Source organism: Micromonospora sp. NPDC004704, from assembly GCF_053601675.1.
Map to the genome: position 1 here is coordinate 1 of NZ_JBSGCD010000018.1, position 57,671 is coordinate 57,671.

General features: G+C 71.4%; 42 protein-coding genes and 1 pseudogene (1 of these 43 running past the window's edge). 20 read left to right on the top strand and 23 right to left on the bottom strand.

Features of this window, described 5'->3' with window-relative positions:
• Positions 1–459: pseudogene (locus ACWEFB_RS23170) on the top strand (IS4 family transposase); the annotation flags it as partial.
• An 88-nt stretch (positions 460–547) separates the two neighbouring features.
• On the opposite strand, the gene ACWEFB_RS23175 reads toward ACWEFB_RS23170, so the two are convergent.
• The 6 genes from ACWEFB_RS23175 to ACWEFB_RS23200 are packed head-to-tail and all read right to left on the bottom strand — an operon-like array spanning position 548 to position 18,271.
• Positions 548–1,555 (bottom strand): peptidoglycan-binding domain-containing protein, encoded by a 1,008-nt coding sequence (locus ACWEFB_RS23175; protein WP_452288504.1) that lies wholly within the window; start codon positions 1,553–1,555, stop codon positions 548–550.
• A gap of 22 nt (positions 1,556–1,577) precedes the next feature.
• On the bottom strand, positions 1,578–3,296 hold the full coding sequence (locus ACWEFB_RS23180) for a hypothetical protein (protein WP_452288506.1): 1,719 nt from the start codon (positions 3,294–3,296) through the stop codon (positions 1,578–1,580).
• A gap of 12 nt (positions 3,297–3,308) precedes the next feature.
• Complete coding sequence (locus ACWEFB_RS23185) at positions 3,309–7,739, bottom strand: hypothetical protein (protein WP_452288508.1); 4,431 nt, start codon at positions 7,737–7,739, stop codon at positions 3,309–3,311.
• Positions 7,739–13,054, bottom strand: a complete 5,316-nt coding sequence (locus tag ACWEFB_RS23190; RefSeq protein WP_452288510.1) for a DUF3892 domain-containing protein — start codon at positions 13,052–13,054, stop codon at positions 7,739–7,741. Before ACWEFB_RS23190 ends, ACWEFB_RS23185 begins: the two co-directional genes overlap by 1 nt.
• Positions 13,051–16,200 (bottom strand): DUF6603 domain-containing protein, encoded by a 3,150-nt coding sequence (locus tag ACWEFB_RS23195; protein ID WP_452288512.1) that lies wholly within the window; start codon positions 16,198–16,200, stop codon positions 13,051–13,053. The genes ACWEFB_RS23190 and ACWEFB_RS23195 overlap by 4 nt, the downstream gene beginning before the upstream one ends.
• A gap of 58 nt (positions 16,201–16,258) precedes the next feature.
• Positions 16,259–18,271 (bottom strand): hypothetical protein, encoded by a 2,013-nt coding sequence (locus tag ACWEFB_RS23200; protein WP_452288514.1) that lies wholly within the window; start codon positions 18,269–18,271, stop codon positions 16,259–16,261.
• Positions 18,272–18,578: 307 nt separating this feature from the next.
• Here ACWEFB_RS23200 and ACWEFB_RS23205 point away from each other — a divergent pair, with 307 nt between their 5' ends.
• From ACWEFB_RS23205 to ACWEFB_RS23215, 3 genes are read left to right on the top strand one after another with little or no spacing between them, the layout of a single operon-like run.
• Complete coding sequence (locus ACWEFB_RS23205; RefSeq protein ID WP_452288516.1) at positions 18,579–19,685, top strand: hypothetical protein; 1,107 nt, start codon at positions 18,579–18,581, stop codon at positions 19,683–19,685.
• Between the two features lie 3 nt (positions 19,686–19,688).
• Positions 19,689–20,024 carry a hypothetical protein gene (locus ACWEFB_RS23210; RefSeq protein WP_452288518.1) on the top strand — a complete coding sequence of 112 codons (336 nt, stop codon included), beginning with the start codon at positions 19,689–19,691 and terminating at the stop codon, positions 20,022–20,024.
• Positions 20,021–20,305 (top strand): hypothetical protein, encoded by a 285-nt coding sequence (locus ACWEFB_RS23215; protein WP_452288520.1) that lies wholly within the window; start codon positions 20,021–20,023, stop codon positions 20,303–20,305. Before ACWEFB_RS23210 ends, ACWEFB_RS23215 begins: the two co-directional genes overlap by 4 nt.
• A 66-nt stretch (positions 20,306–20,371) precedes the next feature.
• Here ACWEFB_RS23215 and ACWEFB_RS23220 read toward each other — a convergent pair whose 3' ends face one another.
• From ACWEFB_RS23220 to ACWEFB_RS23235, 4 genes are all read right to left on the bottom strand, one after another.
• On the bottom strand, positions 20,372–21,448 hold the full coding sequence (locus tag ACWEFB_RS23220; RefSeq protein WP_452288522.1) for a hypothetical protein: 1,077 nt from the start codon (positions 21,446–21,448) through the stop codon (positions 20,372–20,374).
• Positions 21,445–22,380 (bottom strand): transporter substrate-binding domain-containing protein, encoded by a 936-nt coding sequence (locus ACWEFB_RS23225; protein ID WP_452288524.1) that lies wholly within the window; start codon positions 22,378–22,380, stop codon positions 21,445–21,447. Before ACWEFB_RS23225 ends, ACWEFB_RS23220 begins: the two co-directional genes overlap by 4 nt.
• Positions 22,381–22,452: 72 nt before the next feature.
• The gene (locus tag ACWEFB_RS23230; RefSeq protein ID WP_452288526.1) at positions 22,453–22,608 is read right to left on the bottom strand and encodes a hypothetical protein; all 156 of its coding nucleotides are present in this window, start codon (positions 22,606–22,608) and stop codon (positions 22,453–22,455) included.
• 54 nt (positions 22,609–22,662) lie between these two features.
• Positions 22,663–23,553: a helix-turn-helix transcriptional regulator gene (locus tag ACWEFB_RS23235; RefSeq protein ID WP_452288528.1), complete on the bottom strand. Its 891-nt coding sequence runs from the start codon at positions 23,551–23,553 to the stop codon at positions 22,663–22,665.
• Between the two features lie 144 nt (positions 23,554–23,697).
• Between ACWEFB_RS23235 and ACWEFB_RS23240 the strand changes: the two genes are divergently transcribed.
• A complete protein-coding gene (locus ACWEFB_RS23240; protein WP_452288530.1) occupies positions 23,698–24,756 on the top strand; it encodes an alpha/beta fold hydrolase in 1,059 nt (352 codons plus the stop codon).
• 124 nt (positions 24,757–24,880) lie between these two features.
• Here ACWEFB_RS23240 and ACWEFB_RS23245 read toward each other — a convergent pair whose 3' ends face one another.
• Positions 24,881–26,065 (bottom strand): hypothetical protein, encoded by a 1,185-nt coding sequence (locus ACWEFB_RS23245; RefSeq protein WP_452288532.1) that lies wholly within the window; start codon positions 26,063–26,065, stop codon positions 24,881–24,883.
• A 346-nt stretch (positions 26,066–26,411) separates the two neighbouring features.
• Here ACWEFB_RS23245 and ACWEFB_RS23250 point away from each other — a divergent pair, with 346 nt between their 5' ends.
• From ACWEFB_RS23250 to ACWEFB_RS23265, 4 genes are all read left to right on the top strand, one after another.
• Positions 26,412–28,862, top strand: a complete 2,451-nt coding sequence (locus ACWEFB_RS23250) for an ATP-binding protein (RefSeq protein WP_452288534.1) — start codon at positions 26,412–26,414, stop codon at positions 28,860–28,862.
• Positions 28,863–29,222: 360 nt separating this feature from the next.
• Positions 29,223–30,395 (top strand): hypothetical protein, encoded by a 1,173-nt coding sequence (locus ACWEFB_RS23255; protein ID WP_452288536.1) that lies wholly within the window; start codon positions 29,223–29,225, stop codon positions 30,393–30,395.
• Positions 30,396–30,527: 132 nt separating this feature from the next.
• Positions 30,528–31,607 (top strand): NAD-dependent epimerase/dehydratase family protein, encoded by a 1,080-nt coding sequence (locus tag ACWEFB_RS23260; protein ID WP_452288538.1) that lies wholly within the window; start codon positions 30,528–30,530, stop codon positions 31,605–31,607.
• Between the two features lie 59 nt (positions 31,608–31,666).
• Positions 31,667–33,274: a protein kinase domain-containing protein gene (locus ACWEFB_RS23265; RefSeq protein WP_452288540.1), complete on the top strand. Its 1,608-nt coding sequence runs from the start codon at positions 31,667–31,669 to the stop codon at positions 33,272–33,274.
• A gap of 24 nt (positions 33,275–33,298) precedes the next feature.
• On the opposite strand, the gene ACWEFB_RS23270 is transcribed toward ACWEFB_RS23265, so the two are convergent.
• The 3 genes from ACWEFB_RS23270 to ACWEFB_RS23280 form a co-directional block, all read right to left on the bottom strand.
• A complete protein-coding gene (locus ACWEFB_RS23270) occupies positions 33,299–34,015 on the bottom strand; it encodes a spermidine synthase (RefSeq protein ID WP_452288542.1) in 717 nt (238 codons plus the stop codon).
• A gap of 271 nt (positions 34,016–34,286) precedes the next feature.
• The gene (locus ACWEFB_RS23275; RefSeq protein WP_452288544.1) at positions 34,287–34,892 is read right to left on the bottom strand and encodes a hypothetical protein; all 606 of its coding nucleotides are present in this window, start codon (positions 34,890–34,892) and stop codon (positions 34,287–34,289) included.
• Positions 34,893–35,019: 127 nt separating this feature from the next.
• Complete coding sequence (locus tag ACWEFB_RS23280; RefSeq protein ID WP_452288546.1) at positions 35,020–35,436, bottom strand: hypothetical protein; 417 nt, start codon at positions 35,434–35,436, stop codon at positions 35,020–35,022.
• A 281-nt stretch (positions 35,437–35,717) separates the two neighbouring features.
• On the opposite strand from ACWEFB_RS23280, the gene ACWEFB_RS23285 reads away from it, so the two are divergent.
• The 3 genes from ACWEFB_RS23285 (at position 35,718) to ACWEFB_RS23295 (ending at position 40,888) form a co-directional block, all read left to right on the top strand.
• Positions 35,718–38,555: an AfsR/SARP family transcriptional regulator gene (locus ACWEFB_RS23285; RefSeq protein WP_452288548.1), complete on the top strand. Its 2,838-nt coding sequence runs from the start codon at positions 35,718–35,720 to the stop codon at positions 38,553–38,555.
• Positions 38,556–38,612: 57 nt separating this feature from the next.
• A complete protein-coding gene (locus ACWEFB_RS23290; RefSeq protein ID WP_452288550.1) occupies positions 38,613–39,251 on the top strand; it encodes a CG0192-related protein in 639 nt (212 codons plus the stop codon).
• A gap of 254 nt (positions 39,252–39,505) precedes the next feature.
• Entirely contained in the window at positions 39,506–40,888 is a 1,383-nt protein-coding gene (locus tag ACWEFB_RS23295) for a M14 family zinc carboxypeptidase (protein WP_452288552.1), read from the top strand.
• Between the two features lie 59 nt (positions 40,889–40,947).
• Here ACWEFB_RS23295 and ACWEFB_RS23300 read toward each other — a convergent pair whose 3' ends face one another.
• Positions 40,948–41,466 (bottom strand): cupin domain-containing protein, encoded by a 519-nt coding sequence (locus tag ACWEFB_RS23300; RefSeq protein WP_452288554.1) that lies wholly within the window; start codon positions 41,464–41,466, stop codon positions 40,948–40,950.
• Between the two features lie 34 nt (positions 41,467–41,500).
• Between ACWEFB_RS23300 and ACWEFB_RS23305 the strand changes: the two genes are divergently transcribed.
• Positions 41,501–41,632 (top strand): hypothetical protein, encoded by a 132-nt coding sequence (locus tag ACWEFB_RS23305; protein ID WP_452288556.1) that lies wholly within the window; start codon positions 41,501–41,503, stop codon positions 41,630–41,632.
• A 71-nt stretch (positions 41,633–41,703) separates the two neighbouring features.
• A complete protein-coding gene (locus ACWEFB_RS23310; RefSeq protein ID WP_326557620.1) occupies positions 41,704–42,027 on the top strand; it encodes an adhesin in 324 nt (107 codons plus the stop codon).
• Positions 42,028–42,030: 3 nt separating this feature from the next.
• Here ACWEFB_RS23310 and ACWEFB_RS23315 read toward each other — a convergent pair whose 3' ends face one another.
• From ACWEFB_RS23315 to ACWEFB_RS23325, 3 genes are all read right to left on the bottom strand, one after another.
• Complete coding sequence (locus ACWEFB_RS23315; protein ID WP_452288558.1) at positions 42,031–42,513, bottom strand: SRPBCC domain-containing protein; 483 nt, start codon at positions 42,511–42,513, stop codon at positions 42,031–42,033.
• Between the two features lie 71 nt (positions 42,514–42,584).
• Positions 42,585–42,902 (bottom strand): hypothetical protein, encoded by a 318-nt coding sequence (locus ACWEFB_RS23320; RefSeq protein ID WP_452288560.1) that lies wholly within the window; start codon positions 42,900–42,902, stop codon positions 42,585–42,587.
• A 46-nt stretch (positions 42,903–42,948) separates the two neighbouring features.
• A complete protein-coding gene (locus ACWEFB_RS23325) occupies positions 42,949–43,605 on the bottom strand; it encodes a DJ-1/PfpI family protein (RefSeq protein ID WP_452288562.1) in 657 nt (218 codons plus the stop codon).
• Between the two features lie 183 nt (positions 43,606–43,788).
• Between ACWEFB_RS23325 and ACWEFB_RS23330 the strand changes: the two genes are divergently transcribed.
• Complete coding sequence (locus ACWEFB_RS23330; protein ID WP_452288564.1) at positions 43,789–44,736, top strand: GlxA family transcriptional regulator; 948 nt, start codon at positions 43,789–43,791, stop codon at positions 44,734–44,736.
• A gap of 152 nt (positions 44,737–44,888) precedes the next feature.
• Entirely contained in the window at positions 44,889–47,960 is a 3,072-nt protein-coding gene (locus ACWEFB_RS23335) for a BTAD domain-containing putative transcriptional regulator (RefSeq protein ID WP_452288566.1), read from the top strand.
• Positions 47,961–47,973: 13 nt separating this feature from the next.
• Here ACWEFB_RS23335 and ACWEFB_RS23340 read toward each other — a convergent pair whose 3' ends face one another.
• Entirely contained in the window at positions 47,974–48,897 is a 924-nt protein-coding gene (locus tag ACWEFB_RS23340; protein WP_452288568.1) for a hypothetical protein, read from the bottom strand.
• Positions 48,898–49,160: 263 nt separating this feature from the next.
• Between ACWEFB_RS23340 and ACWEFB_RS23345 the strand changes: the two genes are divergently transcribed.
• Entirely contained in the window at positions 49,161–50,111 is a 951-nt protein-coding gene (locus ACWEFB_RS23345) for a D-2-hydroxyacid dehydrogenase family protein (protein ID WP_452288570.1), read from the top strand.
• A gap of 82 nt (positions 50,112–50,193) precedes the next feature.
• Here ACWEFB_RS23345 and ACWEFB_RS23350 read toward each other — a convergent pair whose 3' ends face one another.
• Both ACWEFB_RS23350 and ACWEFB_RS23355 read right to left on the bottom strand, forming a co-directional pair.
• Positions 50,194–50,328 (bottom strand): hypothetical protein, encoded by a 135-nt coding sequence (locus ACWEFB_RS23350; RefSeq protein ID WP_452288572.1) that lies wholly within the window; start codon positions 50,326–50,328, stop codon positions 50,194–50,196.
• Positions 50,329–50,661: 333 nt separating this feature from the next.
• Positions 50,662–51,903: an MFS transporter gene (locus tag ACWEFB_RS23355; protein WP_452288574.1), complete on the bottom strand. Its 1,242-nt coding sequence runs from the start codon at positions 51,901–51,903 to the stop codon at positions 50,662–50,664.
• Positions 51,904–52,063: 160 nt separating this feature from the next.
• Here ACWEFB_RS23355 and ACWEFB_RS23360 point away from each other — a divergent pair, with 160 nt between their 5' ends.
• Complete coding sequence (locus ACWEFB_RS23360) at positions 52,064–52,495, top strand: VOC family protein (protein ID WP_452288576.1); 432 nt, start codon at positions 52,064–52,066, stop codon at positions 52,493–52,495.
• Positions 52,496–52,522: 27 nt separating this feature from the next.
• Here the strand turns inward: ACWEFB_RS23360 and ACWEFB_RS23365 are convergent, their stop codons facing one another.
• A complete protein-coding gene (locus tag ACWEFB_RS23365) occupies positions 52,523–53,356 on the bottom strand; it encodes a helix-turn-helix transcriptional regulator (protein ID WP_326557609.1) in 834 nt (277 codons plus the stop codon).
• Positions 53,357–53,522: 166 nt separating this feature from the next.
• Between ACWEFB_RS23365 and ACWEFB_RS23370 the strand changes: the two genes are divergently transcribed.
• On the top strand, positions 53,523–54,947 hold the full coding sequence (locus tag ACWEFB_RS23370) for an aldehyde dehydrogenase family protein (RefSeq protein WP_452288578.1): 1,425 nt from the start codon (positions 53,523–53,525) through the stop codon (positions 54,945–54,947).
• A gap of 174 nt (positions 54,948–55,121) precedes the next feature.
• A complete protein-coding gene (locus ACWEFB_RS23375; protein ID WP_452288580.1) occupies positions 55,122–57,581 on the top strand; it encodes an alpha/beta hydrolase family protein in 2,460 nt (819 codons plus the stop codon).
• 65 nt (positions 57,582–57,646) lie between these two features.
• On the opposite strand, the gene ACWEFB_RS23380 is transcribed toward ACWEFB_RS23375, so the two are convergent.
• Positions 57,647–57,671, bottom strand: the end of a protein-coding gene (locus ACWEFB_RS23380; RefSeq protein WP_452288582.1) for an Atu2307/SP_0267 family LLM class monooxygenase. Its footprint extends 1,058 nt past the window's final position; the window shows 25 of its 1,083 coding nt (coding positions 1,059–1,083); its start codon lies beyond the right edge, outside the window; the stop codon is at positions 57,647–57,649.

The window sequence follows — 57,671 nt, forward strand, 5'->3', positions numbered from 1 at the left end:
CACCAGCGTTGGGAGATCGAGACCGCCTACCTGGAACTGAAATCAACCATCCTCGACGGCAGAGTCCTACGATCACGCACCCCGACCGGTATCGAACAGGAAATATACGCCCTGCTCATCACCTACCAACTGCTCCGCACCGCGATGGTCGACGCCACCGACAGCAGCCCCGGCACCGACCCCGACCGGGCCAGCTTCACCATCGCCCTGAACACCGCCCGCGACCTCACCGTTCAGGCCACCGGCGTCATCGCCGACGCCGTGATCGACCTGGTCGGTGTCATAGGCCACCAGGTCCTGTCCGCCCTCATGCCCGACCGGCGCATACGAACCAAGGCCCGCATCGTCAAACGCGCCATCAGCAAATACAACGCCCGCGGCCCGAACATCAACCGCACCACCTACCAAGCCACCATCGAGATCAACATCCTCACCTTGACCCCAACCACCCAGCCTTAACTGAACGGCGTTGACCCTAGATCACCAACGGTTGGGGACGGGCGGCCGGCGCCGCAGCCCTTCGTACGGCCACGGCACCGACCCGCCCTCAGTACGTCACCCGGACCTGCATCTGTCGCCAGGTCTGCGGGCCGACCACCCCGTCCACGGCGATCCGGCGCATGCCCTGGTACCACCGCACGCCCGCCTCGGTTTTCGCGTCGAAGACACCAGTGGGCCGGCCAGAGCGCTGCTCGCCGATGAACCGCTGCACGAACGCCACGTCGTCGCCGGTCATCGAGCGGCGCAGCGTACGCGAACCGGGTGCCCGGCCGGTGGGCTGCGGGGCGGGTGCCGGCTTGGTCGCCTCCCGCAGTGCGGCGACCGTCTGCGCACCGACCGCCCCGTCCACGGTCAGCCGATGTGACTTCTGGAAGCTCCGTACCCAGGTGTCGGTCTTGGAGCCGAAGTCGCCGTCCACCGTCAGCTTCGCGCCCAGCCGGTTGGCGAGCGTCTGCAACTCGCGTACGTCGCTGCCCTCGCTGCCCTTGCGCAGCACCCGGTCGCCGAGCCTCGGCACCACGGCGTCGGCGATCCCCCAGCCTCGGGTGCTGGTCTCCAACGAGCGGGTGTGGCTGACACTCACGTGCAGGTGCTTGTCGTGCGGGTTGCTGCCGGTGTAGCGGGCCGCGGCGAACTTCCGGGTCCGGCTCCAGATCGTCCGGTCGAAGATGACGTACTGGGTGGACGGGTGGGCGATGCACATCCGGACGACCAGCATCGGGTCGATGCCGTCCTTGTCGATGTCCAGCGCGTTCACCGACCGGTTGTCCGAGTCGGGATTGTGGTCCGACGTCGTGGCCTGGTGCGCCGGGTCGCCGATCCAACCGTCCGAGGCCCGGTCCCGGTGCGGCCACCGGCGGTCGACCTCGTCGCGGAGCACCTTCAACGTCGGCGCCAGGTGGTATCCCGCCGCCAGGCCGGGCGGCTCATCGGTCGGCTGTTCCTGTTCTGCGTGGTCGTAGAGGTCGTACTCGACCGGCTCCCCGATCCGGCTCTCCGGGTCGTCGTCCTCGTACATCCGGTCCGGGTCGACCGCGGTGGCGAGGCTACTCATGGGTTCCTCCTCCGGTGAATGCTCAGTTGTCCGTGGGGTCGGTGATCACGTCGAAGAGCAGGCCGCTTGCGCCCTCGCCCCGGCCGGGTCGCTTGCGCCGCCCGGTCCAGCTGTGCGTCGAACCGTCCGACCAGCGGGCCCGCTGCCGGAGCCTGGTGACGTGCAGCCCGTCGCGCGGCACCTCCTCCTCGTGGATGAGCAGGTCACGGTCGGGTTCGAGCAGTTGACCGAGCGGCCGGGGCACCACCGTCTCGCCGTCCCGGCGCCGGGGAACCCCGCCCCGGCGGTACCGGTACGCGCCCCGGGTCGGCTCAACCGGGAGCAGCGGGAACCAGTGCTCCGGCACCGAGGTGGCCAACCGGTAGTGGGCGCCGGAGGGGTCGTCCTCGGCGGGCGGGGACGGCTCGGCCGGTTCGGCGGTCTCGTGGCGGCGCAACGGCCGCCCGGTGGCACCCTCGACCGTGGTCTCCACCGCCCAGGCCACGTTGGCGATCTCGTCCCGGAACATCCGGACCTCCTCCACCGGGGCGCTGTCCAGGCTGTCCGCGATGGCCGGGGCGACCAGCAGGAAGTCGGACCGGCCGTGGTTCGCCGCGGCGCCGGGGCCGGTCACCGTGTGCCGGAACAGGCTCCAGTCCCGGCCGTCGTCGGGCAGGGCCCCGGCGGTCCGTACGAGGGTGCGGAAGCCGAAGGTGTCGGTGACGACCAGGGAGCGGATCTGCACGACGCTGGCGACCGGAACGGTCAGCGGGAGCAGGTACCAGTCGTTGCTGTAGACGGTGGCGTACTCGACCAGCAGCAGCCGGTGCAGGTCGGTCGGTTCGGCCTCGACCCGGCCGAAGTCGACCCGGGCGTCCTCGAACTCCCACCACCGTGGCGCCGGCATTCCCGGATAGCTGGCCGGGGCGGGCAGGACGGTCCGGACCACGATCTCCGTCTCCTCGCCCGCCGGCAGTTCGGCGGTGGCCGAGGTGTCGTGGCTGAAGGAGTGCCAGTCGAGCCGGCCGCCGTCGTACTCGGTGGCGGACAGGACGGTGGGGCCGTCGGTGGTGGGCGCGGCGAGATCGAACCGGTACTCCATCCGTTCGGCCTGCCAGGCGGGCGGTGATGTGGCCGGACCGGTTCCGGCCAGATCGAGCCGGTCGAGCCAGTCCAGCCAGGTCCGGGCGCATTCGGTCAGGTCGGGCAGGATCGACGTCGGCAGCGCCGGCCGGGGCGGTGGTGTGCCGTGGTCGACCAGGGCCCGGAGCACGGGCAGCAGTGCGGCGCCGCTCGCCGCCCGCCGACCCATCACGGCCAGCCACCGCCGGCCGCGCTCATCGAGCGCCGCCGACCGCTCCTCGTCGACAACCACCGGGTACGCCTGCGCGAAGAGCTGACCGTGGGCGGCCAGGGCGGGCCGTTCGGCGAGCAGTCGCAGGAAGTGTTGACCGGTCCGGGCTGCGGTACGCGGGTCGTTGAGCTGCCCGCCGGAGCCGGACTCGACCACCGACTCCAGTGGCCGGCCCCGGTCGTACGGCTGCTCGGAGCCGCCGTACGGCCGGTAGGTGGTGACCGGGGTGACCTGCGCCTGGATCCGTACCGAGGCTGGGGAGCCGGCGTCCTCGCCGGTGAACTCCCCGAGTTGCCACTGCCGGGCGAGCAGCCAGAGCGGGTCGTGCACCCTGGCCTGTAGGCCGGGGGCCAGGTTGTCGTTGCGGGATCCCGGTTCGATCCGGGTCCACGAGGTGACAGAGGGCATCTGTGCTGCTCCTTAGCCCGCCGGAACGGTACGGGTGAAGTCGGTCGAGGCGGTCTCGCCGTCGACGTTGAGCGGGAAGTAGAGGGCCGGCAGGAACTGGCCGACCTCGCCGAGGGTGGCGACGTCGACGGCCCGCAGCGGGGCGAGTTCGAGCGTTTCGACCAGGGTTTGTTCGAGGGCGTCGCGGGTCCAGACCGGTGCGTCGTCGGCGGGGACGGCGAGCAGGATCGCCTGTGGGGCGACCTGTCCCGGTGTTTCGGCGTGGAACGACACTCCGGTGGTCTCGGCGTCGTTGGGCAGGACCTCCACCCATTCGTCCACCATCAGTCCGCGCAGCGGCGCGGTCGGGTCGAGGTCGACGGGTGCGTCGACCACCAGGGAGAGCCCGACCCCGTCCGGCCGTTCCCCGGTGAACTTCAGCGCCAGCCACCGGTCCCCCGGTCTGTACGGCAGTTGGGCGACCCGCAACGGCTGCTGCCGGTCCGGGTGGACCGCCTGGGTGTAGCCGCGTACGGCGTCCAGGCGGTCGGCACCGGGGCGGACCGGGGCGGCGTCGGTGAGCCAGTCGGTGGCGGCGTACGGGTCGCCGCCCTGAAGTTCGGTGCTCGCCGCGAGCGAGGTCGCGAGTGCCGTCGAGCCGGTGAGGGTGAACCTGGGCAGGACCCGGAAGTCCGGTCCGAAGACGGCCCGGAGCCGGGCCACGTCGTGGTCGCGCAGTTCGGCGGCGGTGGCCGTACCCCGGTTGATGGTCAGCGCGGTCAGTTCGGCGGTTCGGGCACCGACCTCGGCGGCGACCGTACGGGCCCGGGCGAGCAGTGCCGCCGGAGTGGCGTCGGGGCCGACGTACGCACCGAGCACCCCGATCCCGGCGGCGAGGTCGAGCGCGGCTGCCAGCCCGGCCGGGTGCTGCGTGGTCAGGTCGAGGTGGAGTTGGGTGAGCAGTGCCGAGGCGGTGTCGGCGCGGGTGGCGAGGTCGGTGTCGGCTACCCCGTTCTCGGGTTCGTCGCCGCCGGGTGCCAGGTCGGCTGGGGTGAGCGGGCGGGCGGAGCCGACGAGTTCCCGGACCGCACGGGCGATCTCGGTGAACTCCTCCAGCCCCAGCACGTTGTCCGTCCACTGGGGAGCACGGCCGGGGCGTACCCGGTGGGGTCGGGTCCCGTCGGCGCCCGGTGGCGGGCCGTCGGTGGCGGCGGCGTCCAGGATCCGGGCCGCGAGTTCGCCGTCGGCGGTTGGCTCCGCGACGTCGGCGAGGGCGAGCAGGTCCAGCGCGCAGCGGCCGAGCCTGTCGAGGGTGATCTCGCTGGTGAGCGTCGTCTGTCCGGCCGCCCATTCGACCTCGCAGCGCACCGACGCGGGTGCCGGAAGGAGCCCGGCGACCAGAGCTTCCAGGTGGGGTTCTGCCGCCGAGCGGGGGCTGCGCCCAACGACCGGCCACGACGCCGACCGGTCCGGCCAGTTGTTCGCCACCAGCGCGATCCGGTGGGTCAGCGCCATCCCGGTACGCGGGGTCCGGGCAAACTCCAGTTCGGACGCGGGTACGTCGCCGCGCGACGCGGCGTCCAGGGTGGCGCCGCTGCGCATCGGGTTGCCCTGTGCGGCGTGGTGGACCCCCTCGGCGAGCAGGGCGTCGGCGACCGCGTCGATCGCCTCGCCGAGCGAGCCGAGCACGGTCACGATGGCGTTGTGGTCGGGGCTGCCCGGATCCGGCAGCGCCGGGTCACCGGCCCAGTCGATCGAGCCGTCGCGCCACCGTTGGTGCAGGTCGAGCCCGTCCACCACGGTTGTCGCCGCCACCGTCTCCCGTGGTCGGGTGTCGGTTTCGATCCGGGTGACGTGCACGGGTGCGATCTCCCGCAGCCGGGGCAGGTACTGCTCCAGCACCCTCGGGTGGTCCTGGAGCTGGCGCTCGAACCGGTAGCCGAGCAGCTCGGTCAGCGGCTGGCCCTGGCGTACGCCGTCGAGCAACCAGCCGGCGAGCCGGACCCGGTCCGCGGTCAGGTCCACGGCGAGGGGGTTGTCACCGGTCCCGGTGTGTGCCCGGTAACCGGCCCGGAGCACGGCGGCGGTCACCGCCTGGGGCAGCGACGGGGCGTGTACGTATCCGGCGTCCGGCGCGCCCTCCCACAGTTGACCGTCCTCGTCCGGCGGCGGGTCGAGCACCGGCTCCGGGGTGATCGCGCGTGGGCGGAGGTTCTCGACCCAGCCGTAGCCGCCGAGGTGGACCCCGCGCGGCCGGGCCGCTCGCATGGTGGCCAACCGTTTGGTGGCGAACGAGGTCAGCCACGCGTCGAGCCGGTACGAGCTCAGGTCGATCGCCTCGGCGAGCAGCCGTTCCAGGTCGGCGGCCGGGTACGCGGCCAGCGCCCGGGCGCTGTCCCGGAAGGCGCTCAGCTCGCTGTCCGGCGCGCCCCGCAGGTAGTCGCCGACAGCACTGGATCCGCCGCCCGGCAACGGGATCACCCGTTCGAGCTGCCGCCAGAGCGGCCAACTGACCCGGTCCGGGCGGATGTCGACAAGTTCGGCATCCCGGTACGCGTCAGCCGACAGCGGTGCCCTGGCGGCCTGCAACCGGCGGGCGCCGGTGGCGTACTCGGCCAGTGCGGACTGCCGGAGCATCCGGTAGAGCAGCGGGGTGGCGGTGCCGTCGGTCTCCGCCCGGTCACGCAGTTCGTTCCAGGTGCGTTCCGGGTCGCCGAGCCAGTCCAGGTAACCGGCCACGGTCGAGGGTGCCGGCGGGTTCACCAGCTGCCCGCCGATGCGGTGCGCGCCCTCGGCGAAGACCGCACTGGCGACGCGGGGCTGCCAGGGCAGGTCCAGGTCGGTCAGGAGCTGGTTCGGTGCCAGTGCCTGCCGCTCCCGCCAGCCCTCGTCGAGGTCGAGTCGGAGGAACCGCCACAGGTAGGTGACGTACTCCATGCCGAGGAGGCTGCGTACCCGCCATTCGCGGCCCAGCGGTGCCTGGGCGAGGATCCGCAGCAGCACCTCGCGCGGGTCGCCGGGGCCGCCGATGCGGGGTACGCCCGGCAGCCCGGTGCTCTCCTCGGTCTCGGTCGCGGACGGTTTCCACACCTGGTCCCGGAGCGTTCTCAGGAACTCGACCAGCGTGTTGTCACGGGGGTCGTCGCCGGTCCACCGGTTCAACGCGGTCACCGGCAGGATCCCGTACGGCTGTTCGGCGATCCGCAGCGTCGGCACCGGCCCGGCGGCGCGTACGTGGTCGACGAAGTGCTGCCGGCCGTACCGGATGTGGTCCTCGCCCACCACACCGGTGAGCAGGTCGCTGAGGAAGTATCCCCAGGTGGCCGCCCAGGTGACGGTGTTCATATGCCGGGCGCCGGCGGACTGGGAGACCTCGGCGAGCGCAGGGTCGGCGGGTGGCCCGTCGGGCCGGTGCTCGGCTCGGACCAGTGCCCGTGGCGAGGTGGTCGCGGCGGCACCTCGGGCGAGGTGGAGCGGGTCCCCGGCCTCGGCGACGGGTGCGACACCGAGGGCGAGCGCGGTGACCGGTGAGTCGGCGTCGACCTGCGGCGGTGCCTGCTGGCCGTGTCCGACCCGGATCAGGTCGGCGTACTCGGGGTCTCCGGACCGGTAGCCGGAGCGGGCACCGGCGGTGCTGTTCGTCGGCGTACCCGGGGCGACGAAGCTGAGGCCGTGGGTGTGGAAGTGGGCGTCGAGCAGTTCCCCGAGGATCCGACCACCCCGGGCGGGGATCCCGTCGGCCTCGGCCGCCGGGTCGTCGTCGACTCCGAAGACCAGGAGCCGGTCAATGCCGCCCTCGGCCATCGCCGGGGGCAGCGGGATGCGCAACGCCATGCCGGCGTCGACCGCCGCCGGGAAGTCGACCAGCCAGCGGCTGTTGTCGTCCACGGGCGGCTCGTCGTTTCCGACGTCGGTGAGGTCGAGGTTGGCCGGTGGGCCGACGACCAGGGGCCGGGTGACCGGCTCGGACTGCGCGTACACCGGGGGCACGCCGTCGCGCCAGAGGGTGACCTGCCACTGGCTGGGCAGGGCGCGGGCGACCGGTGCCCGGTCCCACGGGTCGCCGCCACCGGGCGCCGGTGGGAACTCCGGGTCGTGGGGCAGCGGCCGATCCGGGGGTACGGGCCGGTCCGGTCGTCCGGTCTGTGCCGGTTCCATCACCCGGGCGATCCAGGCGGCCCGTTCCGGGTCGACGAGCTGGCACAACCGGTGCCAGGCGGTGACCTCGTCGGTCGTTTTCCGTCCGGCCCGCCACACGTCGATCCAGTACTGCCGGCCCCACGCCACCTCGTCGTCGGTCAGTTCCGGCTGGTGGGTGTCGACGTGCAGGACGTCGGGCAGGATCCGCAGCCACAGCTCCGTACGGCCGGAACCGACGTCGACGAACCGGGTCTCCAGGCGTACGGGCAGCAGCGCTACGGGCCACTCGGTCGGCAGGTTCCACAGGGGGTTTGGTGCGGTCATCACGCGTCCTCGGCCAGTTCGGGCAGGGATAGCAGGTTGTTCGGCAGGTCGCCGTCGGCCTCCGTGGTCAGGTACGGGCGCCCCTGTCCGGTCCGGGAGACCCGTACGCGTACCCGGTCACCGACGGGGCGTTCGACCATGAACCGTTCGTGCCGGGCGATCGCGGCGATCACGTCGTCGGTGTCCATCCGCCACGGGGTCCCGTCGGAGCGGGTCCCGGCGAGGGCGACGATGCGGTGCTGCGGCAGCCCGTCGGCGCGCCGGACGATCGCGTCCACCTGCCAGGTGTCGTCGATCGGCGGCACCATGTCGGTGGCGTGCACCGCCACCAGGACCGGTGGCTGGTAGACGATCCGAGCCTGGTGGGCACCGTTGTGGTTCCACCCGACCTCGTCCAGCCGCAGGTCGGCGAGCCCACCGGTGAGTCGTACGTGCCGCAGCGCCCGGTCGGCCGCCTCGTTGGCCGACAGGTGCCGCCAGTGCAGGTCGGACCAGGTGGCGGGGCTGCCTCCGTACGGTGCTTCGCTCGGTGCCGCGTTCAGCCCGAACCGGGCGTCGACCGGCGGCTGCCGGAACACCACGAACCAGCCGGCCTTCGCGCTGTCGCCGATGGCGTCGGAGACGCTCAGCGGCAGGCCGAAGAAGTGCATGTCCGGGTCGAGCCGGCCGGTGAACTGCGGTGCCCGGGTTTCCGGCAGCAGCCGCCGGGTCCCGTCCGGTGCGTACTCCGCTTTCTGTACGTAGATCTCGGTGCCGGGGTAGCGCCGCAGCAGTTCGCCCCGGACGAGGACCACGAGCAGGTCCCCGGCGCCGACGGCGGTGGCGTTCTCGCCGAGCTGGTTCTCGTCGGCCCAGCCGGCGATCGGTGGCAGGTCGGAGAGCGGTCCGACCGACGGTGACGCGGAACGGACATCCCAGAACTGGCGGAAGAAGGTGGCCCTCGGGTCGGTCGGGAAACGCCGCCAGAGCATCTCGCGGGCGAGTTCCGAGTTGAGCCCGACCATGAACGACTCCACGAAGGAGGCGTTGACCCGCAGCAGGGTGACGGTCTCCGGTGGGATCTGGGACGCACCGGGGAAGAGGATCTCCGGTGACAGTTCGCGTACGGCCTCGTACATCGGTCGGGGGAAGCTCGGCACCACGACCAACTGGTCCAGGGATTCGAGGGTGTCCGTACCGGGCAGGGCCAGCCGGGTGGTCATCCGCTCGGTGATGCCGGCGACCGGGTGCAGGGCGGTGGCGACCCGGGCCGCCATCGCGGCGGCGTCCACCTGGTCCGGGTCCGGCTCGTCCACCAGGTCCTGCGCGGCGAGGACCTTGGTCTGGTGGCGGCCGGCGGCGGCGGCGAACGCGTCGCCCATGGTCCGGCGGACCGTGACCAGCGCCGGGTTCAGGTCGGCGATGGTGATCGCCGCCCCCTGCCCCTGCCCGCCGAACCAGCCGGAGACCGGGGCGTCGGCGGACCACCGCCGGGCCACGCCGAAGTGGTTGAGGTCCCAACCGACCCGGTAGTAGCCGCGGTTCTCGGCGCCGGAGCTGTCGACGTGGAACAGCACCAGATCGGGTTGGTGGGTGCCGGTGACGTCGATGACGGCGATCCCGGCGCCCTGGTGCTCGGCCGGCAGCGGGTCGCCACCGGCCTCCTTCTCCGGCGCCCACCCGCCGACCACCTGGCCACGGGGGTTGATCCGCCGACCGACCCGGTAGACCGCCCGGGTCTGCCCGCCGCGCGGTTCGAGGGTGAGTACGACGATGTCCGGGATCCGGTCGTCGTCGAGGTCGGCGACGGCCACGCCGACGCCCCGGATCGGGCCGGAGGTCGCCCACGGCACCTGCACCGAGTCCGACCAGCCCCCGGTGATCTCGCCCTGGTCCCCGAGCCGCCAGCCGATCCGGTAGTAGAGCGTCGGGTTCGCCCCACCGGTCGCGTACGCCAGCACCAGTTCGGGGCGGCCGTCGCCGTCGAGGTCGGCCAGGGCGAGGTCGGCGCCCTGCACCTCGGCGGCGACCTCGGCCGGGATCCGGTGGACCGGTCCCCAACCGCCGGTGACCTCACCGGTCGGGCCGAGGTTCCAGCCCACCTGGTAGCAGATCGTGTTCGCGCCGGCGGGGTTCTCCACCCACATCAGGACCAGGTCGAGCTGCTGCCCCCGGCCCTTGATGTCGGCGACCGCGACGCCCAGCCCCTGGGTTTCCGCGCCGATCCCGCCGGGCTTGGCGAGGTGCGGTGACCAGCCGCCGCGTACCTCGGCCTCGAAACCGAGATCACGGCCGATGCGGTGGTAGACGGTGTTGTCGCCGGCCGGGTTGTCGACGTGGGCCGCGACGAGGTTGGACAGGAAGCCGAGCGGCAGCGCCCACCGGATGTGGGGCGCAGGTTCCGCGTTGACGGGTCCTGACCCTCGGGAGTCGAGCAGCGGCAGCGGGTCGCCCCACCGCCAGATGTCACCGTCCTTGCGTACGGGGTGGACGCGCCCGTCGCTGGCACTGACGAAGAGCACCGGCCGGGACGCCATCACCGCACCCGGCGGCTGCATGACCCTGGTGCCGGGCGGGGTGCCGAGGTTGCGCCACTCCCACGCCCCGGAGGCACCGACCCGGCGTCGCTGGTGCAGTCCGCCGTCGACTCCGCCGACGAAGAGCGACGTCTCCTCCCCGACCTGCATCAGCGCGTACGTCATGTTGGCCAGGTCGACACCGGAGGGCCTGCCGTGGTCCTGCCAGGAGGCGCCGGTACCGGACCAGATCCGTTCGAACAGCCGGCCGTCGCGGGTCTTCACGAACACGCTGGTCGTACCGACGGACGGGCCAAGGTCGGCGACCACGGTGTCGGCCGGGCGGCCGTGCGCGATCCAGAGCCAGCGGGTGCCGTTCCAGCCCCGTTCCCACAGGTTGCCGGCGTCGGTGACGACGAAGAACCGGGTGCTGCCGTGTGCCGCTCCCGGATTGGCGGTGATCCTTTCGGTGCCACCGGGGTTGCCGTGGTCGACCCAGCTCCACTGGTTGCCGTCGCGGCGGCGTTCCCAGAGCCGGCCGACCTTGCTGTTGGTGTTGCCGTTCATGGTTTCGGCGACGAACAGGCTCTGGTTGTTCAGCACCAGGGACGGGGCGCTGCCGAGGCCGTAGGTGTTCGGCGGTGACGGGTGCTTGCGCCACAGCCAACGGTCGCTCTCCCAGTAGTGCTCGAACAGGGCGCCCTGGACCGAGGCGACGAAGAACCGCCGCCCGCCGTCCATGGCCGCGCCGGGTTCGACCCCGGCGGCCTGGGTGCCCGGCGGGGTGCCGTGGTCGGACCAGAGCCAGCGTCCACCGTCGTGGTACAGCTCGAAGAGTCGCCCGTCGCCGCTGCTGACGTACGTGCGGAGGCCGTCGAGCACCGGACCGGGTCCGCTCAGCACGGCCGCCGGCAGCCCGGTCGGTTGGCCCGGGACACCCGCCGGCAGCGGGCCGCTGTCCGGGTACGACACCGGCAGCGGCTCGACCGGCGGCGGCGGTGGGGGCGGGGGCGGCGGGGGCCAGTCGGGGTCCTCCGGGGGCCAGTCGGGGTCCTCCGGCGGCCACTCCGGGTTCTCCGGTGGCAGCCTCGGCGCGACCGGTGCGGGCTCGGTCTGCGGGTGCGCCGGGTTCGCTGCGACGGTCGCGCTGGCCGGCGGTGGCCAGTGCCACCACCGGGCGTTGTCGTCGACCTGCGCGTCGATCCGGTCGAAGGAGACGTTGTCGGGGCCGGCGACGGTGTCGAACAGCACCGTGCCGGCGGGTTCGCGTTGCGGCGGGGTGGCCCGTACCTGGTTTTCGCCGGCCGCTTCGACCAGCCCGTCGAGGGCGTTGGCGCCGACCCGGCGGGCGACCGGCCCGTGCGGGCGGGCGATCCGGCGGAAGGTGGTCGACAGGGTCGCCGCCGCCGTCGGGTTGTGCCCCAGTTCGTCGCCGATGCGCTTCTTGCTGCGCGGGGTGACGGTCACCGAGTCCAGGACGGAGCCGCTGACCTGGAGCAGCCGGCCGGGCGGGAGCGGGCCGGCGTCCGTCGACGGCACGGCCGCGCCGGCCACCGATGCCGCCCCGGCCACGATCCGCCGCTCGTACGTCGACCGGCTCGCCTCCGCGGCGAGCTGGGCCTGGCGCAGCGCCTCGTTGGCCCGCTGGACCTCGGCGGCCTGCTCCCAGGCGGCGGCCATCAGGGTTTCCTGCTGTTCGCGTACGACCCGGGTGCCGAGTGCGGCGGCGATCCGGTGCCGGGGGTCGAGGTTCAGTTCACGCAGCCAGTGCGGGGCTTCGGAGTCACCGGGGATCCGGTCCCGCTCCGCGTAGTGGCCGCCGTAGAGCGGTGGCCCGAGCCGGGTGCCGGTGTCGGTGATCAGCTCGCGCAGCAGCGCCTGGACCGGTTCCCGGGACTCGGCCGCCCACCGGCTCGGCATGGTCGTCGCGCCGCGCAGCGCGCCCTCGACGCCGAGGCTGACCGTGGGTACGGCCGGATCCAGGTCCGGCATCCCGGACCGGCCGATCCACACCGGGCGCAGCCCGACGTCGGTGCCGAGGGCCCGTGGCTCCAGCCGGCTGGCGAGCAACTGGAAGTCGCCGTCGTCGCTGGTGGAGAACTCCCAGGAGTGGTAGACCGGCAGCGGTGGTGCAGCGCCCTCGCCGGTGCGCCAGGCCGGGCCGAGGGCGGCGGTGTCGTCGACGTCCAGGCCGAGTCCGGCGAGCCGGCCCGGTTCGAAGGCGGGGACCAGGCACGCCCGGTAGGTGACACCGGAGGCGAGCCGGCGCGGGCTGATCAGCCGGGACAGGGTCCGGGCCGGGTCACCGGCCAGCACCGAGGCGACGGTGTCGGTGTCGTCGGCGGTGGCGACCTGGGCGTGGGCCCAGGCCCACGACTCGGCGAGGTCGGGCAGGTCGGCCCGGTCACACTCCAGTACGGGCAGCGGCGCGCCGGTGTCCGTACGCAGCTCGGAGTCGGCGACCGGGACCACCACCAGGAACAGCCAGGGGCGTAACCGTTGCCGGTCGCCCTTGCCAGCGGGGGTGAACAGCCATGGGAAGTCGGGCCGGTCGAACTCGATCGTGACCAGGTTGTTCGGTTCGAAGTCGTGCGCACCGGGCGGCGGGTCCATCCGGATCACCTGCCGGGTGTCGACCCCGCGTACGTCGCCGGGGCCGTAGAGCCGCACGTCGAAGTGCTCCTCCTCGTGGTCGGTCAGCCGTACGCCGACCTGGATCGGTTGCCGGGCCGGGATGTCCGACACGATCGGGTCCGGCGCCACGCCGGCCGCGGCCAGCCCCTGCCGGACGTAGGCCAGAAAGTGCAGTTGCGCCGTCACCGGCGTGCCTCCTCGGATGTGGGCGAACCGGTGACCGGCTCGATGAAACGCACCAGCGGCCCCGCTCCGGTGCGGTACGCGGCCCGCCCGGTCGTCCGGGTCCGCGCCAGCGCGGCCGGGCTGGTACGCGACAGCCGCAGCAGCGTCGGCCCGTCCACCGGCCGGATCACCGCAGGCCCGACCCGCCGGATCCGGCCGACAGATTCGGCCCGGTCGCCGACTCCGGGCCGGGCGGCGGATTTCGCCCGGTCGACGGAATCCGGCCGGTCGACGATGATCGGCTCCAGGTAGCCCAGCGGCAGCGGCGGTGGCGGGGCGTCGTCGAATTTCACCTCGGGTGCGCCGAAGCTGCGACCCGCCTCCATCAGCTCGAACGACGGCGTCGATAGTTTCTCGTCGTCGGTCAGGTCCTGGAACTGCGCCCGCGCGAAGTGCTCGTACGTCGCCTTGCCGGCGCTGCCACCGGCGTCACCGAACCGGACCGACTCGATGGTGAAGACTCCCGCCCGGGTGACGGGTGAGGTGCCGTACCGGTTGATGTCCAGGCCGAGCGGTGCGACCTGCTGGGTGACCGCGATGGCGCCGAGCGGGTGGGCCAGCAGTTGTCGGTCGGCGCCGTCGATCCGGCGCAGGGTCACCAGCGCCTCGTCCCGTGGCGGGAGCTGGGCGGTCCAGTTGCGGGGGTCGCCGAGGGCCTGGGCCAGCTCGCCTCCGACGTCGAACGGGGTGGGCAACGGCGGTGGCGTACGCGACCCGATCGACACGTCGAAGGCGACCGACGCGCTGACGAACAGGACCTTGAACCTGGCCTTGCCCCGGGCTCGCCACGGACGTGGCCCGCTGAGCGTGACCTGGAGCGAGACCGCCATCAGCTCCCGGCTGCCCCGGCGCAGTGCGACGGCGGCGGCGATGTCGGCGATGAAACCGAGCGGCGCCAGTTGCAGCAGGGCGTCGAAGGAGAGCATCCCGGCGACGTTGAAGCCGGCGGCTTCGGCGTACACCTCCAGCCGGGCGCCGAACTGGACGGTGTTGGAGGTCAACGCGAGGTACGCCTCCAGCCGCAGCCTCGGGTTGTTCCGTTCGGACAGCGCGATGGCGAGGCGGCGCAGCGCCGGGAAGTTCGGCGGCGGTTGGAACCTCGGGTTGAAGCCGCCCGCCGACAGGGCGAACGACGGCCGGTCGCCCCACGACATCCGCATCGCCATGTCCCCGCTGATCGGGAAGCCGACCACCTGGGAGTCGTAGAGCGAGGCGTCGATCGACGCCTCCCCGGCGTCGAAGTCGATGACACCGAGCACGTCCATATTGATCTTGACGAGGGGATGTTTGTCGTCCGGCAGGGCCATCCGCAGCCGTCCCAGCACCACCAAGCGCATCGGCGCCGGCAGTTCGAGCACCAGCCCGAGGTCAAAGGTGAGCAGGGTGGGCGTACCCCACCCGAGGCGGGCCATCGGGCCGAGGACGTAACGGCCGACCGCGACCGGGAAGACCGAACCTGCGGTCGCCACGACCTCGGCGGCCCGACCCACCGGGTCGTTCGGGAACATCAGCGCGTTCAGCGACCCGGTACGCACACCGGCGCGCAACGCCTCGACGTTGACCGTCCGGTGTACGCCGAACAGCCCGCCGACACCGTTGAGGGTGAACCCGAAGCCGAGCTGGATCGGGGTGAACTCGGCCGACACGAGAACCAGTAGGGAGAAGCCGTCGCTGCCGTCCGGCATCCGGACCGGTGAACCGTCGGGATTCCTGGTCGCCAGGACCCCCACCGCGGTCACCGCGACCGCTTCGAACTGCAGGCTCAGGGCACCGGCGTACTGGCCGGCGGCCTCGTCGACGAAGAGGTAACCGCCGCCGGCAACCGGTCCCGCCGCCAGCGACATCCCGACACTGGTCGGCGGCTTGAGCGCGAGCGCGGTGCCGGCCGCGTTACTGCCCATGCCGATCCCCTCGGCCAGCAACTTGACCGGCCCCAACGCGGCGGCGAGTACGCCCCGCAACCGGATCCCGTCCGCCGGCAGGATCAGCCGCCCGTCGGAGCCGATGCCGAACTCGTCGAACTCCAGCCGGGGCCAGCCGATCGCCCCCGCGCCGACCAGGACGGTCACCGCACCGGAGAAGAGCAGGACCACCACCCCGTCGGTCGCCTCCAACCGCATCGCCCGCAGGCCGATCCGGGCCACCCCGGCCGCCTCGACGGAGACCAGCGCGGCCGGGTCGGTGGACGTACCAGGTGGTTGTGCGGCCGAGAGGGCGGCGCTGAGCTTGCGGCCGGCGGCGAATCCGACCTCGACGCTGACCCACTTCTCCTGATCGGACTGCTCCAGCGCCGCCAACCGCAGGTCGACGGCGAGCCGGGCGACGCGTACGGCGTTGCGGTCGATCTCCAGGGCGAACGCGCGGAACCGGAACGGGAGGCCGAACAGCCGCCCGGTGATCGGATGCTGCGGGTCGGCGGCCACGGCGAACCTGCCGGTGAAGCCGTCCGCGTCGATCGCGGCGTGCTCCAGCTCCAGCCGCAGATCGGCGCCGGGGTCGGCGTCGAGATACTCGGCGGGCAGCGTGACGGACAGCCGGTCGATGGCCAGTCCACGGAAGTCGTCGCGGCCCTCCAACCAACCAGGCGGGTCGATGCCGCCGAATACCGGCCGGACCCGGTCGGCCTCGACCACCACCTCGGTGTCGGCCACGTACGCCGGGGCGAGCGACGCCCCACCGAAGCCCTCCAGGCTGAGCCCGTCCGGGGAGACCCGCAGGTCGGCGGTGACACTGATGCTGGCCGGGCCGCCGGTCGCCACATCCCGCAGTACGTCACCACGCAGCCGCAGCGACAGGGCGACGTCTTCGAGCAGGATGGACGGCTCCGCGCCGAGCGTGACGGTGGCCCGTACCCCCGTCCACCCGGCCCCGGCGGAGCCGAGGACCAGCGCGATGACGTCGCTGTCCGGCGGGGTCAGCGCCAGTTCGCCCTCGAAGGCCAGTTCGAACGAGACAACCAGGTTCTTGTTCTCGACGGTGGCTTCCGCGCTCAGGTAGTAGATCCCGTCGAACGCCCCGGCCGGCAGCAGGTCGAACAGGGGGAAGTCCGCGGCGGCGATCGCCTCGCCGAGCGGGTGCAGGGCCCGCCCGTTGACGTCAATGGTCACGACAGTCTCCGCTCTCGCCGGGCGTTGCAGGCTGGTGGCTGGTGGCTGGTACATCCGCTCACTCCGCCCAGTTGGCGGCGACCCAGATCTGCTGGTCGGCCCCGCCCCACTCGATGAGCCGCGAGCCCGCGGCGCCCCCGATCGTCCGGATTCCCTCGCCGAACTGGTCGATGGTGATCAGGCCGGTGACCGCGCCCGTGCCGTCCCGGTCGTACCCGACGAACACCAGCGAGTGCCCGTACGAGTCCATCGGGTGCGCGTTTGCGCTGGTCTGGGTGGCCTTGATGCCCTCGAAGTCGGTGTCGAGGTTCCAGAACTGGAGCAGGGCGCCGGGACGGATCCCGGCGGTGGCGAGGCCCACCACCCGGTCGAAGTAGACGCTGTCGGTCTCGCCTGGCCGGCGTACCGGATCGAGCTGGAATCCGGCGGCGAGCCCGGTCGCGACGAGCACCCCCGGCCCACCGCGCCCGATGACGGTCGGCGGGAAGTTACGCTTCGTCCCCTCCGCGTGGAACGAGCCGATGATCGTCTGCCAGAGCCGGTACGCCATCTCACCGCCGTCGTAGGCGGTCGCGCGGTGCGTGCTGCCGCCGATGTTCTGGGCCGGAACCTCGTCCGGGAAGAACGCCCGCAGCACCGGGACCAGTCGCGGCGCGCCGATGTCCGGTGCAAGGTTCGGCAGCGGCTGGTTGTTGCGCAGGATCCCCGCGTGTGCCGGGGTGCCGGCCCAGGCGTCGTCCATGAGCTGGCGGGTTCGCGGCCCGGTGACGCCCCGGCCGAAGTTCAACCGGCCGCCGCAGATCCGGTTGTCGGTCAGCGCCCGTACCGACCGCCGCATCGACATGTAGGTGCACCTGCCGCCGCCCGGAGCGTCCCGGGGCTCGGTCAGCATCGCCTCGCCCATCGGTAGGCGCAGTTGCAGGTGCGGCGACGGCGTGACCGCAAGGTCGTACGCGAGCGCCACCGTTGCGGCCGGCTGCCGCCACACGTCGGCGGTCGCCCCGTCGATCCAGCGCATCCCTCCGGCGATGGAGACCCGCACATCCCGTACGGGCGCGTCAGCCGGGTACGACCAGAAGAAGACCCCGTGGGCCGGGAGGCGTTGGACGGCCAGCGAATTGCCCGCCGGATCGGCGACGGAGATCCGCTGCGCCGGAAAGTGGACCGAACACTCGGCCACCGGCTGCCAGGTACGGGTGCAGCGCAGTGCGTGGTAGACCGGCGCGGATCCGCCGGTGGCCAGTACCGCATCGGGTACGGCCGTACCGGTGGCGGCGTTCGTCAGATGCTGGCGCAGCACCCGGTACACGTGCCGGGCGGGTACGGCACCGTTGGCGCTGTGCGCCGGATCGTCCTCGTCCAGCCCCGCACTGAGTACGTTGAACCGCTCCCGGGGCCCGTCCTTCGGCGATTGCCGGGTCGCCGCGGTGACCAGCAGCGTGACGTCATGCTGCGCACCGGTTGGGTGCACAGTCGGCATCGGGTGCGCGATCCGGTCGTCGGTGGCCGCCGTGGCGCCGGCCCTGATGATCGGCTCGTAGCGTCCGCCGAGGAACGCCGCCACCGCGTGTTTCGCCCAGCGCGGATCGTTCGGCGGGATCGACGGGGTGCCGCCCAACCGCGCCGCACGCAGCCCCGTACGCAGGGTGGTGAACAGAAACTCCTGGGTGATGCGCACCGGTCCGTACCAGAGGACGTTCGGCAGCACCGCCAGATCCGGGTCGAGTTCACCCATGGCCTGCTGGGCCGCCGGGTCCACGGTCAGCCGGAGCATGCCGAGGGTGCGCCACCCGGCGTACGCGGTCCCGGTGAACTCGACGTCGTCCGGCGCCGGGGTGACCCCCGGAGCCATCGGGTCGGGGATGAACCGCAACGCCCCGGGAAAGAGCGGCCGGACCTGCGGTACGGGGCTGCCGGCGGTCAGCCGGAACGCCAGCCGCATGGCCTGCGGGTACGGCTGTCCGGCCACCGGCGCCGGCGCGTAGCCGACGTCCGTGACGCCGATCGACGTGGGGTCGATCCGCCCCTGATCGGCTGGCGAGAACGGAAACAGCAGGAAGCCGTCCCTCACCGCGTCCACCCCCCGCGCCCGGTCGTCGTCATGAGGACGGACGCGATGGCGCGTACGGTCCCTGGTCTGTACCGCAACTGGACCCCTTCCCTCGATCTGTGCCGAGTAGAAGGACACCCCAGAAACGTCCCGGTTCATCAGTGACAGCAGTCCCGATCGGCCGGGACAATCGCCCGCGCCGGATGGCCGGTCGGCGAGGGCTCGCTCGTCCTGTCGGATCGGTTACCGAAGGCGACGGGGCGTTGACTCTCCTGATCGCCGGCTATTACTGTGCCGCGAGGTGCCGACCGACGTTCGACGGGGGAACATGAGCGGCTTCTATGTGGACCCAGCCGGCCTCAACGGCCTGTACAACCTGCTCCACCGAGCATCCGGCGACGCGAGCGACACACTCGCCTATGCAAGAAAGCACTGCGAACTGGAGTTCGACCAGGAAGGAATACTCTTCCTCTTCGCCGGCCCACACCAGGTCGCGTACGGGCGCGTCACGGCGAGTTTGGAGCGGCTCGAGACCCTGACCAGGGCTGCCGCCACCCAGATCAATCAGGCGCAGCGGGACTACGCGGCATCGGATACATCGGCCTCCGCAAGACTGGACCAAAGCTATCCGGGCGCGTGTGATCCCGCCGAGGTACGGGGCACGCTGGCCACCGGGCGTCCCGATCTCTGGCCCGCTGCCGAGGTCCCGCCCTTTTCCGACGTTGCCGCGCCCGCCCGTCACCTTGTCTCGCCCAGCTACGCGACCAGCATCGAGATGTGGCAGATCAACCCACTGACGGACCTGGTCAGTCCGGCGTCCTGGCTACGCCAGGTCAGCGTCTGGCTGTTCGGTCACGACCCGTTCGAGGGCTGGGCCAAGACCTTCAGCGGCGACTGGAAATCGTACGTGCACTGCGCCGCCGCTTGGCGGATCGTCGGCAACGCGATGCAGGACACCGGTCGTAACCTGACCAGCGGGACGGCGGACGTGTCCGGTGTGTGGCGCGGCAACGCCGCGGAGGCCGAGCAGGAGTTCCAGCTCGCTCTCGGTGCATCAACGATGGCGCTGCACTCGGCCTGCGACCAGTACGCCGATCTCTACATACAGGCGGCCGAGGCGGCCAAGCAGCTCTTCGCCGTGGTCAGCGGACTGATTGCGAAACTGCTCGACCTGCTCATAATCGTGAACCTTGCGGCCGTGGTCGGCACGGCGACGATCGAGACCGGCATTGGAGCAGTCGCCGGCTACAGCATCGCGGCCTACTACGCCTGGCAGGCCTACGACCTGTACAAGGACATTTCAAAGGTCTACGGCAACGCCGAGACGATCTTCAAGACCATTGCGGGTGCAATTGCGATGATCGACGCCGGTCTCGGAGTCACCCAACTCTCGGATCTGAAGCCGTATCAGCACCCCGCCGGATACCAGGGATAAACCATGACCGAGGACATCACCCAGCAACCACTGGCCCGCGCGGTCCTGTCTACGCTCGCCCGGAACCGAGGCAAGGACGACCCACTCGGGTCGCTGGCACGGACCGTGCTCACGGACGAGGCCGGTCTCCGTGCCGCAGCCGCCCACTCGTGGCATGGGCAGGCCCTCGGAGACGCGTTCACCGAGTCGTTGACCCGGCAGGGCGACCTGACGGCAACCGAGCGCGCCGAAATCGAGCGGCAGGCGCGCGAGCTCCAGGATGCCGACACGGATGCAACGGTTCATTCGGACCACACCGATACAGTCCTCCCCGAAGCCGCAGAGGATGCAAAGCCGTGACTGCTTGGGCACGGGGACAGCTCGCATTCTCGCTGATCTTGCTGAATCTGCTCATGCTCACCGCCGCCCTGTTCGGCACCTGGGCCTGGTGGTCAGAGTATGGCGTGGTATATCGCGTGCTGAGCGTACTCATCTGCCTGATCGTCATCGGTACGCTGGGCGTGTCGGTGTCGATCGGGGTGAAGCCCACCCGGGACGTTCCCTGGCTCCGGATCGGGCTGGTCGCACTGGGAATCCTGCTGTCCTGCGGCGTGGCTTTACTGCGCCGTGAGGTGCAGTAGTCACGGGCGGTTGCGCAGGCCAGCGATTCCTGACAGCACACCAACCACCCCGTCCAGCCGAGAAGTTCAGGGGATGATTCGGCAGGCGGCGTCGATCGGGGCCTGGGGGCGTACGAACCGCCCGAGGCCGACCAGCAGTGAGTCCTCGATGTGGAAGTCGCGTACCCGCAGTCGGTAGCGGGGTAGCTCCTCCTCCGTTGGGCAGAGCACCTGCGACGCGACCCGGTCGACCGGGACGTACCGGACCCCGCCGCGCTCCTGGAGGATCACCACGTTCACGTCGTCCACGCTGATCACGTGACCACGGATGTCCTCGTCTGTGCCTCCGGTGTCCTCGACGGTCGTGACGGTGAGCGGCAGCACCGGCGTCGTGATCACCGGCACCGCCGCCCAGACCAGCATGACCAGCGCCGCAGCCTGGCCGACGGACGCGAGAAGCCGGGCGATCGAGGGCAGGATCGGGCCGGCGACGAACAGCGCCACCAGCGGGGGCACGGTGAAGAGCAGGGCCACGACGTACTCGCCCTGTTCGAGGGCGTTCCAGGTGGTCGGGAACACCAACCAGGAGTACGCCAGCAGGCCCGCCCCGATGACCAGAGCCCGGATGACGCGGTGCTCGAACAGGCGTACCGGGTCGAGTTGGAACGTGGCGGCGAGCGCCGGCAGGAGCAGCGGCAGGTAGAGCACCTGCCAGGTGACCAGCGCCAGGCCGAAGCAGGCGATCACGAACCAGACCGGTGCGACGTCGGCCCAGCGGGCGAAGATCGGCCGGCGCCGGCCGAGCCGCCCGTTCGGTTCGCGGTCGGCGCTGACCGCCAGCACCGCGCCGATCGCGAACACGGCCACCAGGGCGGTGGACACCAGTCGGGTGGCGGTGGTGACGAACGCCGCGACCAGGTTGACCGGCCCGACGTTGGCGACCAGCAGCAAGGTGGTCTGCAACTCGCCACCGGCTTCGACGCCGAGGCGGAGTACCGAGAAGATGGCAGGTGCGCCGACCGCCACGGCCCAGAAGGACTGGCTGGCCCGCGCGCGGCGTTCGGGGTCATCCCTCGGCGGCCCGGCCCAGGATCCGGCCGTCGCCGTCGCGCCGTCCGCCCCCGGGTCGGCGGCCACCGGTTGGTCCGAGACCGCGCGGGTCATCGCGGCGACCGCTCGTCGAAGTCGATCAGGTCCGGCACCTTCTCCGGCGCCGGCTGGTTCCGGTCCGCGCCAAGCCAGGGCCCGAGGGTCCTGTTGTACGCCGTACGCCACGGGCTGCTACCGCCGTTGCGGCCGGCCAGGTAGCTCTTCTGCAGGAAGTAGGCGACCAGATCGCGCAGCGCCGGATCGGTGATCGGTACGCCGATGCCCAGCCGTTCGCTGGTGCCGAACGGCATGCCCACGATCTCGAACTCCTTCGGATAGCGGGACATGAACCCGGCGAGAATGGTCTCGTCGGAACTCATCGCGTCGTACCGGCCGGCCCGGATTCCGGTGACGCAGTCGTTGGTCGTCATCACCACCAGGGGCGAAACCTTGTGCCGCTCCAGTTCCTCCTCACTGGTCGAACCGCCGCTGGTGCAGACCCGGTACGCGGGGTTGCGCAGATCCTCGATGGTCTGGATCTTCCCCTTCATTGCCACCGGGATGAGCACCTCCTGGGTGGTGACGAAGTACGGTCCGGCAAAGCTGACCAGCTTCTCCCGCTCCTCCGTGATGGAGAAGCTGGACACCACCAGGTCGACGTCGCCACCCTGCAGCCTGGGGATACGGTTTTCGGTCTCGACCGCCTTGAACTCGATATCCTCCGCGGAGTACCCCAGCGACGAGGCGATGTAGCGTGCGATTTCGATGTCGAATCCCTTGTAGACACCGTTTTCTACCTCGCCCATCAGCGGCTCGGTGCCGGCCACTCCGACCCGGAGCTTGCCCTGCTGGTAGATGTGGGTCTGCTTGAGCTTCTCCTGCACCGACTCCAGTTTGGGGTCCTGCTGACTCTGGCAGCCGGCCGCTGCGGCAAGGGCGAGCGTGAGGAGCACCGCGACACTGGTGGCCAGGGACCGGTAAGTGGGTGGCGCGGAAGTGGGAGTCATCTGCCCGTCCTCAACTCGAAGCTGGAGTGAGTGCGCGGAAACCTCCAGCGTATCGACGCCCCGCACGATCGGTCACCAGACCTTCACGCAGCCGGTATCAAACTGATCGCATTCGGAAATCTGCGGTGCGGCGGCCTGGCCGTACCCGGCCGCCCACTTCTCCCCCGAGGCGTGGACCGGCTTCATCCGGGCGTCCAGCAGGACGAGCTGAGGGCGTACGACAAACACGAGCGCGCCCGGCGGACCCGGCGGGTGCGCTCTGTCATGCCGTTCGTCGGAGCGTCAGGAAGGCTCGGACATCGGTGGGGCCTTCTGGCGGTCGCGGGAGTCGGCGTGCCAGGTGGCGAGCAGCCGCAGGGCGGTGTGGGCGGCGGAGCCCGGCTGCGCGGTGTACGTGACCAAAGTCTGTTCGGGGGCGTCCGGCACCGCGAGCGCCTCGTACGCGAGGCTGAACTCGCCGACGATCGGATGGTGGAAGTGCATGGTGCCGTGCGGCTTCACCCAGACGTCGTGATCCGCCCACCACTGCCGGAACTCCGTGCTCTTCAACGACAGCTCGCCGACGAGCTGCGCCATCAGCGGATCGTCCGGGAACAGGCCGGCGTGCATCCGTAGGCCGCCCAGGGTGTCCCGTGCCTTCTGGGTCCAGTTGCCCCACAGGTCGCGGGCGGTTTCGTCGAGGAAAATCAGCCGGGCCATGTTGCGCTCCTCGGGGGCGAGCGCGTCGAGGTCGACCGAGAGCAGAGCGCTGGCCTGGTCGTTCCAGGCGATGACGTCCAGCCGCCGCCCGAGGATGTACGCCGGGACCTCGTACAGGGCGTCGAGCAGCCACTGCTGGCTCGGGCGGACCTGCTCCCGGTTGCCACTGTGTCGCTGCTGCGGCCGATGGCGTTGGGCAGGCCGGGCGAGGTTGTACAGGTGCGTGCGCTCGGCGTCGTCGAGGCGCAGGGCGACCGCGACGGCGTTCAGGATCGACTCGGAGACGTTGCCCAGCCTGCCCTGTTCCAGGCGTACGTAGTAGTCGACGCTGACCCCGGCCAACTGGGCCAGTTCCTCGCGGCGCAGCCCCGGCACCCGGCGCCGGCCGCCGAAGACCGGCAGGCCGGTGTCCTCGGGCCGCAGCCGTGCGCGGCGGGACCGCAGGAACTCACTCAACTCCGCACGGGGATCCATGCCGTCCAGTATCGACTCGTCCCGGTGGCCCGAGCCTGGTCCTGCCAGACCTATGAACCGCCAACCGGGGTGACAACGCACCCTGGGCCCGGCCCGTTTCCGGACGAACGATGGCTGCACACACCACGATTCCGGGAGCTCACAATGATCGGAACCATCCTGGCCTGCGCCGCCGCCGCCGTCGCCGTACCGGTCGTCGGGGGCCTGGCCTACCGTACGGTGCTGCGGCGCCGGGGCGGGGCGAAGCTGACCATCAACACACCCAACGGCATTGCCGAGGAGCGGTTCGTCCGGATCGGCGGGATCGACCAGTGGATCGGCATCCGTGGCGAGGACCGGGACAACCCGGTGCTGCTGGTGGTGCACGGCGGGCCGGGGTCGCCGTACTCGGTCTTCACGCCGTTGCTGCGCTCGTGGGAGCGGCATTTCACGGTGGTCCACTGGGACCGCCGCGGTGCGGGCAAGACCCTGGGGCGTAACGGCAGGTCGGGCAGCGGGGAGATGACCTTCGACCGGATGGTCGAGGACGGGATCGAGGTGGTCGAGTTCCTGCGCCGGCACCTGCGCAAGGACAGGGTGATCCTGCTGGCCGGGTCGATGGGGACCCTGGTCGGGATCCCGCTCGTCCAGCGCCGCCCCGACCTGTTCAGCGCCTACGTCGGCACCGACCACTACGTGGACATGGCCCGCAACGAGGCGCAGGGGCTGCGGTTGACCCTCGACCGGCTGCGGGCCGCCGGCAACACCAGGGCGGTCGCGATCCTGGAGCGAATCGACCCCGACCCGTCCCGGTGGGACCTGAGCACCTGGGGCAGGAAGATGAACTGGACCATGAAGACCGATCCGGTCGAACCGAACGCGGTCACCAAGCTGCTGTTCCCGCTCGCGTTGACCTCACCGACCCATTCCCTGCGCGATGTTGTCCACCTCGCCTCCGGCTTCGCGTACTCGCAGCGGGTGCTGTTCGAGCAGTTCATGTCGTACGACGCGCGGCGTTACGGGACCCGGTTCGAGGTGCCGTTCTTCCTCTTCCAGGGCTCAACCGACGTGCTGACCCTGACCACCCTGGCCCAGGAGTACTACGCCGAGGTGCAGGCGCCGACCAAGGCGCTGGTGCTGATCGGGGACGCCAGCCACTTCGCCGCCTTCACCCAGCCGGACCGGTTCCTCGACGCGCTGCTCACCCACGTCCGCCACCTGTGACTCCGCTACCGGCCACGGGCGTCCACCGGGTGCCGGCGCCGGAGGAGCCGACCGGGCCGCAGGAAGTCCCGGGTGGGTTTCCGACGGCCCGGCCGGCTGGTTCACCTGTTGCTCGGCACCGCCGTCAGCTCGGCGGGTAGGCGCTGGCGTTCACCGCGACAGCGAGCCGCTGGTTCACGTGCTCGGTCACCGTCCAGATCAGGTCCGAGCTACCACCCCAGTAGGAGAGGCTTTCCGCGCCGATGACCCAGGGGTAGTTGGCAAAGGTGGAATGTCCGGTGGCCCAGACCCGCAGTGCGCCCCGCGTGGTCGCGCTGCCACCGCTGCTGGCGAAGTAGTAGGTGCCGTACCTGCTCGCCACCCCCTGCGTTCGCGGCAGCTTCGTGGTGTAGCCCTCGATCGCGACGCCGGTCAGCGGTCGGCGACTCCCCGAGTCGAGTGCGAAGCGCACCACCCTCGGAGTGGCCCCGGCGTCTATCTGAGCCTGGGTGGCGTACTCGGCGATGACCATGCTGTCCGGACTTGTCGACCGGTCCAGCGACATCGACGACAGGGTCAGCGGTGAGCCGATCGATCGCTCCGTGCCGACCTGCGGCATGATGTAGGCGTATCCGCTGGCACAGTTCTTGTCCAGGCGAGCGACCGCATCATAGGAATGCCCGACCCTCGAGTCGCAGTAGTCCGTGACGTTCGCGGAGAAGAGCTGGTTGAAGTCGAAGATCCGGAACTGGTTGCGGGCGCTGTCGGCCACGTAGAGCAGGTTCCCGTACCACATGAGACCGCCGGCATGACCGGCCACCGTCTTGTAGTATTCCGAGCCGTTCGTCGGCTCGACGAGCAGGACATGGCGGTAGAAGTCGCCGTAGGTGGCGTCCCAGTCGACCAGGCTGATCCGGTTGCTCGTCGAGTCGGCGTTGTGCCAGCTCGTCGCGACGAGCTGGTGGCCGTCGTAGGTGTTGGCCGACAACGCGTCACGGGTGGTGGTTATGCCCTGCGGGACCCACGCGGTACTGCTGTCATCGGTGGTGTCGCTGTCCCAGCAGAAGCCGACCGGGTTCGCGCCGGCCCGGCTCGTCAGTGCGGAGTACGTGCTCGCATGGCACAGCGGCTCGCGATTCCGGTTTGCCTGGCTCATCACCCAGTCGATGGTTCGGGCAGTCATGCTCCGGCCGATGTTCATCAGCCCGCCGCTGTCCTCGGGGGCGGTATAGCTGGAGAGCCGGTACGCGGACGGATTCGTCATGGTGGTGATGACGCCAGCGACCGGATCGGCGTTGGCAGGTGCCTGGATGAACCCGACCGCACCCACGGTCGGAAGCAGAAGTGCCGCCAAAGCCAGCGCGGAGCGCCGGAACCAGCGACTACGAGAGCGGTGTCGCGTCATGCGCAGTCCCTTCAGGTGAAACGAGCGATCCTGACCGGACTCCACTACTTGCCGCAGGCTCCGGTGCCGACAGCGTGACGCAGCGAACCTGGGCGCTCCTGCAGGGAAGCTTGAATGCGCAGGTCAGGATCGCCAGCCTCGGTAGGTTTCCCGGAGCAGGTTGTGGTCAAAGTCGGCCGCGACCCGGACGACATCGATCAGCATGAGTTCGTCCGGCTACCCTGGGTGGGGCGTTCGAAGATCGGAACCGGGTGCCGGAGGTAGGTGCGGTATGGGGGAAGCCGGCCGGGAGGCACTGCTGGAGTTCGTCGACGAACTCAGGCGGCTGCGGCAACTCGCCGGTGCGCCGTCGCTGAACGAACTGGTCGCGGTCGCCGCCCGGTTGCAGCAGCCGCTCGCCCGCTCCACCCTGAGCGACAAGCTCAATGCGAAGTCACTGCCCGAGTGGCATTTCGTGGCGGCGTACGTCAGTGCCTGCTCCGCCCACGCCGAGCAGATCGGCGTACCGCTGCCGGCCGAGCTGACCGACCTGGCCCGGTGGGACGCCGAGCACTGGCGGTTGCTGCGGGCCGTGGACGGTGTCCGGGCAGGCGAACGGCTCAGCGGCGCGGCGCACACCGAGGTGGGTCGCCGTGCCGCGCGGGCCGAGCAGCCGAAGCCGTCGGCCCCGGGGCAGCCACGGATCGGCGACGGGTCGGTCGTCCCCCGGCAGTTGCCGGCGGCGGTACGGCACTTCGCGGGACGGGCGCCGCAGGTCGCCGCCCTGACCGAACTGCTCGCGGAGTCGGCCGGCGCACCGGGTACGGTGCTGATCTCGGCGATCGGCGGGACGGCCGGGGTCGGCAAGACCGCTCTCGCGCTGCACTGGGCGCACCGGGTGGCGGACCGTTTTCCGGACGGGCAGCTCTACGTCAACCTGCGCGGTTTTGACGCCACCGGGTCGATGATGAGCCCGGCCGAGGCGATGCGGGGTTTCCTGGAGGCCCTCGGTGTGCCCGCGGAGGGCGTCCCGGCGGGGCTGACCGCGCAGGCGGCGCTCTACCGGAGCCTGCTGGTGGGGCGCAGGATGCTCGTCCTGCTGGACAACGCCCGTGACGCCGACCAGGTACGTCCGTTGCTGCCCGGTTCGTCCGGCTGCCTGGTGGTGGTGACGAGTCGCAACCAGTTACCGGGGCTGGTCGCGGCGGAGGGTGCGCATCCGCTGCTCCTGGACCTGCTGCCGGCGGCGGAGTCGCTGGAGTTGCTGTCCCGCCGTCTCGGCGACCGGCGGGTGGCCCGGGAGCCTGCGGCGGTGGACCGGATCGTCGCGTCGTCGGCGGGCCTGCCGCTGGCGCTGTCCATCGTGGCCGCACGGGCCGCCACCCATCCGGACTTCGGGCTGGCCAGGCTGGCCGACGAGTTGGAGGGCACGCGGGGCAGCCTCGACGGGTTCACCGGTGGTGAGGCCGGCGCCGACGTACGGGCGGTCCTCTCCTGGTCCTACCGGGGTCTGGACCCGGCGACCGCGAGGCTGTTCCGTCTGCTCGGGCTGCACCCCGGCCCGGACCTGTCCCTGCCGGCCGCCGCCAGTCTCGCCGGCCTTCCGGTCGCGGACGTACGGGCACCGCTGGCCAACCTGACCCGGGCGAACCTGCTGGCCGAGCCCCTGCCCGGCCGGTACGCCCTGCACGACCTCCTGCGGGCGTACGCGCTCGAGCAGGTCGACGCGAACGATCCCGACCAGGAGCGGCGCGACGCCCTGACCCGACTGTTCGATCACTACCTGCACACCGCGCACGGCGCGGACCTGCTGCTCTACCACCATCGTGACTCGATCGACCTGCCCGCCGTACACGACGGGGTGGCGACGATCGAGCTGCGCGACCGTGATCACGCGTGGGCCTGTCTCGGTGCCGAACACCGGGCGCTGCTGGCCGCCACCGCACTGGCCGCCGCCACCGGTTTCGAGACCCACGCCTGGCAGCTCGCCTGCACGCTGAACACCTACCTGGACCGGCTGGGGGCATGGCAGGACCAGTCCGGCGTACAGCGGCTCGCTCTGGAGGCCGCCACCCGGTCCGGTGACCGGCTCGGCCAGGCGCGCGTCCACCGCAACCGCGCGGTGGCGTGCCTGCGCCTGGGGAGCTACGACGAGGCCGGTGCCCATCTGCGCCAGTCCCTGGACCTGTACGGCCAGCTCGGTGACGACGTCGGAAGTGCCCGTACGCAGCTCAACCTCGGCATCCTGGCCGAGCGCCAGGGCGACTACCGGCAGGCGCTCGACCACGCGCAACGGGCCTTCGACCTGTTCGAGGGTGCCGGTCACGGGCACGGCGCGGCCAACGCGTTGAACAACATCGGCTGGTACCACATCCAGCTCGGCGACCACCGGCGGGCGCTCGGTTACTGCGAGCGGGCCCTCGCCGAGCAGCAGCGGACCGGCAACCGGTACTGGCAGGCGCACACCTGGGACAGCCTCGGCTACGCGCACCACCATCTCGGGCACCACCGGGAGGCCGTCGACTGCTACGAGCACGCGCTCGCGCTGTGGCAGGAGGCCGGGGAGCGTTACTTCGAAGCCACCACGTTGACGCACCTCGGCGACACCCACCACGGCGTGGGCGACGTCGATCGGGCCGGCTCCGCCTGGCGGCAGGCCGCCGACATCCTCGACCGGCTCGGCCACCCGGATGCCGAACAGGTGTGGACGAAACTGCGCCCCGACGCCAATTCACCGTCCTGACCCGACAATTCCGGGAACCGGCAGGAAATCCACCACCAGCATGGCGTACGCGACCGCTGTCCGGCCGATTCCCGGACAGCGGAACCGATGCCCGGACAATCATCGCAGGTCGCGCCGACTATTGGGATCGGGGTGTCCGGGCGCAACCCGGAATAGGTGAATCCGGGACGGCCACAACGCCTCCGAACAGGGGTTTCGTTCGGCAGACCCCACTCCCGCGTGACACCTTGCGTACCTTTCGTCAATGGGTACGCATAGCAATTCACGAATGGCTGGCAATTTCGTCGAATTCCCGCCACCGAGGCGACCGGGTGGAGAACCTGTGGTCGGAAGGTTCGCACCCAGAACGAAGGGAATTCCGTGAGCCAGACCCACACCAGACGGTGGCGCATCGCGGTGGCGGTCGGCGTGGCGGTGGCCACCGCCGTCGCACCGCTCGGCGCACCACCGGGGCAAGCCGCGCAGCTCGCCCCGTCCCAACTCGTCGGTTTCACCATCGGGGCGGACGGCCGCCTCTACCCGGCCACGACCGGGCCGTCGTCGGGGCCGTCCGGCCCGGTCAGCAACGCGGTGATCGCGCCACCCGGGGCGGGCGTCAGCGCGGTACGCCAACCCGACGGGAACCTCGCCACCTTCGTCATCGGAACCCAGGGTGCGCTCGTCGCGGGCACCACCAACTCCGCCAGCAGTGGATTCAGGATCTTCACCGACGGGGCGGGTGGACTGGCGCCGCCCGGTGGACAGGTGAGCGCGGTCAGCACCGCGGACGGCGTACACGCCTTTTTCGTCGGTAACGACGGGGCGCTGTACGGCGCGTCGTACGTCCAGCGCGTACAGCCGGGAGCCGGACCACGACGGATCTCCGCGACCGGTATCGCGCCGCCGGGCGCGGTCGTCGCCGCGACCCGGCAGGGCAACGTGCCGGGCGCCCTGTTCGTCGGCGCGGACGGCGGGCTCCAGTCGGTCTGGCGGACCGGCACCAACACCTGGGCCACGGTCCCGGCCAGCCCACCCGGCCTGGCGCCGCCCGGTGGCGGCGTCGCCGCGACCTCCGGTGCCGTGGTGTACACGTTCTTCACCGGCCTCGACGGACGGCTCTGGCGGGTGAACTTCGCGGCCGGCGGCCTGCCGGATCCGTGGGACCCGGTGGCCATCTCGGGAGTCGGCGCGGCACCGGTCGGGGCGCGCCTCGCCGCGGCGCAGTTCACGACCGGCCAGCTCAGCGTCTTCTTCGCGGGCGCCGACGGTGCGATCCGGGTGGCGACCAACCTCGCCGGCGGATGGATCGAGCCGGCGGTGGCCAGCCAGCCGGGAATCGCCCGTCCCGGGGGTCCGATCTCGCTCACCGTCGTCGACGACTACGTGTACGTGGCCTGGTGCGGCAACAACATCTGGTGGTGGTTCTTCTGGTGGTGGCGGCGCCCGATCCCCCCGCCGCCGGGGCCACCGCCGTGGTCCGGCGAGGTCTTCTCGTTCCCGACGACGAACCCGGTCCGGGTCGGCTTCGACACCTCGATCACCATGATCAGGTAAGTGGTTAGCTTTCCAGGCGGAACGGGTGCCCGGACCGAGTCGGGGTTCGGGCACCCGTTCCGACCCGGACCGCCGAGGCGGCTTGGGCCGATCGCGGGACAGGGGCGCCGAGCGAGCCATACGGTGACCGGAATGCGGATACTCGTCACCGGTGCGGCCGGGTTCATCGGATCCCACGTCGCCGACCTGCTCGTCGAGGACGGGCACGAGGTCGTGGCCCTGGACGCGCTGCTGCCACAGGCCCACGGCGGGGAGATGCCGCCCTGGTCGCGGCGGCACAACCTGGTGGTCGGCGACGTACGCGACGGCGGGCTGTTGGTTCGGCTGCTGTCCGGGGTCGACGCGGTGTGTCATCAGGCGGCGATGGTCGGCCACGGACTCGACCCCTCGGACGCCCCCGAGTACGCCGGGCACAACAACCTCGGCACCGCCCACCTGCTCGCCGCCATGCACGCGGCGGGCGTACGCCGGCTGGTCCTGGCCAGCTCGATGGTGGTCTACGGCGAGGGCCGCTACCACTGCCCGGTCCACGCGGTGGTCCGACCAACGGACCGGCACCCGGCCGACCTCGCCACGCACAAATACGACCCGACCTGCCCGACCTGCGGCCGGACGCTGGCCCCCGGGCTGGTGCCGGAGGACGCGCCGCTGGAACCGCGCAGCACGTACGCCGCGACCAAGCTCGCCCAGGAGCACCTGGCGGCGGCGTGGGCACGGCAGACCGGGGGCGGAGTCTGGGCGCTTCGCTACCACAACGTCTACGGGCCGAGAATGCCCCGGGACACCCCGTACGCCGGAGTGGCGTCGATCTTCCGGTCGGCGCTGGCCGCCGGGCAGGCGCCCCGGGTGCTGGAGGACGGACGGCAGCGGCGCGACTTCGTCCACGTCGGCGACGTGGCACGGGCGAACCTGCTGGCCCTCACCGCCCCGCCGCCGGACGGGTCGGTGCCGCTGAACATCTGCTCCGGTGAGCCGCACACGGTCGGGCAGTTGGCGTACGAGTTGGCGGCCGCGATGGACGGCCCGACGCCGGTGGTGGTCGGCGGCGGCCGACCGGCGGACGTACGGCACGTGGTCGCCGACCCGGCCCGAGCGGGGGAACTGATCGGGTTCCGCGCCCGGATCGGGTTCACCGAGGGCGTCGCCGGATTCGCGACCGCGCGGTTGCGCGCCCCGGCCGCGATCCGGACGCCGTCCGTCGTGGCCGGCTGACCGCCGGACCGCGACACGGGCGTGGGTAACGACAGTTCGGCGACGGGTACCGTGTCCCGGTGCTGTCTCGGGGGATCGTGCTCAGTGGTCGTTACCAGTTGAACGAACGTGTCGCCACCGGTGGCATGGGCGATGTCTGGTGGGGCACGGATGTCCTGCTCAGACGCAAGGTCGCGGTCAAGGTGCTGCTACCCGCACTCGTCTCGGACGCGGAGTTCATCACCCGGTTCCGTACCGAGGCACGGATGATGGCCGCGCTGCGTCACCCCGGCATCGTGCAGATCTACGACTACGGCGAGGACGCGGTCGTCGACGGCCGCCGGGTGGACTACCTCGTGATGGAGTACATCGAGGGCGTACCGCTGTCGACGTGGATCCGGGAGACCGCCGAACTCGACGTCGCGCAGGCCATGTCGATCGTGACGCAGGCCGCGCAGGCGTTGCACGTGGCGCACACCGCCGGCATCGTGCACCGGGACGTCAAGCCGAGCAACCTGCTGGTCCAGCCGGACGGAAGTGTTGTCCTCGTCGACTTCGGCGTGGCCCGGTCGGCGAACCTGACCAGCATCACCGCCACCAACATGGTCCTCGGGTCGGCGCACTACATGGCTCCCGAGCAGGCGGCGGGTCGGCCGGTCTCGGCGGCGACCGACATCTACGCCCTGGGCGCGGTCGCGTACTGCTGCCTCACCGGCCGGCCGCCGTTCACCGGCGACAACCCGATCGAGGTGGTGACCCGGCACCTGCAGGAGGAGCCGCCCGCGCTGCCGGAGGAGATCCCGGCGGCGGTGGCCGCGCTGGTGAGCCGGGCACTGGCGAAGGCGCCCGCCGACCGGTTCCCGACCGCCGCCGCCTTCGCCGACGCCGCCCGCGCCACCCAGGGCACCGCGCCGCTGTCCCTGCCGATCGGCGCTGCCGACAACTCGACCACCGTCCCGTCGGCCCCTCCGGCGGACCCGCCCCCGCCCTCGGCCCCGGTCGCAATGCCCGCCGCCGGTGGCAACCGGCGACGCAACCTCCTGCTCGGCGGTGTCGCGGCGGCGGTCGTGATCGGGCTGGTCAGCTTGGTCGCCCTGCTCCCCTCTTCGCCCGACGAGAATCCGGCACCGACCCAGCCGGTGGCGAATGTGCCGGTCGAGGCATCGGCCGCCGGTGCCGACCCGGCCCCGCCGGTCGAGGCCACCGCACCGGCGACCGGCGGGGCGAGCCGGCCGGCGGTGACACCCGGCAGAGCGACCGCACCGGCGACGGCGCCGCCGACCACCGGGCCGACCACGCCCGCGAGCCCGAAACCGTCCACGAAGACCACCCGGGCCCCGGCCGCCGGCAACCCGCACACCCCGGTCGAGGTCTGCGGCAGCGGATACCAGATTGTCGACTCGGCGACGCTGACCGGCACGGACGGGACCCAGTACGGCAAGGTGTACCTGCTCTACCACAACGGCAACGGTTACAACTGCACGGTGACCATGAAGACCACCTCGGTCGGCACCGGGTCGGCGGTGTCGGCGTACCTGGAGGTGCAGGGCCGACCCCGCAGCACCGACAGCGGCTCCTTCGCGTACTACGCGGGGCCGGTACGCGCGCAGGCCGCCGGCACCTGCGTCAAGTGGGGCGGGTCGGCCGGCGGGGCGAGCTACAACAGCCCCTTCGAGCACTGCTCCTGAGTCGACGGTGGTGTCGCGGAGGATTCAGGCCAACCGGGACACGTACACGGTGTTGGTCGCCGGGCGTCCCTGCAACGGGTTGGGGAAGCTCACCACGTGCGCCTGCGTCGCGGCGAACACCTCGCCGAGTACGGCGGTGAAGTCGTCGTCGGGTGGATCGTTGGACCAGAGTCCGAACACCCCGCCCGGACGCAGCCGGTCGGCCAGTCGGCGCAGTCCGGCGGGGGTGTAGAAGGCGGCGTTGCGCGGGTGTAGGACCTGACGCGGGGAGTGGTCGACGTCGAGCAGTACGGCGTCGAACCGCCGGCCGGGCGCCCCGGTGTCGAAGCCGGACCCGCTCGCGGCCATGGCGAAGAAGTCGCCGTGCACCAGCCGGGTACGCGGATCCGAGGTCAGCTCGGCCGCGTACGGCAGGAGATTGTCCCGGTGCCACCCGATGACCTCGTCGAGCGCCTCCACCACCGTCAGCGAACGCACCCGTGGGTCTGCGAGGGCCGCCCGTGCGGTGTAGCCGAGCCCGAGTCCGCCGACGACCACGTCGAGGTCGCCACCGGAGAGTCCGGCCAGGCCGAGCCGGGCGAGTTCGACCTCGGCCACGGTGAACAGGCTGGACATGAGGAACTCGTCGTCGAGCTTGACCTCGTACACCTCGACCTGGAGTGACGGGTCGAACCGGCGCCGCAGGCTGATCGCGCCGATCTCCGTCTCGCGCCAGTCGAGTTCCTCGAAACGCGCACCCACCCGCAGCACTCTCCCTATGGTCGACCGCTGCCGGCGGCCCGCGAAATCCCAGCTCAGGGGGTCGGAACAGATTTCTGCACCCTACAGGGTGACCCGCGGATCCCGACCGGCCCCTCGTCGTCGCGGCGTGGTGCGACCGGTCAGGCCGTCCGACCCCGGTGGATCGTCACCGGGTGGGACGTTTCCCTGACCGGTCGCCGCGCGGACCGAACCCCCCGACCGTGCGCGTCCCGCTATTCCGGTCGGCCTCGCGCCACCCCTGCGGCGAGCGTCACCACCGGATGGTGATCGAGCACCACGGCGGGAACAGCTTGCACTTGATGGTGATCGTGATCCTCGGCCTCTTCCGGTTCGAGAACTCCACCGTGGGTGCCTCGGTGCCGGCCTTCACCGCGAGGTCACCGATGGTCGTCTTCTCGGTCAGGTCCCTTGCGGTGTAGAGCTCCTTGCCGTCTTCGGAGAAGACCACGGCCTGGTCCGGCGACACCGGGTCGGGAACCCCGGCCGCGTCGAGGATGTACTTGATCTCCCCAGCCCTGATGTCCCCCGCTCGTCCGTCGATCACCGCCTCGTCGACGCTGGCCACGCCCTTGGGGTCCACGGTGATCACCTCGGCGACGGCCTGCACCTCGGAGTCGAACGGGTACCACCCGAAGTGCCAGTCTCCGCCCCGGCAGTGGAACAGCCCGAACGTGGTGCCCTCGGGCACATAGGTGACGGTGACGTTGCCCTTGTCGTCGGTGTTCTCGACCGCACAGTCGGTCGCCTTCGGTGGCCCGGGCTGGTTGTCCTCGGCAAACGCCGATCCGGGCGCCGACAGCAGCACCGCCGCGGCTACGCCCAACGCGAGCAGTCGCGCACTCCGGTTCCGTACCATTGTTTCCTCCCTCTGCTCGGGACCGGGCGGCGCCCGGTCGCTGCGACGACAATGGCCGCCGGGCCTGAGGCGGCGCTGACGTCGGCCCGAAACGCGGACGCCGTGGTGCACCGCCGCCCGCAGGCGATCAGAAGTAGTTGTGGATCCGGTTCGTCTCGGCGGTCTCCCGCTGCACACCGGCATGGTCGTACACCCGGACCCCGGCGTAGATCTCGTCCTGGCCGATGTCCTCGTTGAGGGTGCTGCTGTTCATGCAGACCGCGGTGGAGAAGGAGCCGCTCGACTCGGAATAGCTGGAGTACGGCCCGCCGAGAAGGTCGTCGGACCACTCGTCGTCGCCCCAGAGGCGGACATCGACCCGCATCCCGTCCGGGTAGTAACGGGTGGTGCCCTGCACCCTCAACACGTAGTCGTAGTAACGGCCGTCGTCGGTCTGACACCCGGTGAAGATCGACAAGGTGGCTGTGGCCGCGAACGCGGGAGCCGCACCACCGGTGACGGTGGCGACGGCGAGCACCGCCGCCGTCACCACGACCATCGACATCGTACGAAGAACCCTGGACTTGATCATGACTCTTGGTTGTCCCCTCGATCGGGAAACCGTCCGGCGTGGCACGACGGACGTCGGGCGGGCCGGGGCTCGGCCCATCGCGGCAGCACCATGACCGCCTGCGGTGATGGCACCCTGGCAGGCCGTTCTGAGGCGGGACTGACACGCGCTGAGGCGGGCTGACGTCGTACCGGAAGGGGTGTCCGGTCCACGACGGACTCCCCGGCGACCGGCCGTGAGGTCGGTAGCGTGTGGGTCCGGCCCGGCTCTTGGGGGTGGCCACGATTCAGGTACGGCTTCTCGGACCGGTCGACGTGACCGTGGGCGGCGTTGTCCGGCCCGTGCCCGGCCTACGGCGCAAGGCCCTGCTCGCCGCCCTCGCCCTGCACGCCGGTCAGCCGGTGAGCAGCGACCGGCTCATCGACATCGTCTGGGACGGCAAACCCCCCTCGACCGCGTCGAACTCCCTGCAACGGCACGTGTCCTACCTGCGTGACGAACTCGGCGTACGGCAGGCGATCGCGGTGCGCTCCCACGGTTACCTGCTGGACCTGCCGGGAGAGGTCACCGACGTCGAGACCGCCGAGCGGCTCATCCGCGAGAGCGGTGACAACCGGGACCCGGCCGGTAACGCCTCCCGGCTGCGCACGGCACTCGCCCTGTGGCGGGGCCGCCCACTGGCCGACGTCACCGGCCTGAGCTGGTTGGACGAGCAGGCCGACCGCCTGGCCCGGACCGAACTGGTGGCGATCCGGGAACTGGTCGACGTACGCCTGGCGCTGGGTGAGCACGCGCTGCTGGTACCGGAGCTGGAGCGGCTGACGCGGCAGCATCCGTACCACGAGCAGCTCCACCACCGGTTGGTGCTGGCCCTCTACCGCAGCGGGCGCCAGGCCGAGGCACTGGCGGCCTACCAGCGGTTGCGCGCCACGCTCGCCGAGGACCTGGGGGTCGACCCGAGCCGGGCGCTGCGGGACCTGGAAGCCGCGATCCTGCGGCAGGACGCCGATCTCGACCCGCCGGTGACGACAGTGGTGCCGGGTCCCGCCCCGGTCGCCGTTCCGGTGCCGGCACAGCTTCCGGTGCCCGTACGGGGCTTCGCCGGGCGCCACCACGAACTGGCACGGCTCGACGGGCTGCTCACACCGGCGGCGTCACCACCGGCATCCCCCGGATCGGCCGGATCGTCCACGACGGTCATCGCCGTGGTCTCCGGTACCCCGGGGGTCGGTAAGACCGCCTTCGCCGTGCACTGGGCGCACCGGGTGGCCGACCGGTTTCCCGACGGACAGTTGTACGTCAACCTGCGCGGATTCGAGGCCGACGGTGCCTCGTTGCCCCCGGCGACCGCGATCCGCGGCTTTCTGGACGCGTTGGGTGTGCCGGCGCGGCGGATCCCCGCCGACCTGGCCGCCCAGGCCGCGCTCTACCGCAGCGTGCTGGCCGGCAGGCGGGTCCTGGTGCTGCTCGACAACGCGCGCGACGTCGAGCAGGTCCGTCCGCTGCTGCCCGCCGCACCCGGCTGTCTGGTGCTGGTGACCAGCCGTGACGAGCTCACCCCACTGATCGCGAGCGAGGGCGCCGAGGCGCTGATCCTCGACCTGCTGACCGCCGAGGAAGCGCGGGACCTGCTGGTCCGGCGGGTCGGCGCGGACCGGGTCGCCGCCGAGCCGGGCACGGTCGACGACATAATCACCCGGTCGGCACGGCTCCCGCTCGCGCTGGCCATCGTCGCCGCCCGGGCGGCCATCCGGCCCGCCTTCCCGCTCGCCGCGCTCGCCGCCGAGCTGCACCGGGCCGCGGACGGCCCGGACCCCGAGCTGGACCCGTTCGACGGTGGCGACCCGGCGACCGACATCAGAACCGTCTTCTCCTGGTCCTACCGGACCCTCAGCGTCGGGGCGGCCCGGCTGTTCCGGCTGCTCGGTCTGCATCCCGGACCGGACATCGCCGAGCCTGCCGTGGCCAGCCTCACCGGGCTCCCGCCGGCGCGGGTCCGGCCGCTGCTGGCCGAGCTGACCCGTACGCACCTGCTGGCCGAACACGCACCCGGCCGGTACGCCTGCCACGACCTGCTCCGCGCGTACGCGGGGGAACTGGCGCAGGCCCGTGACAGTGCGCCCGAGCGCGTCGACACCCAGCGCCGGATGTTCGACCACTACCTGCACACCGGCGACACCACCGCCCGGCTGCTGGATCCGCACCGGGATCCGATCATCCGTTCCGTACCGCACCCCGGCACCACCCCGGAACCGTTCACCGAGTACGCACCGGCGCTCGCCTGGTACGCCGCCGAGAAGCCGGTCCTGCTCGCCATGGTCGAGCAGGCGGCCCGTACCGGCTTCGACCGGCACAGTTGGCGGCTGGCGTGGATCCTGTTCGACTACTTCGACATCCACGGTTACTGGCACGAGCTGATCGGGGTCCAGCGGCTCGCGATGGCCGCCGCCCGGCGGCTCGCCGACGAGTCCGGTCAGGCCCACGCCCACTGGGGCCTTGCCCGCGCCCACGCGAAACTGGGCCGGTCCGGCCCGGCCCTCACCCACTTCCGGCACGCCCTGGAGCTGTTCGAGCAGACCGGCGACCTGACCGGCCAGGCCCACACCCACCTCAACCTCGCCTGGGCGATGGACCGGCAGGGCCGGTACGCGGAGGCGCTTCCGCACGCGCGGCAGGCGAGTGCGCTCTATCGGGCCACCGGCAACCGGGCGGGGCAGGCCGACGGGCTCAACGCCATCGGGTGGTACCTGACCCATCTCGGCGACCACCGGCAGGCGCTCGACTGCTGCCGACGGTCGCTCGCCCTGCACGAGGAGACCGGTGACCGGCGCGGCGTCACCCAGGCGTGGGACAGTCTCGGCCACGTCTACACCAGACTCGGCGACTTCGACCGGGCAACCGACTGTTACCACCGGGCCCTGGACCTGGTCCGGCAGCTCAGCATCCGCTACGACGAGACGATCGTGCTGACCCATCTCGGCGACGCCCGGCACGCCGCCGGTGACCTCGCCGGAACCCGTCTCGCCTGGCAGCGGGCGCTGACGATCCTCGACCAGCTCGGCCACCACGACGCCGAGACGATCCGTACCAAACTGCACCACGTCGGCACGTGACCGGCTCGCCGGTGGGAGCAGGGCCGAAGAAGACCGGCACGGGTTACGATTCGGATCATGGCGTTGCTGCACCGGGCCGAACTGCACCCCACGAAGCTCGAACTCCTGGCCGCGTGGCTGCCGGACCGCCGGTGGTACGAGGGGTCGACGGATGACGACGTCGTACGGGTGGCGGCGTACCGGTTCGACGATCCGGCGGGTGCGGTCGGGATCGAGACGATGCTGGTGAGCACCGGCGACTCGGCGGTACACCAGGTTCCGCTCACGTACCGCGACGCGCCACTGGACGGCGGCGAGCGGTGGCTGGTCGGTACCACCGAGCACTCGGTCCTCGGCCGGCGCTGGGTGTACGACGCGTGCGGTGATCCGGTCTACGTCGCGGCGCTGGCGCACGCCATCTTCACCGGTGGCGGCCAGGCGGACGAGTTCTTCGAGGTCGACGGCCGGCTCGAACGGCGCGACCCCAGCGCGGTCGTCGTCGGCAGCGGCACACCCGGCGCCGAGGTCCCCGTCGCGGACGGGCCGTCCCTGGTCGTGACGGACGAGGACTACGCCACGGTCATCACGACCGACCGGGTGCAGTTGACCGTCGTGCGTCGCCTCGACGGGGGCGACCGGCCGATCGGCGCCATCCTCACCGGTACCTGGGACGGTCAGCCGACCCCACTGCCGCTGGCGCACGCCGTCACCCGCTGACGCCCCTCGCCCGTACGGGCACCCACCACGCACCCGGTGTCGAATCGGCCCGGATACGCGTGGGGCTCACCGATCGACGGCCACCCAGGTCCGACCCTTGACCGGCACATACGTTGATCGATACCGTCAATGGATCTTGCCGCTGGCGCAGCGGAACGCGGGATGCCGCACCACCCCGACCGCCCCTGGACGGAGGTTGACCACGGTCGGTCCCGCGCCCCGAGTCCGTACCGTGCTCCGGAAGGGACAACGTTATGTGGTTCACCAAGAGCGGTCGTGGTGTCTGGCGGGGGGCGGTGTCGGCCTCGGCCGCCGCCTGTCTCGCCGTGACCGGGTTCGCCGCCCCGGCATCAGCATCGTCCGGTACGGCACCCGCCGGATCGCCGCCGTCCGGTCAGGTCACCCAACTGCCGAGCGGTAACACCACCTACCGCACACTGGACGACTACGAGCGGGACATGCAGACGCTGGTCCGCGAGCACCCGAAGCTGGTCAAGCCGCTGACCCTGCCGTACCCGACCTCCACCGGCCGACTGGTCCGCGGCATCGAGATCTCCCGCGACGTCCGGGCCAACGACGGAAAGCCGGTCTTCGTCACCGTCGGGATGCACCACGGCAACGAGTGGCCCAGCGGCGAACTCGTCATGGAGTACGCGACCGACCTGGTGCAGCGCGCCGCCCGCGGCGACCGGTACGTCTCCTCGCTGCTCAACCGCGCCCGGCTCGTGGTGGTCCCGATCGTCAACGTGGACGGCTTCACCCGCAACCGCCGGCAGACCGACACCAACGTCGACATGAACCGCAACTACGGCTTCGGGTGGCTGCCGATCTCCACCGGAGGCGCGGCACCGTGGTCCGAACCGGAGACCAGGAACATCGAGTGGCTGCTGTCCACCCGGCAGGCGACCACGTTCGTCACCCAGCACACCTGCATCCAGGTGGTGCTCTACCCGCCGCTGCAACTCGAGGTGGGCCCGACCCAGGACGTGGCCCGCTTCGAGGACCTGGCGACCAGGATGGCCCGGCGCTACGGCCCGAACTACATCCCCCGGGACTCCGCGCACGACTACGAGACCACCGGTGAGGCGATCGACTGGGCCTACTTCGCCACCCGGGGGCTGGCGTTCACCGCCGAGACCTGCCCGGACAGCGGCGTGGAACGTACCTTCCAGACCCAGGTCGTGGACGCGTACGCCGAGCACCGGCTCGCCATGTTCGAGGCGTTGGAGGCAACGGCTGACCCGGACCAGCACGCGGTGATCGAGGGCAGGGCGCCCAAGGGAGCGGTGCTGCGGATCGCGAAGTCGTTCAACATGTACACCCAGCCGTACCCCCAGGCGGACGGAACGACCCGACCGACCGCGTTCGGTACGACGCTGACCTCCGACCTGAACGTCAGCAGGTCGAACGGCAAATTCAGTTGGGCGGTCAATCCGTCCTACCGGCCGGTGCCGCCGTACCAGGCGAACGGGGTGCAACCGAACCAGACCGGGTTCTACCGCGAGCCGTGGATCCTGACCTGCGAGCGTCCGGACGGCACGGTGCTGCAACGTACGGCGGTGAACGTCAACCTGGGGCAGAAGGTGAAGGTCGACCTCAGGCAGTGCGAGCGTAACTTCCGCAAGAAGTCACACTGATCCACGCCTCGGCCGGGGGGCGGGCGTTCCGATTCGCCCCCGGTCGGGGATCGATCCGGTCAGGGGATCAACATCTCCGTCCGGTACTCGGACGCCAGTCTGCCGGCGCGTTCCCCGCGCTCGTTGCGCTGCGCCTCGTCGAGCTTCGGCGCCGGTGTCGTCGGGCCGTCCACCCGGTCGCCGATCCGAAGGAAGAACTCGTCCTGCCCAGCCGGGGTGCACATGCAGAGCATGCGCACGGGCTCGTCGGAGGAGTTGCGGAAGAAGTGCGGGGCGTTCGCCGGGATGTTGACGGTCTCTCCGGCCCGCGCGACGATCCGCTCACCCCGGAAGGTGAACTCCACCGCGCCGTCGAGCACGGTGAACATCTCCTCGAAGTCGTGCCGGTGCGGAGGTGGTCCGCCACCGGGCGGCACCCGCATGTCGATCAGGCAGTACCGTCCGGCGGTCTGCTCGCCCGCGACGAGGATCGTGTAGGTGCCGCCCGCGACCGCGACGTGCGGCAGGGCGGGATCGTCGGGCCGGGCGTGCACCAGGGCACGAGCGGGGTCGTCGGGTGGGATCACCGAATCCGCCATGCCCTGCCTCCATCTCGCCGGACATCCATCGTTGATGAAGATCACCGAAGCCCGGCGCCTGTTTCCTCTTTACCCCCGGCACGCGATCGAAACGCGCATCCTCTTCACCCGGCGCAGTTCGGGACGACTCGCCGGCCGCTGGCTTCTTCGGCCCGACAACGGGTAGACGAGCAGGGAGCAGGTTGTGGGAACAACCGGTACCTGGGTGGGATAGCGGACGAACCGGAGGAGTTGTCAATGCTGGTCCTGACCGATAACGCGGTGATGGCGATCCGAGACCTGACCGCGCAGGAGGGCGTACCGCAGACCGGTGGGCTCCGGATCAGTCACGATCCGTCGGACGACTCCCTGCTGGTCGCCATCACCGAGCAGCCAGACCAGGGCGATCAGGTTGTCGACAACCTGGGGGCGCGACTCTTCCTGGATCCGCAGGCGGCGCAACTGCTCGCCGACAAGGCCCTCGACGTCCATGTCGACGATCAGGACACCGTGCAGTTCGCGTTCACGAACCGGCAGACGGACGGCGCGGTCTGGCCGTCGGACCCGGACCTCGCCTCCTGATCGTCACCGGCCGGTTGCCGGCCCCAGCCCGATCACCTGCCGCCGGAACGACTCCAGGACGACGGTCCAACCGGCCTCGTCGTCGAACCGCGACCGGTCCGCCGCCTGCCCCGGCTGCCAACCGCCGTGCTCCAGCCGCACCACGCTGCCCGACCGGTCCGGTGTGAAGCGAACCTCGAGCAGCGTGACATCGCCCGTACGCTGCCCGAGGTTCCAGTGGACCGCGATCCGCGACCCCGGCTCCCACACCGCGACCGTGCCCCAGTCGTACTCGCCGCCGGTGCGGTTGCGCTCGTAGACCCGCCCACCGGCGCCCGGTTCGACCACCACGGCCGCGAGGTCCGCGCCGCTGGCGGTGAAGCCGGCCGGCCACCACCCGCCGATGCCGGCCGTGAAGACCTCGAACGCGTACGCCGGGTCGCCCGGCAGGACCAGTTCCCGGACGACCGGCCGGAGCGGCGGGTCCTCGTCTGCGCCGGTGCCCATCGACCCACTCCTTCGATCTGCGGTAAGTCCTCGCAGGCCAGACTAGTCAGCAGGTCGGACGAGGGACTTCGTCACGCGTTGCGGCGGTTGCCGGTGACGCTGCTGCGCGGCAGTCGGCCCGCGCGGGAGTGTCCCGTGAGGGTGTCCCCGGAGACGGTGACGTCGAAGTCGAGGTTGAGGTGGATGGGTCTGGTGATGGACTGGTGCCAGGTGACGCGCCGCCCCTCGGCCGTCGTCTCCTGGTTGACGTCGGTCAGTGGCACGGTCTCGCCCCTGCCCTCGGCCACGCCCCGCAGCCCCTCCGCCGTGTCGGTGAAGGTGTAGACGACGGCGAGCGAGCCGATCGGCGTTCTCAGTTTCAGGTCCCAGATCCCGACGATCGAGTCCACGGGGCTTCCTTCCGATTGGTTCGGGTGCGTGATCATCGACGGCGGCTCAGACGGCGACCGGTTGCCGGCCGGTGTTGCGCCAGACGGTGCCGCGCCGGTCGTACTCGAAGTAGGTCTCGACGGCGTGGGCGATCCTCGGCCCGTACTCGCGTTCGAGGATGTGCAGTCCGAGGTCCAGACCCGAGGTCACTCCCCCGGCGCTGACCAGATCGCCGTCATCGACAACGCGGGCCGGTACGGCGTGCACCCCGGTCGCCGCCAGCACCTCCATGCCCTGCACGTGGGTCACGGCGTGACGTGCCGTGATCAGGCCGGCCATGGCCAGGGCGAGGGAACCACCGCAGACGGTCGCCACCGTCACCCCCGGGTTGCGCAGCGCGTCGCGCATCAGGGTCACGGCCTCGGTCTCACCGAAGCGGGCGAGCAGCACCGGAATCGTCTCGACCCCCTCGTCGGGGTCGCCGACGGTCGGTCCGCTGGCACCCGGGACCAGGACGTAACCGGGCCTGGCCGGGTCGAGGTGGGCGGTCGCGTGCAGCACCAGGCCCCGCGTACCGCTGCGGACCGGGCGCGGCCCCTGCGCCGAGACGAGTTCCACGAGCAGTTCACCCTCCACCGCGTCGCTGCCGGCGCAGAGCACCTCGAACGGCGCGATCACGTCCAGCGGGTCGAAGCCGTCGAACAGAACAATCTGGACGTGCATGGGGGATCTCCTCGGCTGGTTCGTCCGGTACGGGTTCGTACCCGGTCCATGTTCGGCAACCGGGATCGACAACTCCACTGGCACGAATGCCAACGTTCGACTGAATCTTGCCAAGCGGTTACACCGGGGGAAAGGCGTGACCTGGGCGGTGCCATGCGTACCGGTGGGCGCTAGGATTTTGCCGTGCACACCGTGGTGGTCCTCGCCCTGCCGGACACCATCGCGTTCGACCTGACCACCCCGATCGAGGTCTTCGGTCGGGTACGACTGCCGGACGGTCGACCCGGCTACCGGGTGCTGGTCTGCGGCAGCGAACCCGTCGTCACCGCCGGGCCGCTGCGACTCGCCACCGACCACGGCCTCGACGCACTGGCCCGCGCCGACACGATCGTCGTCCCCGGCCGCAACGACCCGACGGCACCGACCCCCGCAGCCGTCACCGACGCGCTGCGCGACGCGGTCGCCGCCGGCACCCGGATCGTGTCGATCTGCGTCGGCGCCTTCACCCTCGCCGCGGCGGGACTGCTCGACGGCCGGCGCGCCACCACCCACTGGGCGGCAACCGACCGGTTCCGGGCCGCCTTCCCCGCCGTCGACCTCGACCCCGACGTGCTCTACGTCGACGCCGGCCAGATCGTCACCTCCGCCGGAGCGACCGCCGGGATCGACATGTGCCTGCACCTGATCGGCCGGGACTACGGGGCCGCGGTCGCCGCCGACGCCTCCCGGCTGACCGTCGCACCGCTGCACCGCGACGGTGGGCAGGCGCAGTTCATCGTGCGGAACACCCCCGGCCAGACCGCACCGGGACTCGCGCACCTCCTCGAATGGATCGAGGAGAACGCCCACCGCGACCTCAACCTCGACGACCTGGCCAACCGCGCGGCCATGAGCATCCGTACGCTCAACCGCCGGTTCCACGAGGAAACCGGGCGCACCCCGATGCAGTGGCTCAACAGCGTACGGATCCGACGGGCCCAGGAACTCCTCGAAACCACCGACCACGGGGTGGACCGCATCGCCCACCAGGTCGGGTTCACCTCACCGACGAACTTCCGCGCCCAGTTCAAACGCGTCAGCGGCGTCGCGCCCCGGGCGTACCGCAGCACCTTCCGGCACGGCGGACCCTGACCCCGCCGACGGCCCGGTCGCCGTCATGTCGGCTTTCCGGAATTGCCTTGCCCGCCGGACCGGACGGCAGGAGTCTGGAGCCGTCCACGGCACGGCCGCCACCACGACGTTCCGGGCCACCGCGCAACCGGCTGGGAGCTGTGTGTCCGACGATGGCAGACCCACGACCCCGTGCCTGCCAACTCGTCGTCGCCGCCGCCGGATACGGCAAGACGACCATGCTGCGCCGATGGTTCCGGCCGGCGTCGACGGTCTGGCTGCACGGCACCGACATCGACACCCTGATCGCCGGTGAGCTGGAGAAGCTGACCGACGCGGGCGACAACCTGCGGGTGGTCGTCGACGACCTGCCACGCCTTGAACCGGCAACCGCCGACCGGTTGCTCGCGATCGTCGGCGGGCTACCGGACGGGATCACCGTCGCCCTGACGTCCCGGTGGCCGCTGGGCACCGCCACGTCCCGGTGGCGGGGCCGGGGACGGCTCGCCGAGGTCGGCCCGTCCGATCTCGCGCTCACCACCGACCAGGTCGTCGACCTGCTCACCGCCGAGTACGGGCTGCCGGACCCCGACCTGGCCGACCGGATCCACGAACTGACCGGCGGCTGGCCGGCGCTGGTCCACCTCGCCGCCGAGACGCTCGGCCCGACCGGTTCGCCGGCCGGCCCGCTGCTACCGGTGATCACCGCACCGGACGGCCCCCTGGCGACCTACGTGACGACCGAGGTCCTGGGGCCGTTGCCGGGGGAGGTCAACCGGCTCGTCCGTGACGTCGCCACGCTCGCCCCGGTGAGCGCCGGGCTGTGCGCGGCACTCGGCCACCGGCGGGCGGCCACGGCCCTGTACCTGCTCACCGGCACCGGTCTGCTGGTCCCCGACCCGGACGGGCCCACACCCGGCGACCGGCTCGTCCCGGTGATCGCCGAGATCGCACGACGCACCGGCCGGCGCGGCGCCACCCGGCGGATCACCACCGTCGCCGCCACCTGGTACGGCGAGCACGGTCCACCGTTGGCCGCCGCCCGCTCGTACCTGCGGGCCGCCGATCACGAACGGTGCGTACGGGTACTGGAGGAACACGGCGACGCCGTACTCGCCGCCGGGCGGCCGACCGAGGTCGCCGCGATCGTCGAGGCGCTGCCGGAGGAGCGGCGTACCAGGCGGTTGCGGCTCCTGCTCGGCGACGCGTTCCGTACCGCCGGTGACCTGCCCGCCGCGGCGAGAACGTACGACACGGTCGCGGCCGGAGAACCCGCCGGCGACGCCGGACTCGCCTGGCGGATGGGCCGGGTCCACTACCAACGGGGCAACCCGCTCGACGCGCTGAAGGTCTTCGCCCAGGGCAACGAGGTGCCCGCCGACGCCGACACCGCGATCCTGCTCGCCTGGACCGCCCACGCGCACCTGCTCGCCGGGGACTGCGCCACCGCGACCGGGTACGCCCAACGCGCCGTACGGCACGCCGCCGACGCCGGACACGACGGGGCACTGGCCACCGCCCACGTGAGCGTGGCCCTCTGCCTCGGCGCGGCCGGGAACCGGGCCCGCAGCGAGGAGCAGTACGCGCGGGCGCTGCCGATCGCCGAACGTACCGGCGACGTCGTGCTGGTCACCCGCATCCTGATCAACCAGTCGTACCACCTGATCTGCGCGTCCCGGTACGCCGAGGCCCTGGTCCTCGCCCGGCGGGCGGACCGGTTCGCCGCCGCCGCCGGGTACCCGAACCTGCGCAACATCGCCTCGTGCAACGAAGCCGACGCGCTGTCCATCCTCGGCCGCTACGACGAGGCGGTCCGCCGGTACGGCCAGGTCCTCGCCCGGTACGAGCGGATGGGTTCGCGCCGCTCCGGGGCGGCCCTGCTCGGCCTCGGCGAGGTGTACCGCCGACGCGGCTGGCGGGAGCAGGCCCGCGCGGCGTACGAGGAGGCGGTTCGGGTCGGCGAGGCCGCCGGGAACGCCAACATCCTGGTGCCCGCCCTCGCCGGCCTGGCCCTCGTGATCCTGCACGAGGACCTCGACACGGCCGCCCGGTACGCCGAGCGGGCCGCCCGGGAAGCCTCCACCGAGATCTCGGTGCCGGCACTGCTGGCCCGGGGCTGGATCGCCGTACGCCGGGCGGACCGGACCGGGGCGGGAACACTGGCGACGGAGGCGGCGACGATCGCCCGCGCCCAACGGGACCGGGGCGGGCTCGCCGACGCCCTCGAACTGCGTGCCGCGGGCGAGCCGGTGCCGGCCCGCGCCCGCTCGGCCCTGCGCGAGGCGTACGCGATCTGGACCGACACCGGAGCGGTGCTGGAGGCGGCCAGGATCCGGGTGATCCTCGGCGGCCTGTCCGACGCCACCACCGACGACCGGCTGGACGCCCTGATCGCCGTCGAGGAACTCACCGCGGCGGACGCCGTGCCGGACCACCGGGCACCCGTACCGGGTGCCGTCGACAACGGATCCGGCACCGGCACGGAGGTGTCGATCCGGTTGCTCGGCCGGTTCGAGGTCCAGCTCGGCGACCGGGTCGTCCCGGCCGCCCAGTGGCAGTCACGCAAGGCCCGTGACCTGCTCCGGATCGTCGCGACCCGACGCGGCCGACCGGTGTCGCGCGGGGTGCTCTGCGAACTGCTGTGGCCCGACGACAACGCCGAACGTACCGGGCACCGGCTCTCCGTCCTGCTGTCGATCGTGCGCGGTGTGCTGGACCCGGACCGGGCCCACCCGGCCGATCACTTCCTCGTCGCCGACCAGGCCAGCGTCGCGTTGGACGTCACCCGGCTGCGGGTCGACGTGGAGGAGTTCTTCGCCCACGTCGTACACGGGCGCCGGCTGCTCGACCGTGGCGCCGCCGCCGAGGCCCGGACCGTACTCGCCACCGCGGAACGGGAATACCGGGCCGACGTCTTCGAGGACGAGCCGTACGCCGACTGGTCGGCACCGCTGCGCGAGGAGGTACGGGCGGCGTACCTGAACATGCTGCGGATGCTGGCGCGGGCCAGCCGGGCGGCGGGCGATCCGGAGACGGCGGTCGCCTGCCTGCTCCGGCTGCTGGAGAAGGATCCGTACGACGAGCCGGCGCACCGGGCACTGGTACGGACACTGGTCGCCGGCGGCCGGCACGGGGAGGCCCGACGGGCCCTGCACCGGTACGCCGAGGCGATGCGCGCGATCGGCGTACGGCCACCGGACGAGTCGATCCTCGCCCCGGCCGGGGTTGGTGCCCGGACCCGTTGAACCGCCCGACGGTTCAGTGGAAACTGCCGGCGAGGATGCCGTACACGACGGTTTCGTCACCCGTACCGTCGGTTGCCGCGACGCCCGTACCGTCGGCCGGACGCGGACCGGGTCGTACGCCGGTCGCCGCCGCGGCCCGGATCGGTGCGGCGAGAGCGGCGCGGACCCCTCCCCCGGCGCCCGACGGCCGCAGGACCAGCGCGTCGAGGTAGGCGTGCGGCCCACCGCCGGCGCGACCACCGACGCCGTAGATCCGGGCGTCCGCGGTGTCCGCCACGGTGACGCTCCTCGGCCACCCCGCGCCGTCCGGCGACACCGCCGCCACGCGTCGCATGGTCCCGGTCTGGGCACGGCAGATGGCGTACGCGGTGACCTCGGTCGGTGGCCCGTCGCTGGTGACACCGACCGCCACCTTGGTCAGGCCGGGATCGGGCACGACCTCGGCGACGGCAGCGTGGTCCGGGTCGCCGGTGACCCGAAACCCGGTCCCCCACACCTTCGTTCCCGGCTCGCAGGTGGCCGTCGCGGTGGACTCCCCGACCGAGGTGCCCACCGCCCGGCGCAGCGGAGATCCGGACGCCTCGCAGATCGCCTGCCCGACCACCGACCACGGACCCCGTTGCCCCGTACGCGCGACCGCCCGGACGGTCACCGTCGTCAGTCCCGCGTCCGGTACCACGGCGGTGACCACGACCTGCCCGGTACCGCCGGCGGGCCCGCCGACACCGCCACCGGCGGAGAACACCAGCGTGGGTCGCGGGCACCGCACCGTCACCTCCTTCTCCGGGGACTCGTCGTGCAGGCTGGCCGCCGCGACGAGGACTGGTGCGTGTGGCCCGTCGGCGCGTGCGGGCCTCGTACCGGCGACGAGGCTCGCCGCGACCAGCGCGACGGCGACGCTCCCGTGCCCGACCGTCCGGCCTGTACCTGCGCGCATGTGCTGCTCCCTCCGAGGTCCCCGTCCTCGGTGGGACGGGGTTGTCCCCAGCGTGGTCCGGCCGGTCACGGTGGCGTCATGGTCCGGTCACGGCCGGCGGCACCCCGACGGCCGGTAGCCGGGCGGTTCGCGCCCGGTCCGTGCCATGATCGGGTACGGGGCGCCCCGCTCGGCTACCCGGCGGGGAACCTTCGCGCCAGCGCCCGCCGGCCGGCGGAGGTTCATGGCCCGGCGGAGGGGCCGCGACGGTACGGGAGGCGGAGATGGCGGTTCGGGTCGCGGTGCTCGACGACTACCAGGATGTGGCCCGGGAGTTCGGTGGCTGGGACCGGCTCGGGGACCGGGTCGAGGTGACCGTCTTCACCGACCACGTCGACGACGTCGAGGTTCTCGTCCGGCGGCTCGCGGACGCCGAGGTCGTGGTGGCGATGCGGGAGCGGACCGCGTTCCCCGCGGCCGTACTCGACCGGCTGCCCCGGTTGCGTCTCCTGGTCACGACCGGGATGTCCAACGTCGCCATCGACGTGTCGGCGGCGACGCGGCGCGGGGTCGTCGTCACCGGCACCCGCGGGGTCGCCACCGGCACCGCCGAACTCACCTGGGGACTCATCCTGGCCCTGGTACGCCGGATCCCGACCGAGTCCCAACGGGTACGCGAGGGCGGCTGGCAGAGCACGGTCGGCGGAGACCTGGCGGGTCACACCCTCGGGGTGGTCGGGCTGGGTCGGATGGGTGCCCAGGTGGCCGCCGTCGGCCGGGCGTTCGGGATGCGGGTCGTGGCCTGGAGCGAGAACCTGCGCGCCGAGCACGCGGCGGAGTTGGGCGTACAGGCGGTGTCCAAGGAGGAGTTGCTGACCGGGTCGGACATCGTGACCGTGCACCTCCAGCTCGGCGACCGGACCCGTGGCCTGTTCGGCGAGGCCGAGCTGCGTTCGATGCGCCGGGACGCGTACCTGGTGAACACCTCGCGGGGACCGATCATCGACGAGGCCGCCCTGCTCACCGCGTTGCACGAGGGCTGGATCGCCGGCGCCGGCCTGGACGTGTTCGACGTCGAACCGCTGCCGACCGACCACCCGCTGCGGACGGCGCCGAACACTGTACTGACGCCGCACCTCGGTTACGTCACGCGCGAAACCTACCGGGTCTTCTTCGGTGACGCGGTGGAGGACATCGAGGCGTTCCTGGCCGGACAGCCGGTCCGGGTGCTCTGACCCCGTCCCTGCCGGGTCGCTGTCCCGCCTGCCGGGTCGCTGTCCCGCCTGCCCGATCGCTGTCCCGCCTGCCGGGTCGGGGTCAGCGTCGCATCAGGGTGTCCAGCCAGGCGAACGCCGCGTCCTGCATCTCCGGTGTGCAGATGTGCCCCACTCCCGGCCAGATCGTGGTCCGCAGCCGGTCGTCGGCCCGCTGCGACCGCCAGACCGCGCGCATCCTCGTGTACGCACCGAGGGTGCCCGCCGAGGTGAACAGCGGATCGAGTCGACCGGTGGTGTCGGTACGGCGGCCGGTGCCAGCGTCGGCGCGGCCGGACCCGCCGATGCCGGAGCGGGCAGCTGCGACTGCATCAGGGCCAGTACGGGCAGGGACACCAGGGCACGCCTCTTCATCGATGTCCCTCTCTGCGGAGTGCCGCCATGCTAGGCCCGCAGAGTCGAGCCGGTCAACCTCAAGCCCCCTGAGGGAAGCCCTTTCCTACCGTCGCGGCATCGCTCGCGCCACCACCCCTAAAGCGTCCTAGGACAATCGTCGTGAAGCGGCTGTGGCTCAGGCGGCGACGGGCTGCGATTGCTCGTCGGCGTGGGCGATCCGGGTGAGTTCGCGCCAGAGCAGGACCACGAAGACCGCCGAGCCGACGAAGGCGAACCAGAACGGCGCGGTCACGCCGTAGTGGGTGGCCAGGGTGCCGCCGACGGCCGAGCCGACGACCAGGCCACCGAAGACGCTGATGGTGTTGATGCTGTTCACGCGTCCCTGCAGGTGGGTGGGGACGGCCCGCTGCCGGACGGTCATCGAGGTGGTGCTCCAGACGAACGCGTGGGCGCCGAAGATGAAGAAGATCAGCGAGGCCAGCCATGCCGAGGTGGTGAGGGCCAGGGCGAGGTGGGTGAAGGTCTCGATGATCAGCCCGGCCCGCATCACGTTGCCCAGGCTCACCCGCCGGGTGATCCACCCGTACAGGGCCGTACCGAGCAGGCCGCCGACCGCCGAGACCGTGGTGAGCAGGCCGAACCCGACGGCGCCCAGGTCGAGGCGCTGCGCGGCGTAGAGCACCAGTACCGACCAGGCCGCACCGAAGGTGACGTTGAAGATCAAAATCGTCAGACACAGCGTACGGACCGCCGGGTGACGTACGGTCCACCGGAACCCCTCGACCATGTCCCGCCAGACACCCGTTCGCGCCTGCGCCGCTTCCCGGTCCCGAACGGGCAGCACGACCCTCGACACCAGCAGCACACCGGCGGCCGCCAGGACCGCCTCGGTCACGAACGGCCACGCCGCGCCGGCCGCGAACAGGGCCGCACCGATCGGCGGACCGGCGAGTTGGTCGAGCGTGATGAACCCGGTCTGCATCCGGGCGTTGGCGATCGCGAGGTCGTCGCGGTGTACCAGCATCGGCGTCAGCGTCGCCGTCGTGTTGTCGGCGAAGACCTCGGCGGTGGCGAGCAGCCCCAGGGCCACCAGCACCCCGACCACCGACACCCGGTCCGTGACCAGCGCGACGATCAGGACAGCCAGCGCCAGGACCCGGACCGCGTTCGCGGCGATCACGATCCGCCGCCGGTCGAGGCGATCGGACAGCACACCGGCGTACAGGCCGAAGACCAACGGGGGCGCCCACCGGAGCAGGGCCGCCAGTGACACCAGGAACGGGTTGTCGGTCAGCGACGCCACCAGCAGCGGTCCGGCGGCGACCGCCACGCCGTCACCGAGATTCGTCGCCCACGACGAGGCGAGCAACCAGCGGTAGCCCGTACCCAACCGCGCCGGTGCGACCGTCTCGATCATTGTGTTCACAAGGTGAGGACCCTACGTCCGCGCCCGCCGGATGGCATGCCGATATTCCCGGTCCGGCAGCGCCCCGTGTTGTACGGGCCGCCGGGGTACGTGAGGATCCTCCTGTCGGCTACGTCCCCCGGCGCACCCCCCGACGACAGAGGAGTCTTCGATGACCGCGACCACCCGTCCCGGTTTCCACCTGGCGATTCCGGTTGACGACCTGGAGCGCGTACGCGGCTTCTACGGCGGTGTGCTCGGGCTGGACGAGGGCCGCTCGACGGACCACTGGGTCGACTGGAACTTCTACGGCCACCAGTTGGTCACCCACGTCGTGCCGGTGGTCGACCGGGTCGACGCCGGACGCAACCCGGTCGACGGGCACGAGGTCCCGGTCCCGCACTTCGGTCTGATCCTGTCCATCGAGGACTTCCACGAACTGGCCGGCCGGATCCGGGACGCCGACGTGGGTTTTGTGATCGAGCCCTACCTGCGGTTCGCGGGCGAGCCGGGCGAGCAGTGGACGATGTTCGTCCGCGACCCGGCCGGCAACGCGCTGGAGTTCAAGGCGTTCCGCGACGAGAGCCAGGTGTTCGCGAAGTAGCGGAGGGCCCCCCGCCGCCGCCGAAGGTCAGGCGCGCTGGTCGCCGATGACCGACAGCAACTGCAGTTTCCGGTAGCTCTCGGTGCCGGGAGCGGCGGTGTAGACCACCAGGAGCTGGGACTGGTCGGGGTCGACCAGTGTCTGGCAGTGCAGCTCGATGAAGCCGAGCTGCGGGTGCTGGATGCGTTTCGGCGCGCAGTACGGTCCCGCCACCGGATGCTCCCGCCACAGCTCGGCGAACTCCGGGCTGACCGGGAGGAGCGCGTCGACGATCTCGGCCGCCCGCGAGCCCCTGCCGTCACGGGTGTACGCACCATGCAGGTTCGCCACCATGAGCCGGCTATGTACCGAATGATCCTCTTCAGGGTGGATCGACCGCGATGAGAGGTCGGTGAACCAGCGGTAGTGCTTGCTGCGTGCCAGACCCGTATAGGTGCTCTCGTCGCCGAGCAGGGCGACGGACAGACGGGTCTGTCGCAGCGTCTCCCCCAGGTGACTGACCACCTGGGCGGCGGCGTCCTCGAGACCGTCGAAGATGCGCATCATGCCGGGGTTGATGTGCTCCGCGCGTACGGTTCGTTGCGGGGTGGCGTAGCCGGCAAGCTGGAAGAGGTGGTCGCGTTCCTCCAGCGAGAGGCGCAGTCCGCGGGCCAGGGAGGCGAGCATCTGCTCGGACGGATGCGGACCGCGCTGCTGCTCCAACCGGCTGTAGTAGTCGATCGACATGTCGGAGAGCACGGCCACCTCCTCGCGCCGCAGCCCGCCGGTACGTCGGCGCTGCCCGCGCGGCATTCCCACGTCCTCGGGCTGGAGCGCCTCCCTGCGCGTACGGAGGAAGTCGGCGAGTCTGGCTCGATCCACGGTCCTGTCCTCCTCGTCGCATCCGGGCGTCTTGTTGCACAACAATTCACAGCAAACCGGTGTTCCGTTCCCAGGTTCACACCACCCGCCGATCGGATCCAGGTACTGCCGATACACGGATAGGGAGCACATGGTCGCGACCGGGCGGCGGTGCCACGGTCGGTTCATGAACACAGCCACCTTCCCCGAAATCACCCACTGGATCGGCGGCGCGGCCGTCACCGGATCCGCCGGCACCATCCCGGTGGTGAACCCGGCCACCGGCAAGATCGTCGCCGAGGTACCGGCCGGCACCGCCGCCGACGTCGACCGGGCCGTCGCCGCCGCGCGGGCCGCCTTCCCGAGTTGGTCCGCGACCGCCCCGGCCCAGCGGGCCGCCGTGGTGCGACGAGTCGCCGACGGTCTGAAGGCCCGCGTCGAGGAGATCGCCGCCGCGATCACCGCCGAGATGGGCTCACCGATCACCATGTCCCGCACCGCCCAGGTCGGCTTCCCGGTCGCGGTCGTGGAGTCCGTCACCGCGCTCGCCGGGGACTTCGACTGGACCGAACAGGTCGAGAACTCCCTGATCGTCCGCGAGCCGATCGGCGTCGTCGGGGCGATCACGCCCTGGAACTTCCCGCTCCAGCAGATCGCCTCGAAGCTGGCGCCCGCGCTGGTGGCGGGCAACACCATGGTCTTCAAGCCGTCCGAGGTCGCACCGCTGACGGCACGGATCCTCGCCGAGGTCACCGTCGAGGCGGGCCTGCCGGCGGGTGTCTTCAACGTCGTCTACGGCACCGGCCCCGTGGTCGGCGAGGCGATCTCGGCCCACCCGGACATCGACATGGTGTCGTTCACCGGCTCCACCCGGGCCGGCCGGCGGATCACCGCGGTCGCGTCGGAGACGGTCAAGCGGGTCGCGCTCGAACTCGGCGGGAAGGGCGCCAACATCATCCTCGACGACGCCGACCTGGAGCAGGCGGTCGGCAAGGGCCTGATGATGGCCTTCTCCAACGGTGGCCAGGTCTGCGGCGCGTGGCCACGGATGCTCGTACCGGCGTCCCGGCACGACGAGATCGTCGAACTGGCGGTCGCCGCCGCCGCGCAGTACACGGTCGGGGACCCGCTGGACGAGGCGACCCGGATCGGCCCGATGTCGTCCGAGGCGCACCGGCGGAAGGTCGACGGCTACATCGAGCGTGGGATCGCCGACGGCGCGACCCTGGTCTTCGGCGGTCCGGGCCGACCGGAGGGTCTGACCGAGGGCGCGTACGTCCGACCGACGATCTTCGCGAACGTCGACCCGGACTCGGCCATCGCCCAGGAGGAGATCTTCGGTCCGGTGCTCACGATCATCCCGTACCCGGACGAGGACCGGGCCGTCGAGATCGCCAACAGCACGGTGTACGGCCTCACCTCCGGCGTGTTCGGCGAGAGCGAACACGCCCTGGCGATCGCCAAGCGGCTGCGTACGGGCCAGGTCGACATCAACGGCGCCCAGTGGAACCCGCTCGCGCCGTTCGGGGGTTACAAGCAGTCCGGCAACGGCCGGGAGTTCGGCCGGCAGGGCCTCGAGGAGTTCCTGGAGACCAAGTCGATCCAGCGCTGATCTTCCGCTGGGGAGCCACCACGCCACGGGTGCGGTGGCTCCCCGGCGCGTCGAGGTTGGACGATCTTGCGAAGTTCGGTAACGCGGCCGTTTCCTCGATAGAGATCATTTGGAACCTGGGCTCCATAGTGTCCGCTCGCGCTGACCCACACAGCGCGAGAGGAGACACCAGAGATGGCCCGTTTCGCCCCACCGCGCGGCCGAGCCCGAGCGGTGGCCGCACTGTCGGCCGCCGTACTCGCCGGCTGTATCGCCGTACCCGTCCTGATCACCGCTCCGGCCGCCGCCAGCCCCGCCGGGGATCCGGTCGGCGTCGCCGCTTCGAACGACTTCAGCGTGGAGAGCCTGCCGGACGGCGGATGGCGGGTCGAGCTGCGACTCGACGAGCCGCTGCCGGTCCGTGACGCCGTACCGGAACTGGCCGTCGACGGCCGCATCATCGGCACCGCCAGTGAGTCCGCGGACGGGCTGACCCTCAGCACCGAGACCACCGACGCCGCCGTCACCGGCGCCGAGCGCGTCGACGTCGGCTGGAACGGTACGGTGCCGGACCTCCAGCCGTCGCCGCAGCGGTCCGCTGCGGTGCCGCCCACCCGCAAGGGCCCGCACAAGCGGAAGCCGGTGTATACCGACCCCGCCACACCGGGCCGGTACGCCGTCGAGCGGCTCGACTACAACCTCGGCGACAGTGCTACGACCCTGACCGGCCTCGACAACCTCCCGGTGGAGCTGCGCGCCGCGGTGTACGCCCCGGCCCGCGCCAGGGGCGAACTTCCCGTGGTGGTCTTCCTGCACGGCCGGCACTCCGCGTGTTACAACCCCACCACCCGGCAGACCAACAACAGCAACTGGCCGTGCCTGACCGGGTTCATCCCGATCGACAGCTACCTCGGCTACTCCGAGACCGCCGAGTCCCTGGCCAGCCACGGTTACGTCGTCGTGTCGATCAGCGCCAACGGCATCAACGCCAAGGACGCCACCAACACCGACGACAACGGGGCGCTGGCGCGTGGGCAACTGGTGCTGAAACACCTGGACCTGCTGGCGAAGTGGAACGACAGCAAGGGCTTCCCGTGGTCGCGCCACCCGCTGTCCGGGCGGCTGGACCTGCGCAACGTCGGGCTGATGGGGCACTCGCGCGGCGGCGAGGGCGTGGTGGAGGCCGCACTGCTCAACGCCGAGGGCCGGCACCCGTACGGCATCCGCGCCGTACTGCCGCTGGCGCCCGTCGACTTCGGTCGCCCCACCCTGCCGGACGTCCCGATGGCGGTGCTGCTCCCCTACTGCGACGGTGACGTCTCCAACCAGCAGGGGCAGCACTTCTTCGACGACACCCGCTACTCGGTGGACGACAACGTGCTGCGTTCCTCCCTGATGGTCATGGGAGCCAACCACAACTTCTTCAACACCGAGTGGACCCCCGGCGTCTCCGTCTCACCGTCGAACGACGACTGGTCGCCGGCCAACGACGAGGTGTGCGGCAACGCCAGCCCGACCCGGTTGACCAGCGCCGAGCAGCGCGCCGTCGGTACGGCGTACATGGCCGGATTCTTCCGGCTCGTACAGGGCGGGGAGACCGCGTTCCTGCCGCTGTTCGACGGCACCGACGGCACGGTGCCGTCGACCGGCCGGGCGGAGGTGTACACCCAGGCCCAGCAGCCCGGCTCGCGCCGCCTGGACCTCGCCCCGTTGGAACGGCCGACCGGGAACGTCTCGATCTCCGGCTTCGACCTCGGTGCGTACTGCCACAGCGTCGCCTCGCGGGTCCCCGCGGGAGACACACCGTGTTCGGCGACCACGGCGACGTCGAAGATCCCGCACTGGACGCCGGCCACCTTCGCCACGTCGGTACCGACCAGCCCGGTCCTGCGGGTCCAGTGGAGCCCGGCGTCCGTGTCCCCGCAGGTGCGGGTGGCTATCCCCGCGGGTGACCGGGATGTGCGCAGGTACGACGCGCTCACCCTGCGGGTGGCCCGGGACGAGGCCGCGGTGGGCGATGTCGATCTCGACGTCGCGGTGGTCGACCGGTCCGGCCGAACCTCGACCGTACGGGTGGGAGCCGTGAGCCCCGCCCTCGATCCCTTCCCGGCCTCGACGAACACGCCGAACGGGATCAGCCGACTGGGCAAGACGTGGCTGCGTACCTTCCGCCTGCCGATCGACTCGATGCGCGGGGTGGATCTGCGGGACATCCGCTTCGTCACCGTACGCCCGGCCACACCAACGGGTGGGGCGTACCTGTCCGACATCACCTTCGACAGCCCGTCCGTGGGCGGTGGTGGTGCCACCGGTGCGGCGCAGGTCAGCATCGCCGACGCCACCGTGAGCGAGGGAGCCGGACCGGGCACCGCGACGATGCGGCTGACCCTGAGCGACCGGCTCGGGAGCGCCGCGACGGTCCAGGTCCAGGCGGCGGCGAGCGGGTCCGCGTCGGCGGGACAGGTGCCGCTGCTGTCGTTCCCGGTGACCATCCCCAAGGGGGCCACCGGGGCACGGATCGAGGTGCCGCTGGTCGGCAACACGGCCGTCAACACGGCATCCCTGCGTTACAAGATCACCATCTCCGCACCCACCGGTGCCGTGATCGGTGACGGCTTCGCCTGGCTCACCGTGCTCGACGACGACACCGCCTGACGGTGGACTCCGTCGTGGGGTCGGAGAGGTACGCCGACCCCACGACGGAGCACCACCGGCCGCGCTCAGGCCAGGAGTTCGCGTACGCGG

Excerpts from the sequence above, each read along its gene's own strand:
- ACWEFB_RS23290 (WP_452288550.1), top strand. The coding sequence starts at position 38,613 with ATGGCGTTGCTGCACCGGGCCGAACTGCACCCCACGAAGCTCGAACTC.
- ACWEFB_RS23250 (WP_452288534.1), top strand. The coding sequence starts at position 26,412 with ATGGGGGAAGCCGGCCGGGAGGCACTGCTGGAGTTCGTCGACGAACTC.
- ACWEFB_RS23180 (WP_452288506.1), bottom strand. The coding sequence starts at position 3,296 with ATGCCCTCTGTCACCTCGTGGACCCGGATCGAACCGGGATCCCGCAAC.
- ACWEFB_RS23310 (WP_326557620.1), top strand. The coding sequence starts at position 41,704 with ATGCTGGTCCTGACCGATAACGCGGTGATGGCGATCCGAGACCTGACC.
- ACWEFB_RS23220 (WP_452288522.1), bottom strand. The coding sequence starts at position 21,448 with ATGACCCGCGCGGTCTCGGACCAACCGGTGGCCGCCGACCCGGGGGCG.
- ACWEFB_RS23225 (WP_452288524.1), bottom strand. The coding sequence starts at position 22,380 with ATGACTCCCACTTCCGCGCCACCCACTTACCGGTCCCTGGCCACCAGT.
- ACWEFB_RS23350 (WP_452288572.1), bottom strand. The coding sequence starts at position 50,328 with ATGCGCGCGGTCTGGCGGTCGCAGCGGGCCGACGACCGGCTGCGGACC.
- ACWEFB_RS23325 (WP_452288562.1), bottom strand. The coding sequence starts at position 43,605 with ATGCACGTCCAGATTGTTCTGTTCGACGGCTTCGACCCGCTGGACGTG.
- ACWEFB_RS23370 (WP_452288578.1), top strand. The coding sequence starts at position 53,523 with ATGAACACAGCCACCTTCCCCGAAATCACCCACTGGATCGGCGGCGCG.
- ACWEFB_RS23300 (WP_452288554.1), bottom strand. The coding sequence starts at position 41,466 with ATGGCGGATTCGGTGATCCCACCCGACGACCCCGCTCGTGCCCTGGTG.
- ACWEFB_RS23280 (WP_452288546.1), bottom strand. The coding sequence starts at position 35,436 with ATGTCGATGGTCGTGGTGACGGCGGCGGTGCTCGCCGTCGCCACCGTC.
- ACWEFB_RS23205 (WP_452288516.1), top strand. The coding sequence starts at position 18,579 with ATGAGCGGCTTCTATGTGGACCCAGCCGGCCTCAACGGCCTGTACAAC.
- ACWEFB_RS23260 (WP_452288538.1), top strand. The coding sequence starts at position 30,528 with ATGCGGATACTCGTCACCGGTGCGGCCGGGTTCATCGGATCCCACGTC.
- ACWEFB_RS23315 (WP_452288558.1), bottom strand. The coding sequence starts at position 42,513 with ATGGGCACCGGCGCAGACGAGGACCCGCCGCTCCGGCCGGTCGTCCGG.
- ACWEFB_RS23275 (WP_452288544.1), bottom strand. The coding sequence starts at position 34,892 with ATGGTACGGAACCGGAGTGCGCGACTGCTCGCGTTGGGCGTAGCCGCG.
- ACWEFB_RS23235 (WP_452288528.1), bottom strand. The coding sequence starts at position 23,553 with ATGGATCCCCGTGCGGAGTTGAGTGAGTTCCTGCGGTCCCGCCGCGCA.
- ACWEFB_RS23340 (WP_452288568.1), bottom strand. The coding sequence starts at position 48,897 with ATGCGCGCAGGTACAGGCCGGACGGTCGGGCACGGGAGCGTCGCCGTC.
- ACWEFB_RS23210 (WP_452288518.1), top strand. The coding sequence starts at position 19,689 with ATGACCGAGGACATCACCCAGCAACCACTGGCCCGCGCGGTCCTGTCT.
- ACWEFB_RS23175 (WP_452288504.1), bottom strand. The coding sequence starts at position 1,555 with ATGAGTAGCCTCGCCACCGCGGTCGACCCGGACCGGATGTACGAGGAC.
- ACWEFB_RS23240 (WP_452288530.1), top strand. The coding sequence starts at position 23,698 with ATGATCGGAACCATCCTGGCCTGCGCCGCCGCCGCCGTCGCCGTACCG.
- ACWEFB_RS23305 (WP_452288556.1), top strand. The coding sequence starts at position 41,501 with ATGAAGATCACCGAAGCCCGGCGCCTGTTTCCTCTTTACCCCCGGCAC.
- ACWEFB_RS23185 (WP_452288508.1), bottom strand. The coding sequence starts at position 7,739 with ATGACCGCACCAAACCCCCTGTGGAACCTGCCGACCGAGTGGCCCGTA.
- ACWEFB_RS23355 (WP_452288574.1), bottom strand. The coding sequence starts at position 51,903 with ATGATCGAGACGGTCGCACCGGCGCGGTTGGGTACGGGCTACCGCTGG.
- ACWEFB_RS23375 (WP_452288580.1), top strand. The coding sequence starts at position 55,122 with ATGGCCCGTTTCGCCCCACCGCGCGGCCGAGCCCGAGCGGTGGCCGCA.
- ACWEFB_RS23360 (WP_452288576.1), top strand. The coding sequence starts at position 52,064 with ATGACCGCGACCACCCGTCCCGGTTTCCACCTGGCGATTCCGGTTGAC.
- ACWEFB_RS23295 (WP_452288552.1), top strand. The coding sequence starts at position 39,506 with ATGTGGTTCACCAAGAGCGGTCGTGGTGTCTGGCGGGGGGCGGTGTCG.
- ACWEFB_RS23335 (WP_452288566.1), top strand. The coding sequence starts at position 44,889 with ATGGCAGACCCACGACCCCGTGCCTGCCAACTCGTCGTCGCCGCCGCC.
- ACWEFB_RS23345 (WP_452288570.1), top strand. The coding sequence starts at position 49,161 with ATGGCGGTTCGGGTCGCGGTGCTCGACGACTACCAGGATGTGGCCCGG.